The 57,671-nt window shown below is 47.8% G+C and carries 47 protein-coding genes and 3 CRISPR repeat arrays (2 of these 50 cut by a window edge); of the genes, 15 read left to right on the forward strand and 32 right to left on the reverse strand.

Annotated features, from left to right (window positions below):
- On the reverse strand, positions 1-382 hold the 5' portion of the coding sequence (locus D328_RS0122950; protein ID WP_018887399.1) for a hypothetical protein. The gene continues 35 nt to the left of window position 1, outside the view; 382 of the gene's 417 nt are visible here — the first part of the coding sequence; it begins with the start codon at positions 380-382; its stop codon lies beyond the left edge, outside the window.
- A gap of 306 nt (positions 383-688) precedes the next feature.
- Here D328_RS0122950 and D328_RS0122955 point away from each other — a divergent pair, with 306 nt between their 5' ends.
- A complete protein-coding gene (locus D328_RS0122955) occupies positions 689-1,156 on the forward strand; it encodes a MarR family winged helix-turn-helix transcriptional regulator (protein WP_018887400.1) in 468 nt (155 codons plus the stop codon).
- 112 nt (positions 1,157-1,268) lie between these two features.
- Here D328_RS0122955 and D328_RS0122960 read toward each other — a convergent pair whose 3' ends face one another.
- From D328_RS0122960 to D328_RS0122970, 3 genes are all read right to left on the reverse strand, one after another.
- On the reverse strand, positions 1,269-2,795 hold the full coding sequence (locus D328_RS0122960) for an MDR family MFS transporter (RefSeq protein WP_018887401.1): 1,527 nt from the start codon (positions 2,793-2,795) through the stop codon (positions 1,269-1,271).
- A 192-nt stretch (positions 2,796-2,987) separates the two neighbouring features.
- Entirely contained in the window at positions 2,988-3,566 is a 579-nt protein-coding gene (locus D328_RS0122965) for a GNAT family N-acetyltransferase (protein WP_018887402.1), read from the reverse strand.
- A 315-nt stretch (positions 3,567-3,881) separates the two neighbouring features.
- Positions 3,882-4,181: a hypothetical protein gene (locus tag D328_RS0122970; protein ID WP_018887403.1), complete on the reverse strand. Its 300-nt coding sequence runs from the start codon at positions 4,179-4,181 to the stop codon at positions 3,882-3,884.
- Between the two features lie 241 nt (positions 4,182-4,422).
- Here D328_RS0122970 and D328_RS0122975 point away from each other — a divergent pair, with 241 nt between their 5' ends.
- Entirely contained in the window at positions 4,423-4,902 is a 480-nt protein-coding gene (locus tag D328_RS0122975) for a GAF domain-containing protein (protein ID WP_018887404.1), read from the forward strand.
- A 296-nt stretch (positions 4,903-5,198) separates the two neighbouring features.
- On the opposite strand, the gene D328_RS30440 is transcribed toward D328_RS0122975, so the two are convergent.
- Complete coding sequence (locus D328_RS30440; protein ID WP_233426238.1) at positions 5,199-6,209, reverse strand: MerR family transcriptional regulator; 1,011 nt, start codon at positions 6,207-6,209, stop codon at positions 5,199-5,201.
- 266 nt (positions 6,210-6,475) lie between these two features.
- On the opposite strand from D328_RS30440, the gene D328_RS0122985 reads away from it, so the two are divergent.
- From D328_RS0122985 to D328_RS0123030, 10 genes are all read left to right on the forward strand, one after another.
- Positions 6,476-7,054, forward strand: a complete 579-nt coding sequence (locus tag D328_RS0122985) for a hypothetical protein (protein WP_018887406.1) — start codon at positions 6,476-6,478, stop codon at positions 7,052-7,054.
- Between the two features lie 227 nt (positions 7,055-7,281).
- The gene (locus D328_RS0122990; RefSeq protein WP_018887407.1) at positions 7,282-8,820 is read left to right on the forward strand and encodes a flavocytochrome c; all 1,539 of its coding nucleotides are present in this window, start codon (positions 7,282-7,284) and stop codon (positions 8,818-8,820) included.
- Between the two features lie 445 nt (positions 8,821-9,265).
- Positions 9,266-9,865 (forward strand): ECF transporter S component, encoded by a 600-nt coding sequence (locus tag D328_RS0122995; RefSeq protein ID WP_018887408.1) that lies wholly within the window; start codon positions 9,266-9,268, stop codon positions 9,863-9,865.
- Between the two features lie 2 nt (positions 9,866-9,867).
- A complete protein-coding gene (locus D328_RS0123000) occupies positions 9,868-11,586 on the forward strand; it encodes an ABC transporter ATP-binding protein (protein ID WP_018887409.1) in 1,719 nt (572 codons plus the stop codon).
- A complete protein-coding gene (locus D328_RS0123005; protein ID WP_018887410.1) occupies positions 11,561-12,349 on the forward strand; it encodes an energy-coupling factor transporter transmembrane component T family protein in 789 nt (262 codons plus the stop codon). The genes D328_RS0123000 and D328_RS0123005 overlap by 26 nt, the downstream gene beginning before the upstream one ends.
- Before the next feature lie 744 nt (positions 12,350-13,093).
- The gene (locus tag D328_RS0123010) at positions 13,094-15,016 is read left to right on the forward strand and encodes a BglG family transcription antiterminator (RefSeq protein ID WP_018887411.1); all 1,923 of its coding nucleotides are present in this window, start codon (positions 13,094-13,096) and stop codon (positions 15,014-15,016) included.
- Positions 15,017-15,106: 90 nt separating this feature from the next.
- Positions 15,107-15,445 (forward strand): PTS lactose/cellobiose transporter subunit IIA, encoded by a 339-nt coding sequence (locus D328_RS0123015; RefSeq protein WP_026281344.1) that lies wholly within the window; start codon positions 15,107-15,109, stop codon positions 15,443-15,445.
- A gap of 1 nt (position 15,446) precedes the next feature.
- The gene (locus tag D328_RS0123020; RefSeq protein ID WP_026281345.1) at positions 15,447-15,752 is read left to right on the forward strand and encodes a PTS sugar transporter subunit IIB; all 306 of its coding nucleotides are present in this window, start codon (positions 15,447-15,449) and stop codon (positions 15,750-15,752) included.
- A 3-nt stretch (positions 15,753-15,755) separates the two neighbouring features.
- Positions 15,756-17,090: a PTS sugar transporter subunit IIC gene (locus D328_RS0123025; RefSeq protein ID WP_018887414.1), complete on the forward strand. Its 1,335-nt coding sequence runs from the start codon at positions 15,756-15,758 to the stop codon at positions 17,088-17,090.
- Complete coding sequence (locus D328_RS0123030) at positions 17,083-18,546, forward strand: glycoside hydrolase family 1 protein (RefSeq protein ID WP_018887415.1); 1,464 nt, start codon at positions 17,083-17,085, stop codon at positions 18,544-18,546. Before D328_RS0123025 ends, D328_RS0123030 begins: the two co-directional genes overlap by 8 nt.
- Before the next feature lie 620 nt (positions 18,547-19,166).
- Here the strand turns inward: D328_RS0123030 and D328_RS0123035 are convergent.
- The 16 genes from D328_RS0123035 to D328_RS0123110 all read right to left on the reverse strand — a co-directional run bounded on the left by D328_RS0123035 (position 19,167) and on the right by D328_RS0123110 (position 41,178).
- Positions 19,167-20,351: an aminotransferase class I/II-fold pyridoxal phosphate-dependent enzyme gene (locus tag D328_RS0123035; protein WP_018887416.1), complete on the reverse strand. Its 1,185-nt coding sequence runs from the start codon at positions 20,349-20,351 to the stop codon at positions 19,167-19,169.
- Positions 20,344-21,282, reverse strand: a complete 939-nt coding sequence (locus tag D328_RS0123040; protein WP_026281346.1) for a D-alanine--D-alanine ligase — start codon at positions 21,280-21,282, stop codon at positions 20,344-20,346. The genes D328_RS0123035 and D328_RS0123040 overlap by 8 nt, the downstream gene beginning before the upstream one ends.
- Before the next feature lie 130 nt (positions 21,283-21,412).
- Positions 21,413-22,903, reverse strand: coding sequence for an aminotransferase-like domain-containing protein (locus D328_RS0123045; RefSeq protein ID WP_018887418.1), 1,491 nt, complete (start codon positions 22,901-22,903; stop codon positions 21,413-21,415).
- 105 nt (positions 22,904-23,008) lie between these two features.
- On the reverse strand, positions 23,009-23,812 hold the full coding sequence (locus tag D328_RS0123050) for a VanW family protein (RefSeq protein ID WP_018887419.1): 804 nt from the start codon (positions 23,810-23,812) through the stop codon (positions 23,009-23,011).
- Positions 23,813-24,373: 561 nt separating this feature from the next.
- Complete coding sequence (locus D328_RS0123055) at positions 24,374-24,790, reverse strand: type II toxin-antitoxin system HicB family antitoxin (RefSeq protein ID WP_018887420.1); 417 nt, start codon at positions 24,788-24,790, stop codon at positions 24,374-24,376.
- A gap of 29 nt (positions 24,791-24,819) precedes the next feature.
- Positions 24,820-25,014, reverse strand: coding sequence for a type II toxin-antitoxin system HicA family toxin (locus D328_RS0123060; RefSeq protein ID WP_033413582.1), 195 nt, complete (start codon positions 25,012-25,014; stop codon positions 24,820-24,822).
- Between the two features lie 242 nt (positions 25,015-25,256).
- Positions 25,257-26,962: direct repeats of the CRISPR family, unit length 32 nt; unit sequence ATTTCAATCCACGCACTCGTATTGAGTGCGAC.
- A gap of 225 nt (positions 26,963-27,187) precedes the next feature.
- Positions 27,188-27,478 (reverse strand): CRISPR-associated endonuclease Cas2, encoded by a 291-nt coding sequence (gene cas2, locus D328_RS0123065; protein ID WP_026281347.1) that lies wholly within the window; start codon positions 27,476-27,478, stop codon positions 27,188-27,190.
- Positions 27,479-27,487: 9 nt separating this feature from the next.
- A complete protein-coding gene (gene cas1c / locus D328_RS0123070) occupies positions 27,488-28,519 on the reverse strand; it encodes a type I-C CRISPR-associated endonuclease Cas1c (protein ID WP_018887423.1) in 1,032 nt (343 codons plus the stop codon).
- Complete coding sequence (gene cas4, locus D328_RS0123075; protein ID WP_018887424.1) at positions 28,516-29,175, reverse strand: CRISPR-associated protein Cas4; 660 nt, start codon at positions 29,173-29,175, stop codon at positions 28,516-28,518. Before cas4 ends, cas1c begins: the two co-directional genes overlap by 4 nt.
- Positions 29,162-30,028 carry a type I-C CRISPR-associated protein Cas7/Csd2 gene (cas7c, locus tag D328_RS0123080; protein ID WP_018887425.1) on the reverse strand — a complete coding sequence of 289 codons (867 nt, stop codon included), beginning with the start codon at positions 30,026-30,028 and terminating at the stop codon, positions 29,162-29,164. Before cas7c ends, cas4 begins: the two co-directional genes overlap by 14 nt.
- A gap of 47 nt (positions 30,029-30,075) precedes the next feature.
- Positions 30,076-32,022, reverse strand: a complete 1,947-nt coding sequence (gene cas8c, locus D328_RS0123085) for a type I-C CRISPR-associated protein Cas8c/Csd1 (protein ID WP_018887426.1) — start codon at positions 32,020-32,022, stop codon at positions 30,076-30,078.
- The gene (gene cas5c / locus D328_RS0123090) at positions 32,019-32,741 is read right to left on the reverse strand and encodes a type I-C CRISPR-associated protein Cas5c (RefSeq protein WP_018887427.1); all 723 of its coding nucleotides are present in this window, start codon (positions 32,739-32,741) and stop codon (positions 32,019-32,021) included. The genes cas8c and cas5c overlap by 4 nt, the downstream gene beginning before the upstream one ends.
- A gap of 93 nt (positions 32,742-32,834) precedes the next feature.
- On the reverse strand, positions 32,835-33,053 hold the full coding sequence (locus D328_RS0123095; protein WP_018887428.1) for a hypothetical protein: 219 nt from the start codon (positions 33,051-33,053) through the stop codon (positions 32,835-32,837).
- A 233-nt stretch (positions 33,054-33,286) separates the two neighbouring features.
- Positions 33,287-35,830 (reverse strand): CRISPR-associated helicase/endonuclease Cas3, encoded by a 2,544-nt coding sequence (locus D328_RS0123100; protein WP_018887429.1) that lies wholly within the window; start codon positions 35,828-35,830, stop codon positions 33,287-33,289.
- A gap of 269 nt (positions 35,831-36,099) precedes the next feature.
- Positions 36,100-36,398: a CRISPR direct-repeat array (repeat unit 32 nt; unit sequence ATTTCAATCCACACACTCATGTAGAGTGCGAC).
- Between the two features lie 454 nt (positions 36,399-36,852).
- Positions 36,853-38,253 carry a hypothetical protein gene (locus D328_RS0123105; RefSeq protein ID WP_018887430.1) on the reverse strand — a complete coding sequence of 467 codons (1,401 nt, stop codon included), beginning with the start codon at positions 38,251-38,253 and terminating at the stop codon, positions 36,853-36,855.
- A gap of 391 nt (positions 38,254-38,644) precedes the next feature.
- Positions 38,645-39,957: direct repeats of the CRISPR family, unit length 32 nt; unit sequence ATTTCAATCCACGCACTCGTATTGAGTGCGAC.
- A gap of 330 nt (positions 39,958-40,287) precedes the next feature.
- Positions 40,288-41,178: a YwqG family protein gene (locus D328_RS0123110; protein ID WP_018887431.1), complete on the reverse strand. Its 891-nt coding sequence runs from the start codon at positions 41,176-41,178 to the stop codon at positions 40,288-40,290.
- Between the two features lie 238 nt (positions 41,179-41,416).
- Here D328_RS0123110 and D328_RS0123115 point away from each other — a divergent pair, with 238 nt between their 5' ends.
- Positions 41,417-41,683, forward strand: coding sequence for a hypothetical protein (locus D328_RS0123115; protein ID WP_018887432.1), 267 nt, complete (start codon positions 41,417-41,419; stop codon positions 41,681-41,683).
- A gap of 287 nt (positions 41,684-41,970) precedes the next feature.
- Here the strand turns inward: D328_RS0123115 and D328_RS0123120 are convergent, their stop codons facing one another.
- The 10 genes from D328_RS0123120 to D328_RS0123165 form a co-directional block, all read right to left on the reverse strand.
- Positions 41,971-43,059, reverse strand: a complete 1,089-nt coding sequence (locus tag D328_RS0123120; protein WP_018887433.1) for a low temperature requirement protein A — start codon at positions 43,057-43,059, stop codon at positions 41,971-41,973.
- 236 nt (positions 43,060-43,295) lie between these two features.
- Positions 43,296-43,742, reverse strand: a complete 447-nt coding sequence (locus D328_RS0123125; protein WP_018887434.1) for a hypothetical protein — start codon at positions 43,740-43,742, stop codon at positions 43,296-43,298.
- 453 nt (positions 43,743-44,195) lie between these two features.
- Positions 44,196-44,549, reverse strand: coding sequence for a hypothetical protein (locus D328_RS0123130; RefSeq protein ID WP_018887435.1), 354 nt, complete (start codon positions 44,547-44,549; stop codon positions 44,196-44,198).
- Positions 44,550-47,531 (reverse strand): deaminase domain-containing protein, encoded by a 2,982-nt coding sequence (locus tag D328_RS29630; protein ID WP_018887436.1) that lies wholly within the window; start codon positions 47,529-47,531, stop codon positions 44,550-44,552.
- A 53-nt stretch (positions 47,532-47,584) separates the two neighbouring features.
- On the reverse strand, positions 47,585-48,046 hold the full coding sequence (locus tag D328_RS0123140) for a DUF4280 domain-containing protein (protein ID WP_018887437.1): 462 nt from the start codon (positions 48,044-48,046) through the stop codon (positions 47,585-47,587).
- Between the two features lie 94 nt (positions 48,047-48,140).
- Entirely contained in the window at positions 48,141-48,770 is a 630-nt protein-coding gene (locus tag D328_RS0123145) for a hypothetical protein (protein ID WP_026281350.1), read from the reverse strand.
- A gap of 13 nt (positions 48,771-48,783) precedes the next feature.
- Positions 48,784-49,296, reverse strand: a complete 513-nt coding sequence (locus D328_RS0123150; protein WP_018887439.1) for a hypothetical protein — start codon at positions 49,294-49,296, stop codon at positions 48,784-48,786.
- A 12-nt stretch (positions 49,297-49,308) separates the two neighbouring features.
- A complete protein-coding gene (locus D328_RS0123155; RefSeq protein WP_018887440.1) occupies positions 49,309-50,412 on the reverse strand; it encodes a pentapeptide repeat-containing protein in 1,104 nt (367 codons plus the stop codon).
- Between the two features lie 22 nt (positions 50,413-50,434).
- Positions 50,435-51,928 carry a hypothetical protein gene (locus tag D328_RS0123160; protein ID WP_051091198.1) on the reverse strand — a complete coding sequence of 498 codons (1,494 nt, stop codon included), beginning with the start codon at positions 51,926-51,928 and terminating at the stop codon, positions 50,435-50,437.
- Positions 51,929-52,183: 255 nt separating this feature from the next.
- Positions 52,184-53,296 carry a WG repeat-containing protein gene (locus D328_RS0123165; protein WP_018887442.1) on the reverse strand — a complete coding sequence of 371 codons (1,113 nt, stop codon included), beginning with the start codon at positions 53,294-53,296 and terminating at the stop codon, positions 52,184-52,186.
- A gap of 393 nt (positions 53,297-53,689) precedes the next feature.
- Between D328_RS0123165 and D328_RS0123170 the strand changes: the two genes are divergently transcribed.
- The gene (locus tag D328_RS0123170; RefSeq protein WP_018887443.1) at positions 53,690-55,633 is read left to right on the forward strand and encodes an NAD(P)/FAD-dependent oxidoreductase; all 1,944 of its coding nucleotides are present in this window, start codon (positions 53,690-53,692) and stop codon (positions 55,631-55,633) included.
- 431 nt (positions 55,634-56,064) lie between these two features.
- Here D328_RS0123170 and cysK read toward each other — a convergent pair whose 3' ends face one another.
- Positions 56,065-57,006 carry a cysteine synthase A gene (gene cysK, locus D328_RS0123175; protein WP_018887444.1) on the reverse strand — a complete coding sequence of 314 codons (942 nt, stop codon included), beginning with the start codon at positions 57,004-57,006 and terminating at the stop codon, positions 56,065-56,067.
- Between the two features lie 456 nt (positions 57,007-57,462).
- Between cysK and D328_RS0123180 the strand changes: the two genes are divergently transcribed.
- Positions 57,463-57,671, forward strand: the 5' end (the start) of a protein-coding gene (locus D328_RS0123180) for a serine hydrolase domain-containing protein (protein WP_018887445.1). The gene runs 814 nt beyond the window's last position; only the first 209 of its 1,023 coding nucleotides appear in the window; it begins with the start codon at positions 57,463-57,465; its stop codon lies off the right edge, out of view.

A 57,671-nucleotide genomic window follows, 5' to 3' on the forward strand; every position in this document is an offset into this window, starting at 1 on the left:
CTGGTTCCGGCAGGCTATCGCTGCTCACATTTCGACCAGACATGGAGGATTCCAGCGACTGATAGCTGTCAATAGCTCCTGTGCTATAAGCCTCACTCCAATCCTCATTCACGGTGTGGGCCGGAATAATAATTCCCCCAGCTTCGTACGCATGAGGTGTAGCATCGTAAGCCAGAGACGTTCCTTGTAGCTGTAGCTGTCCCCCATGAAGCTGGCAAATCTCTAGTGCAGATTCCACGTCCTGATTCTCAATCTGCAGTCTGACCTCTCCTCCCCCTGCATGCTCTGCCTCGTAGCCAATCTCACGCAAGGTGTCGCATGCGGATGCTGCAGCTCCTTCATTAGCAAAGTAGAACTGAATTGACGCCGCTTCTGTATTCATCACTTTCCCCTCCACATTCAAGATTTCTTATTATTAATATAACCACTTCCAGCCTTTTCATAATGGCCTGATCAAGGTATCTGGTTAACGAGGTTGATTCGTGAGGTCTGAGCAAGAAATTTTGTGAGGATTACGTGAAATATTGATTGTCTTTTAAAATTGAATAATTAAAAATACAGTTAGTGTGACAAACCTCATGTCGCGATGTTCGGCTGTTCCTGTACACTTGTTTCATGGGCATGGTTGCCCGGTCACTATGGATCGAGCGGTCGAGGACCCCAAATTCATATCGAAGGCGGAATGAATATGCTTGATACCCCAACGCTGCAGACGCAGCAATCCATGCATCTTCACAGCGTGTTCTCCAAATCGTTCAAGAGTATAAGCGAACACGCAGTGACTGGAATTAAGACAGCGGGCTTCAATCCTACGGCATTCGCCGTTATGGAAGTACTGTATCATAAGGGACAACAGCCGATTCAGCAGGTTGGCGCGAAGTTGCTGCTACAGAGCGGTAATGTCACCTACGTTATTGATAAGCTGGAGAGCAAAGGCTATCTGTATCGTCAGCCGTGTCCACAGGATCGCCGGATTATCTACGCTGATTTGACCCCAGAGGGACGAAGAGTCATGGATGAAATCTACCCTTCCTACACCAGACAAATTGATAGGGCTTTCAGTGGGATTAGCGAGGATGAGAAGGAAACTCTCATTCGTCTCCTGAAAAAACTGGGACGCAGCGCTGAGAATCTGGCTGCAGGCTCCCATAAGTAGCCAGTACCTACCATCACGAAGGTGGATACCTTATCGGTAACTGCACACAATGTCCTGCAACATGAATAGACCACAGCGTGGTATCTCGCACGCTGTGGTCTTATTTTGTGTCTCAGGAGCCAGCCTCGGCAAGTCGCTTGCGGAACAGCATAACAGATAACCATCCTGCTACTGCAATCACCAGCATGATCCAGAATAGCCCATGAATGCTATCTCCCAGCACATGTCTAAGCAACTGCGCTGCCTCATTGCTAATCCCTCCACCCGAGTGTGCGGATAATAGACCGCTGATGTCCTCCTGGGTAATTCCCTTCTCCAATAAACGATCATCCATCGTATTGCGCATAATACTATAATTCAGCCAAGATCCGAACACGGCCACACTCACCGTCTGGCTCAAGGTCCGCAAAAAGGTATTCAGTGCTGTTGAAGCCCCCCGTAGTTCGAAGCCCACCGCAGATTGGGCGATAATCGTGAAGATCGTCAGTGAGAAGCCAAAGCCCAGTCCATAGATAAATGTGGCTCCATAAACGATTCCCATCGGGGAGCTCTCGTTAGCCAGTAGCATCATGAAGGAAGCCAGAACAATGAAGCATAATCCCAACAGGGAGGTGAAACGTGGTCCCAGCTTCACTAGCAGCCTCCCCCCAAATACCGACCCGACCAACCAGCCAACGGACATCGGTGCGAGCGCTAGCCCTGAAGCGGCAGCATCACCGCCTCGTACACCCTGTACCCACAATGGCAAATAGGTTGTCAGGCCGATCAGCAGGGCACTCACGAGAACGGAGGCGATGCTCGCTACAGCAATATCTCGAATATTGAACAGCTTCAACGGCACCATAGGCTCCTCAGCACGCCGCTCAATGACGAAGAACAGCACTAGGAATACCAGCGCTCCCAGCAGCAGAGACAGCAGCGGAACGGACGTCCAATCCATATATTGCCCGCCCATCGTAAGCACCAGCAGCAACGACGTCATACCAATCGTAAAGGTGACCGCCCCTGCATAGTCGATCTTCGCCTTACGACGAACCGAGCCCTCCTGCAGATAACGAGCAATGAAGAAGATCGCCAGCAGACCAAAGGGAATATTGAAGCCGAAGATCCACTCCCAGCCCGCGTAGAGTGCAACGTATCCACCCAGAATAGGCCCCAGCAATGAGGAGATTCCCCATACAGAGCTGATCATTCCCTGTACCTTCCCCCGCTCCTCAATCGAGTACATATCGCCGATGATCGTGAAGGTCACTGGAATTACGGCCCCAGCACCGATACCCTGTATGGCCCGGTATACAATGAGCTGCTCCATCGTCCCCGCCAGACCACAGAGTAGAGCGCCCAGCACGAATAGCGTGCAGCCAATCAGGAACACGGGCTTACGTCCGAATAAATCACTTAATTTTCCGAAAATAGGCGTCGTGACCGCCATCGTCAATAGGTACGCGGTGAAAATCCAGCTCAGCAGACTGACACTCCCCAGATCACTTACAATCGTGGGTCCAGCAGGTCCGATTACCGTGCCTTCAATCGCAGCGAGGAAGGTCGCTAGCAGCACGCCGATCAGCACAAGCCCACGCTTGGTTGATGTCGGAGTGCTAGTTGATGCCGGAGTGCTAGTTGATGCTTGATTATTCATGACTTCAGAATCCTCTCTTGCTCTCATATAATCCAATAATTCAACAAACTGATCATTCAACAAACAGATAATCTGACAATTTCAACGGCCTGTACAAGCCTTCGAAAGCTGAAAAAGGCGGACCTGACGGACCGCCTGACAGTACATGTTATATTGTCGATCGGGGATGAGTTTTTGTCAATTACACAATTACTATTTTGCTGCGGCATTTCGCTTCGTATAATCCTCATACAGCAAGGAGTAGATGAGCATGTCCGTATATCCCGCAGATGTATACTGCAACTGACGCAGCAACCCCTCGCGCACCCAGCCCATAGACTCCAGGAGCTTCTGGGAAGGCTCGTTTCGCGGGTCTACAAGTGCCTCCAGCCGATTGATCTTCATCTTATCAAAGGTAAAAGCGTACATGAGCTCCAGCGCCTCGGTCATGAAGCGCTGCCCCCAATACTCACGGCCTAGCTCATAGCCAATCTCGGCCTTGAAGGCTCCGTCTAGCTGCCAATTGTTCAGTCCGCAGCTCCCAATGATTTTACTGCTGGATTTCAGTTCAATCCCCCAGCGAAGTGCATCATCAGATCTGGACAAAGCATTAAGCAAGTCGATCATTTCCTGAACATCATCCGGTGAAGACATCCCTGAGATATTCATATAACGTGTCACCTCAGGGTCCGACCAGATCGCAAAAATATCCTTAACATCCTTCGTGTCCATACGGCGTAATCGAAGCCGTGGACCCTCAAGCACCGGGATATTTCCATTACAAGTATACAATGAATTCTACCTCCTGAATGTACTCCCTATGGTTAGCGCTTCCACATCGCTACGGCCATACATAATTTAACCATACAGCTCTAATAAAGGGCAACTTATTTAGGGCAATATAGAGCTATAGAGCAATATAGGGCAAATATTAAATAGCGAATACTCGGCCACACGCCAAATACACCCCCAGGAGCAGACAACGGATGCCAAGCCTCCGGTTCCCTGTCCCCACGGATGTATAGTGTTCATTTCAACAGATCTAATCATGATTCAACGGATGCCTTTGTGCCAGACACAGATGAATATCTGGAATGATGAGCCATCCTAATGCTGCGGCTCCTTCTGTGCTTGCTCCGTCACGACATCCTTGCAGAGCGTACTTAGCTGTACACGGATCTCCTTAAGCTCGACAATACCTGCGCCCGTAATACTGAATTGATCACCATGAGCCGTCAAAAAATTCTCTTGGGTCAGATGCTCCAGCTCCTGCTTGATTTCACGCTCCCCTACTCTGTAGCCACGGCTCTCAAGAACAGGCTGCAATTCACCTACCGACAAATTTTGCTGTTGGGCAAAATGAAGCATATGAATACGGATGAACAAATTCTGAACCTCGGCGTGCATAGCAACACCCCTTTCCGGCTAAAGCCTTCAAGATATGGATGTATTACCCTCAAGCGCCGGAAGATAAACAAGCCAGCAGCCAAATTTCACCTGTAAGGAACCTATATGTAACTCTTGACTCCATGCATGATTCCGGTATATCTTAAATTAATTAACCGCTGGTAGATGCAATTTTAAGCTTCAGGGTCGGCAGCGGCTCATGGAGTTTATGCAAAATGTCCACAGGCAGGAGAGTGAAGGTATGTTTCAAGCAATCCCTTATGAAGGAACACGCAGTGAGCAATTCGCTTCTGCACTGAACCAACTGAAGGCTCTGATTCATGACGAACCGAATCGAGTGGCGAATCTGGCGAATGCCGCATCCTTGCTTAAGCACTTTATGAACGATGTCAACTGGACCGGCTTTTATCTCTACGATGGACATGAGCTGGTATTGGGTCCCTTTCAGGGACTTCCAGCCTGTATTCGCATTCCACTGGGACGCGGCGTATGCGGTACAGCCGCTGAAGAACGCCGCACTGTAGTTGTAGAGGACGTTCATTTGTTCCCAGGACATATCGCCTGTGATGCTGCTTCCAATAGTGAGATCGTCGTTCCCTTAGTCAAGGACGGTGAATTGATCGGAGTGCTGGACATTGACAGCCCGCTTAAAAATCGGTTTGATGCCGAAGATCAGGCTTTCCTGGAGCAATTCGCAGAACTGCTGATCGAGCAGCTGTAAATCTGTAGTACTGTGGCAGCACCTTATAGCTGTAGCAGCACGTTAGTAACTGCAATAGTCTTAGTTGCTGTAGCAGGTACATCGTCCGCACCTGACAAGATCAGGTCCAGGGGCATGCATATCAAGTCATCCTGACACAGCTCGCATTAAATAGCCTTGCTCCCGTTACTGGTGGCAGGGCTATTGATGTGAGGCTATCAACAAAAAAACGCCCCCTACCGCGAGCGTCGTAACCCAATTTATATGCCATATCCCTATTAACCTCGATACTTTATCCTGCGCTAATCTGCTATCCGCTATTTAAGCTCGCACGCAGCAAGAATCTTCATGCCGTCTCGTAAGAATTCTGCCAACCTGGGATGATACTCACGATACATCGTATGAAAATCCTCATGCTCCACATACAAATCACCCAGATCACTATAGATCTGTGCTGTAGGTGTATAGAAGTGGCTGATCCACTCCAAATGGCGCCGTACAATCGCCTGCACTCTCTTGCTCCCCGGCTCCTCCCCATCCTTGATGGCGGCGATCAGGTCATGGTGGATTTCCTCAACCTCTGCTTGGGATTGCAAATACTTTTCCTTCGGCCATGCCTCTGGCTGCTGAGATTGCTCTTGCTCCTCTCGATCCTCATGCTTCTGTCTTACAGATGCTGAGCCATTACCCGATCCGTTCAAGGTCTGTTCTTCAGGCGGCTGCCCCTGACCTCGCTGTCTTGCACGATTCACAGCCTTCACACCACTCGTCTTCGTAACGGTCCTCTTCGTATCTGCCGTCCTTGTATCTTCCGTGATAACTCCATGTCCTGACAGTTCTCCATACTGCCTGGTGGCATCAGGCCCCACCTCTAGCGGCTCTACTTCACTGTGATGAAGCTCTTGCTGGGCGCTATGCTGGTTAGGCTGCCGTGCATTGTTCCAGCTCTGCTGCAACTGAAGTCCACTGAACAGCTTCCGATGCTCCAACGGGAATTCGCCATTCAGATGACTCAAGGTTAGATCAATGGTCTGAACAAGCAGATGCATTCGCTGAGCCTTCTGCTTAATCCTGAGCCTATGCTCCAGCAATACATCGGCCGGAGCCTCCTCATAGCGATGCATCCACATCGCCAGCTCCTCACCTGGCATGACCAGCTCCTGACAGATCATGAGATGCTGGAGACACAATAACCCCCGCTCATCGTAATAATGAACTCCATCCTTTGGGACCAGAGACGGCTTTAACCAGCCATTCTGTTCGTAGCGGTTCAATTCCTCAAGCGGCATTCCCGACATATCGCTCACTTCCTCCAATGTATAGGCCATCTCCATACTCACCTCCCTGTATTTCCTTTGTAGCAGTTTGTACTATTTGTACTATTTATATATTTTGTATTGTTTGTATCTGTTTATAGGTACTTTCCATTACCCCGGTAGCACATTACGAACCAGCTTTGAAGTGCTACCTTCCACTCAAGAAAATAGAGGATGCTGGTGAATTCCTTGCCAGAAAAGCGAGACCAATCTGGATGTTATACGTATTATCAAGTAATATATGGTATTTTTTTAGCTAATTACAGAGGAGGGACACCATGAAGAGAAATTCAAGGAATAGTACGTGGTACATAGTCACAGCGGTACTTGCTGTTATGCTGTTGGCAGGATGCAAGGATGCTACAATCCCATCTTCGAGTGATCCAGTAGCGGGGAATGAAGCTGCTCCCGAATCAACGTTCAGTGAGGAAATGGTACAGGAAGCTATACAGGCAGCGGAAGCCTACAAGACCAAGGAATATTCTGTGACCGCATCAGAGGATATGCTGTCTGACGATTCTATCTTGGCGCGCACGGAAGAGATGAAGCCTTACTTCACCGAGCATTTCTCGGAAAAGGCCCTAAGAACTCGCTATACTGTCGTTCCATTCCACGCTGCACATATACGGAACACCTCCCTGCACCCGGAAAATTTGAGCTTCTCCATATCTGGCCGCGAGGAGAACATGATTGATCTGATCTATGAGGTTGATCTCGTTCTAGGAGATGACGTCAGCAGCGACAGTGAACGTGTCCCGATGCAGGGAACACTAACGCTATCCTATGAAGAGGGAAAGTGGCTGGTACAGGAGGATCATTTTGATTCGGTTGCGTTCAATGACTTAATCTCGAAATAATTGTATGGAATTCGCCTAGAAACGTACAGGCTCAGACTATAATCTATTGTATTCCAGCTACTTAATTTCTCCTTTTGCCATAAGACGGATTGTAACGGCTAGCGCATCTTTTCCCGAGAAACTATCGGAAACTTCCTTGACAGTCCGTCGTTAACTTTATTACTATAGCATTTGTGAAATAATGCACAATAATATTGTGAAATGGTACACAAGGGGGAAATACAGAAATGAAAAAGAACACAACAGTACTACTTACTCTCCTTCTATCCATCGTTCTCGTCATTGCAGGATGCGGAAATAATGGTAGTAGTAATAGTGAGAAAAAAGCAAATGAAGGTCAAAGCACAACCGAGGAGAAAAAGACGGATACGGTGTCAGGTGCGTCACAAGCAAGCTATACACCAATTGATCAGTTAAAAGATAGCTATGATATTATTATTGTTGGTGCTGGTGGTGCTGGTATGACCGTTGCATTGGAAGCAAAGGAAAAAGGAATGAACCCTGTTATTTTCGAAAAAATGCCAGTCGCTGGTGGTAATACAACCAAATCCTCTTCAGGGATGAATGCTTCTCAGACCAAATTCCAAAAGGAACAAGGCATTGAAGATAGCAATGATTTATTTTATGAAGAAACATTAGCAGGTGGTCATAACACCAATGATAAAGAAATGCTACGTTTCTTTGTAGATAATTCTGCAGATGCAATTGATTGGTTAGATTCGATTGGAATCCGATTGAACAACCTTACAATAACAGGCGGTATGAAAGAAAAACGTACACACCGTCCTGAGGATGGTTCAGCAATAGGTCAGTATCTAGTTGCTGGGTTGGTTAGAAATGTACATGAAAAAGAGATTCCATTGTTCGTTAATGCGGATGTAAAAGAAATAACGCAAGCTGATGGTAAAGTAAACGGTGTTAAAGTATTGATTGATCAAACCGATGAAAAAGTAATTACTGCAAAAGCCGTTGTTGTAACGAGTGGTGGTTTTGGTTCTAATGCGGAGATGATCGCCGAGGTTAGACCTGACCTAAAAGGCTTAGTAACAACCAACCAAATTGGTAGCACAGGCGACGGTATTAGAATGATCGAGCAGCTTGGTGGTACGACTGTAGATATGGATCAAATCCAGGTTCATCCAACTGTACAGCAAGATAAATCGTACTTAATTGGTGAAGCTGTACGTGGTGAAGGTGCACTCCTTATTTCCACTGAAGGTACGCGCTTCGTGAACGAATTGGATACACGTGATAAAGTAACAGCAGCAATTAATGCCCTGCCTGAGAAAGCAGCTACATTAGTATTTGATGCTGGCGTGAAATCTCGTGTGAAGGCTATTGAGCAATATGACAAGATGGGCTTCGTCGTGAAAGGTGACACGATCGAGGAGTTAGCACAAGCCATCAACGTTCCAGCAGATCAATTGAAAGCAACTATAGACACTTGGAACGAAGCCGTGAAGAACAAACAAGATGGTGAATTTGGCAGAACAACAGGTATGGATCATGACCTATCTGCCGCACCATACTATGCCATCAAAATCGCTCCTGGGATTCACTACACTATGGGTGGTGTAAAGATTAACACCAACACAGAAGTGTTAGACAAGGATGGAAAAGCCATTGAAGGCTTGTTCGCAGCAGGTGAATTGACAGGCGGCTTGCATGGTGAAAACCGAATTGGTGGTAACTCTGTTGCTGAAATTATCATCTTTGGACGTCAAGCCGGGATCAAATCCGCTGAGTTTGTACAATCAAAGCAATAGGTAATAGGTTTATCTAAATAAATATACACATAAAAGATGCAGGCTTTAGAGTGATCCCTCTAGAGACCTGCATTTTTTATATAAACTCCAACTACTAAGTTCCTATTTTTTCTATAAAAGGTTATTGTCAGCTTAACGAATGTAGTGTACATTAATCTATGATTCCAATAAGAAACGGGAGCTTGATGAAGTCAGGCTGAGAGGGTGGCCGTATGCCGCCGACCGTGAAATCTGATCTGGGTAATGCCAGCGTAGAGAAGACCAAATGCAGTCGGTATGTATTCAAGCAGACCTGCAGATGGAGTAGACGCAGCCGATGCGTGCTATTTCCTGACGCCGTCTAGCAAGAGTCATCTGACAGCAAATGAAGTTCATACTGCGCAAGCTACCTGCCCGGATCGGGGCAGGTTTTTTTATTTTATTAACGGGAAGGAAGTTGAGGCTCATGACAGCAATTATTTCTAAAAAAGGTTCAGCTCTCAAGCTAACCGACATTCTGGTCACAATCGTCATCGCAGTGGTATTCGGTATTGTGTACAAAATCTGGGGCCCCGCCTATGACATGGTCAAGCCACTCGGCTTGCACGCAGAGCAGATTACCTATGGCATGTGGTTCATGGCAGGAACGTTCGCCTATCTGATCATCCGTAAGCCGGGGGTGGCTATACTTGCAGAAGTAGCTGCTGCAACCATCAGCGCTTTGTTAGGCAGTGAATGGGGAATCTCCACCTTGTATTATGGACTGGTGCAGGGGCTGGGAGCAGAGCTGTTCTTTGCCATGTTTCTCTACCGAAAAAACAATCTGTGGGTGACCTGCTTGGCCGCAATCGGCGCGGCAGCCGGATCACTCCTGCTTGATTTCCACTATGGATACATCGAATCCTTGACGGCCTGGAACTATACGCTCTTCATCGGTCTTCGTCTGCTTGGGAGTATTATTATCGCAGGGATCTTCGCTTATTATCTATTAAAGGCGCTTGAGCTGACCGGGGTGACCCAATCGCTCCGACCGGCATCCCGTGAGGACTATGAGGCTTTGAACTGAGCATGGCTCTTTCAGGGCGTGCGGGGCACGTAGAACATGAGGAGCATTGGGAACATGTGGCGCATGTAGAGCATAAGGATCATGTGGCGCATGTGGAGCATGTGGAGCATGTGGAGCATCTGAAGCATGTGAAGCATCTGAAGCATTTAGGGCACACTCCCGATATCGCTGCGGGTGTCAGCAATCTGCGACTGAAGTTCCCAAGGGAACAGGAGCTACTCTTTCAGGGCTTATCCCTGTCCGTTCGCAAAGGGGAAAAGCTATTGCTGCTCGGGCCAAGCGGCTGCGGCAAATCGACGCTGCTACAGGTGCTGAGCGGCATGATTCCTCGTTCCATCGAGGTGCCGATGAAATGCGATGAGGTCATCATACCTGAACGTTCAGGCGTCGTATTCCAGGACCCTGACACCCAGTTCTGCATGTCCTTTGCAGATGAAGAGCTGGCCTTTGTGCTGGAGAACCGCCGCATTCCGCGCGAGGAGATGCCATCGCTCATTCACGACTGTCTGACACAGGTCGGATTGGCAGAAGAAGTAGCTAGAATGCCTATTCAGGCGATGTCACAAGGAATGAAGCAACGGCTGGCTGTCGCTTCTGTACTCGCTGCAGAGGCAGAGGTACTATTTCTGGATGAGCCTACCGCATTACTGGATGAAGAAGGAACCCTTCAGGTCTGGGACACGATCAGGAGCATAGCTGCGGATAAGACCTTGATCATCGTGGAGCATAAGATCAGTGACATTATTCAACTGGTGGATCGGATTGTCGTACTGTCTCCCGATGGAGAAATCATCGCCGATGGAATTCCAGAAGAGGTATTCGCCACCTCTCAGGATACGTTGAGAGCGTTCGGCATTTGGTACCCTGGGGTGTGGAGTGAGGCGACCTCTCCGCGGCTGTCAAACGATGCAGCAGCAGATACGAATATGAGTACGAATACAGACACAGATACGGATTTAAATGCATGTACAGATATAAATAAAGGTATGAATACAGAGAAAGCCCACTGCGTAGCCAATAGACTCCAACGTAATGAGAATTTCTATTGTAATGGTGCCTCTTCAGTCATGGAGCTAGACAACTTTGCGGGGCTGCGTAGCAGAACAGAAGTCATCCGAGTGGAGAAGGCTCAGATCTTTCCCGGTCAATGGATTGGGATCACCGGTGCCAACGGAGTGGGCAAAAGCTCCCTCCTGCTATCCATGATGGGTCTGCTCAAGACGACGGGACGGTACGAGATATGCCATCGGCCTGCAGGTAAGACAGGACAACTGGCAGAGCATATTGGCTTCGTATTCCAGAATTCCGAGTTCCAGTTCGTCACCAATTCGGTGTATGAAGAGGTGGAATATTCGGTACTCTTCGATCTTCCGAATCCAGCGCAGCGGAAGTATACGGTGCAGCAGCTCCTGGCCCGATTCGGCTTGCTATCTCTGGAGCACAGACATCCTTATCAGCTATCGCTCGGGCAGAAACGCCGCTTGAGTATTGCCACCGCCATTATTCGTGAACCTAAGGTGCTACTGCTAGATGAGCCTACCTTTGGTCAGGACGCCCGCAATACCTTTTCTATTCTGGATTTGCTGGAGTCGCTTCGTAGCGCTGGAACGGCAATCATCATGGTGACTCATGATGCTGAGGCGGTCCGCCGCTACTGCACGGATGAATGGCGGGTCCGACATGGGAGGGTTGAGCATGCAATTAACTTTTCCTCATCATGAGACCTGGCTGCATCGGGTTAACCCGGGCTTGAAGCTGCTCGTGTTCGCCCTTCTCTTTCCGGCGGTGATCTGGATTCACAATCTGAATATCATGATTAATCTTGCTGCAGGAATGCTGCTGTTGCTCCTATGGTCTGGGCATCCATGGAGACGATTGCTGCTGTATGCTTCCCCATTCATCCTGATCTTTATCTCCACATCTACGGGGATGATGTTCTTCGGAACGGGAGAGACAACTTGGTGGAGGTGGGGACTCGTGCATATTACGGAGGAGAGCTTTCTACGTGGTATTCACTTGGGCTGCCGCGCCCTCTGTATGGCAGTTGCTGGACTGCTGTTCGGTCTGACGACGCGACCTGTGAGACTGTTCTATTCCCTGATGCAGCAATGGAGGCTTCCCCCAAGGTATGCATACAGCTTTCTTGCGGCTATGCGGATGATTCCTATGCTGCTGGACGAGTTCCAGACACTCCGGCATGCCTTGTTAATCCGGGGCATGAGTCGTCATGTCAGCCGCTGGAATCTGTACGCCCATATTAAGATGTATGCGATCCCTCTACTTGCGCAAAGTATCCGCCGCGCGCAGCGTACAGCCATTGCCATGGAGGCCAAAGGACTCTCGGATCAGAAGCGCACCTATTATTATGTAATAGGTTACTCGCAAGCAGATATCTGGCTGGGCATCTATTTTACGGGGGTATTTGCGTTAGCGATCTGGACGGGAGACATGTTCCCGTTTTTCGATACATTGGACGTCCGGTAACTCATCAGAGTTAACAATCGGATTCCCGAATACAATTTAGCCGTAGCGCCTAATGGATTGGGGAGATTGAGCTCATGAAGGAAGACCGGCCGGGGTTCTGGGAGAGCAACGGTTTTTTATAATACGGCTGATCCTCAAGAAAATGTGCTGGATGCATGCCGCAGCCAGTGGGGTCTCCGTTATCCGGGGGAAGACTGAGACGGTCGTCAAACTATTGACGACAGACTATTGACGACAGACGGCCGTACAATAAAAAGGTAGCAATTACTTATATAAGCTTCTAGCTAGAGAGCTAAGTATCCTTAATGACTATGTTGGATTTAAGCACACTAATGGATACAAAAAATGTTCAATTAGGAACACCTCAACGAAAAGGACTCCAAACCAACAATACGTCGGTGGAGTCCTTTTGTGTGCATACTCGCTCACACATGTAGAGTTCGACGTGTCTTCTCCATTTCGTCCCTTCAATCAGCTATCCTTACAGACCTTTCTTTCTCCCCGACCGAACGGCTTCTTTTGAATACTGGGAAATCGTCTTGATGCAAACGATGGCTTTTGCGCTGTCCCCTTATTGATGTAGGACTTCTGGCTTCCTGAATTAAATCATGCTAAGATTTGATACAATTTGCTAAATTAAGCCGCAAAATTTAACCTGTTCGTAATAATAGCACTTCCATTAATATTGTACTCAATCGGCCGGGAACTTTCCCAAAAATCAGTTCTGTAAATGAGGGAATATAGATGAGGGAATGGATCATTCTTGATTTGTTATACAAGCGTGGCAACCAGCCACTCCGTATGAACGAGCTGATTACCGAAATGAATTTATCGGAGCGTACCCTGCAGGACGCTATTCGTTCATTAGAGAAGGCTGGTCTGAACAACGGATTTCTGATTCATCGTATTCGGGGTCAAGGTTACACCCTGGAAGTGACTGACTCTACTCTATTGGAAAACTACATGCAAGATGGACGTGCCAAGCAAAAAGCTGCGTATCCAGCTGATAAAGAGGAACGCAGGCTTCAACTTATACGTCTTTTACTACAAAGTAACTCGTATCAACCCATTGACTTTCTGGCAGAACAGCTTGATGTTAGCCGCTCAACTCTGATTGCAGATTTGAATGCAGCGGAGCTAGCGTTAGACGAATTCGAGCTTACACTTAGCCGGCGTTCCCATTATGGCATTCTCGTTGAAGGTGGCGAGCGCAATTTCCGCAAAGCCTTCTCTCGCTTCGTGCTTGGCACAGGTTCAGATACGCGAAGATCCAAAGATTTCCGTGCTTTTGAGAGCGGATTTGATACGGACAAGCTGAAGACATACATGCTTCAACAGCTAAAAGAAAAAGTGTTAACGATCTCTGATGTATTTCTGGATAATATCGTTACCCATATTGTAATCCTGCTCTATCGAATATCACGACAAAATCTGATTGTTGCCGGACAGGAAGTACCGGATATACCGGAACCTATCTATCTGGAGTTATCACGTAAACTGTCGAAATGGATCAAAGCCAATTATAATGTCTCGCTTCCTGAGGATGAGATTCTATATTTAGCCTTACACCTATCAGGCAAGACGACGACTGAGCAGATGTCCGTGGAGAAAAAACAACAACTCCGTACAGGCATTGCGGACATTTTGGAGCGCCTGGATCGCGAATTTTTAACCCGTTTCAGCCTAGACCAGAATCTGATTGATTCGCTGGTTCTTCATATGCTCCCATTGCTCAATCGTTTATATTACAATCTTCAGCTCGACAATCCGATCGTTGAAGACATTTACAGTGAATACGCGAATGCATTCTTAATCTCTTTCCGCTTCGCAGATATGATTGAAGATTTATACGGATTTTCGATGTCACGGGACGAGGCTGGTTACGTAGCTCTGCACTTTGCCGCCTATCTGGAACGCATGAAGCAGCAAAACCTGGAACAATACCGACGAATTGTTGTGATCTGTTCGACAGGTGCAGGCAGCGCTCAGCTCATTAAACTTAAACTTGAGACTATCTTTCCAAAAGCGCTGGTGGTGACGGCTTCTTCAGCCGAGTTTGAAGAGATTGTAAAGCGTCCGGTAGATCTGATTCTTACCACAATACCGCTGAACTCTGCCCAGGCAGATAAACCTATTATTCATATCAAACAGTTGCTGGATGACGTAGAGATTCAACGGATCAAGGAACTTATTGCCACAAGAATAAGTCGGTCGCAACCTTCTTATAAGCTTCTGGATTTCAAGGAACTGTTCCGCAGAGAATTATTCCACATCGGAAGCTCCGAAGATTATCAGCGACTGCTAAGCGAACGCTGCGAGGAAATGGTGGAATTGGGTTATGCAGAGAGTGATTTTCCAATCCAGGTCATGATGCGCGAGAATAAATTTACAACCATTTATAAAAATGGTGTCGCCGGACCACACCCGATGCGGATGAGCGCTATTCGGGACTGCATCGGCGTAACCCTGCTGGATAAACCCGTTTACGGAGCAGACAAACCCGTTCGAATCGTGTTTTTGATTAATTTACAGCCTGGACAGTTATTTCTTCACAAGGAAATCAGTAAATTATTGCTTGTGCTCATGGAAAGGGAAGATTATCGCAATCGGCTGTTGACGGTAACGGACTATGATTCTTTTATTCGTGAAATGGAGCGCTTGTTATAGCCCTTTTATCCCAAATTTAATGATATGAGGATTCTGCGTATGCAAAATCCCGATACAGATCGGCCTATCGCCGAAGAGGAGTGGACTACGATGGATTATGAACATGCTGTAATGCAACTGATTGCCAGTAGTGGTGAAGCGAGAAGTCTTAGTTTGAAAGCGGCACGTACCGCGCGGAAGGGCCAATTGGCAGAGGCGGAAGAATTGCTTCGACAGGCCAAGGATAGTCTGACCCAAGCCCACAAAGTCCAAACGAAGCTCATTCAGGCCGAAGGCCGCGGAGAGAAGACCGAAGTGACTTTGTTACTCATACACGCCCAGGACCATCTCATGAATGCGTTGACAGTCCGGGAATTAATAGTGGAATTAATAGAAGAGATCAAACAACGTCTAACACTCGAACAACAATGGAAAGGATCGGTGAATTAAGATGAGAAAGATATTGCTTGCATGTGCAGGAGGGTTCTCCACGAGTATGCTGGTTGAACGTATGAAGGAGGCCGCTAAAAGCCGGGGAGTTGAAATCGATATTGATGCTGTCGCAGAAAATGACATTGCCGAACAAGCTCCGTTCGATATTATTATGCTGGGCCCACAAATGGGACACGCAGAAGATGAGCTGGCCGCGCAGTATTCTAATATTCCGGTGACGACGATTGACATGATGGATTATGGAACAATGGACGGGGAAAAAGTACTGGATACTGCCTTGTCTCTGATGGAAAAGGGGGTCTAATCCATGGCAGTCTCATCCGAGTCGACATGGAGAGTGAAAATTCAGAGAATCAGCACCAAAATTCAAAAAAATCCCTATATCAGTGCCATTTCCAATGGCTTGATGGCTTTAATGCCTATTTTGATTCTTGGGGCTATCTTCTCACTCCTTAACGCCCTCCAGCTTCAGCCTTATCAACACTTTCTGGAAAGTACCGGTTTGAAAAATTACACCTCCGTTCCAGCTACGGTAACGACAGACTTGATTGCCCTTTATGCTGTGTTCTCGATTGCGTATAACTTTGCCCAGCAACATAAACAACAAGGCTTTTCGGCTGGGATTCTGGCACTGATGAGCTTCTGGCTTGTCACTCCAAAAGGTCTGCTGGAGGACGGTGCAACCAAGGCGATTGGTTATTCGTGGCTGGGCGCCAAGGGTCTTTTCGTAGCTATTATAGTCGCCTTAATTGTAGGTAAAGTCTATACGACTGTGCTTGAGAAGAAATTTTATATTAAAATGCCTAAGGGAGTACCCCCTACGGTCGAAAAATCGTTTGCAGCACTTACACCCGGCTTTATTGTTGCCTTTATTATGCTTATCCTGACAGCTATCTTTGCGGCTACGCCTTTTGGCAACATGCATGATTTTGTCTTTTCCACTATACAGGTACCTTTGACCAGTCTAGGTGGAACCTGGTGGGCCATGATCATCTGTGTATTCGTCATTCATCTGTTGTGGTTCTTTGGTGTACACGGCACGCTGGTAGTTTACTCCGTTGTAGGACCGATCTGGGTCGCGCTTGGACTTGAGAATCTGGCTGCATATCAGGCGGGAGTACCCGGTACTCACATCATCGGCTCCCCTTTCTTTCCTGTATATGTACTTGTAGGCGGCGCAGGGGCAACCCTCGGTCTGGTTATTGCCATGCTATTTGCGAAGTCCAAACGGTACAAAACATTGGGTCGCCTGGCTTTTGTACCGAGCTTGATTGGTGTCAATGAACCCCTTATTTTCGGAATGCCGCTTGTGTTAAATATACGTTTTCTCATTCCGTTTATCCTGACTCCACTAATTACAAGTGGTACAGCGATCTTGCTAACGTCGCTTGGTATTTTGCCGGTGCTGAACGGTGTTCAGGTTCCACTCGGGATTCCCATTTTGTTCAATGGCTGGATGACGGGCGGATGGCGTGTAAGTGTATTTCAACTCCTGCTCATTGCCGCAAGTTGTGCGATGTACTATCCATTTTTCAAAAAAGCCGATGCTGAAGCATTAGCTCAAGAAATCGAAGCAGAACGTAAAGAAGCATCTGTGGGTGAACAGGTGGAAAATAGCAGGGAGGTTCCTTCTCATGCCTAATCGTTTCCCACAAAATTTTCTCTGGGGCGGTGCCATCGCTGCGAATCAGGTAGAAGGTGCTTATCTTGAAGATGGTAAGGGGCTATCGACTGCCGATGTAGTTGGTTACGTTCCACCGGAAGAACGCGGTTCGCTGGACGAATTGTTATCCATGAATCACGCCAAGCTGGATGAAGCAATTCACACGCCGGGAACCGATCAATATCCCAAACGCAGAGGAATTGATTTCTATCACCGCTACAAGGAAGATATTGCTCTCATGGCTGAAATGGGCTTTACAACGTTTCGCCTCTCCATTTCATGGCCACGCATATTTCCAAATGGTGACGAGTTGGAACCCAATGAAGCCGGGCTTGCCTTCTACGATCAAGTCTTTGATGAATTGCACAAATACGGAATTGAACCGCTGGTTACCATTTCGCATTATGAAATGCCGGTTATGCTGACGACCAAATACAACGGTTGGGCCTCGCGTGAACTGATAGACCTTTATTTGAAATATGCGGAAACTCTATTTATGCGGTATCACAGCAAAGTAAAGTATTGGCTTACCTTTAATGAGATCAACTGTACCCTTAAAGCTCCCTTTCTTGGTGCTGGCATCCTAACGGAGGGATTGGATCATCCCAGACAGACTGCCTTTCAAGGGCTGCATCATCAATTTGTTGCTAGTGCACTTGCGGTCCGCGCTCTGCGCCGAATCGATCCGGGTGCGCAGATCGGTGCTATGCTGGCGAGAAAACTCCTATATCCGTACAGTTGTCATCCAGGCGATGTACTCCAGGCACAATCCGAGAATCAAATGGCATTATTCTGCTCTGATGTACAGGTGCGTGGGGAATATCCCACTTTCATCAACCGGGTATGGGAACGTGAACAGGTCCATGTGGAGTTCCACCGGGAGGACAAAAAGATACTACGCGAGCACACGGTAGATTTTCTATCATTCAGCTACTATATGTCGTCTGCTGTAAGTGTTGATCCGCAGATCTCCGAGTTAACTGAAGGCAACCTGTCCACGGGCCTTAAAAATCCTTATCTGGATACCTCCGAATGGGGTTGGCAGATTGATCCGATCGGACTGCGGGTTGCTCTCAGGGAAATGTATGATCGCTATCGCGTCCCGTTATTTGTTGTGGAAAATGGTCTGGGGGCCGCTGACACGGTTGAAGAAGATGGTAGCATCAACGATGATTATCGCATCTCTTACTTGGCCAGACATATTGAGCAGATGGCTGAAGCCATTGCCGACGGCGTTGATCTGATGGGCTACACTAGCTGGGGACCTATTGATCTTATCTCCGCTTCAACTTCCGAAATGCGCAAACGTTATGGTTTCATATACGTCGATCAAGACGATCAGGGTCGGGGTACCCTTGCTCGTAGCCGAAAGAAAAGCTTTTACTGGTACAAAAAAGTCATCGCCTCTAACGGCGAAGACCTGAGTCAAGATTAAACTACATGCAGGGTTGAGTAATCCGGGGTTCAAGTCATCCGTTCTGAAAGAATCATGTTCAAGCAATCTTAGGTATCTGGATGTCTCATCCATGGGAGGTGCGAGTGCCAAGGGCACATGAATCCCTGGAACCTCCGTCCCCCGTGTCCTGAAAGGGATCGCGGGGGTTTTTCTTCATACTGAACGTTATCACATTGTATTTACATGACCGGAGTCTTTGGTATCCGTTCAATAAGCCTTCCAGTGCAATCGTCGGCTGACATCGGCCTGCCACACACTCATGTAGAGTGCGACACACGGCCAGCGGCGATATTGCTGTTAAGGATCTATTTCAATCCACGCACTCATGTAGAGTGCGACAGCGAAAAACAACGTACAAACGTATCTTTGTTTCTCTATTGTATCTGATCTAAGGAAAAATGAAAACCGATCAAGACATTTTCTGAGGTGCGAATCTCCCGGGGATTTATGTGAACTTGGGGTTCGCACCAATCCTTCAAGCTTATTTACACTTTCCTCATATTTGTAATCGTGACCGATTGTCATGCTATTCTACAAAAAAACGTACGCCGACAATTCTGTCAAAGCGCACGCCTCGCATTTCTGTATCTTCACATCCTTCATACCGGCTGCATGATCTGCATGAATTGGCTCATCCGCTCCAGTGCCTTTTCCAGATCGACGAGCGAGGTTGCATAGGAGCAACGAATATAGCCCTCACCGCCTGATCCGAATACATGCCCAGGTACGACAGCTACCTTAGCCTCCGTCAGCAGCCTGAGCGCGAACTGCTCCGATGACATACCCGTATCCGCAATAGAAGGAAAAGCATAAAAAGCTCCCTCTGGCTCGTGACAGGATAGCCCGATTGCATTCAGACCCGCGACAAAAAGCTTGCGGCGTTCATTGTAGCTAGCCATCATCTCATCCTTGGTAGTCAGCCCATAACGCAGAGATTCAAGCGCAGCAATCTGGGCAATGGTAGGTGCGCACATAGCTGTGTACTGGTGGATTTTTAGCATACCCGCAATCAGCTCACGCGGGCCACACGCATAACCTACTCTCCAGCCCGTCATAGCGAACGCCTTGGAGAAGCCGCTAATCACAATCGTACGCTCCTTCATTCCTGGCAGAGCAGCGATACTCACATGCTGTCTCCCATAAGTTAACTCGGCATACACTTCATCCGAGATAACGACCAAATTATGCCGGATGACCAGCTCTACAATCGGCAACCAATCCTGCTCCGTCATTACTGTACCCGTCGGATTACATGGATAATTAATCATGAGTACCTTTGAACGCGGAGTAATGGCGGCCTCCAGCGCTTGCGGAGTCAGCTTGAACTGCTCCTCTGCTGTAGCTGCCACCTCTACAATAACTCCCCCATGCAGATGAGAGATGGGCTCATAGGCAATATAGCTTGGTGATGGAATCAGCACCTCGTCACCCGGGTCAATCACGGTCCGCAGCGCCAGATCAACGGCCTCACTGCTGCCCACGGTCACGAGGATCTCGTGTTCAGGCTCATAAGACAGCGCAAAGCTGCTGGACAGATATGCTGCGAGCTCTTCCCGCAACTCTAGCATGCCTGCATTCGAGGTGTATTTCGTCCGTCCATCGCGCAGGGCCTGAATGCAAGCCTCGCGTACCTTCTCCGGGGTCACAAAATCAGGCTCTCCGACCCCAAGCGCGATCGTATCCCCTCCTGCTGCATTCAGATCGAAGAACGCACGAATGCCCGATGGCCGAATATCCCGTACACGTGAGGATAGGAAGCTCCCTGTCTGCTCTTCGTTACACATGCTGGACCATCCCCCATTCCTGTGTTCGCTCATGAAGTGAGCTCATAATAATACGATCCAGCAGCTGTGAAAAGTTGATTCCCGCTGCGGCTGCGCTTTTCGGTAACAGGCTGTTAGCAGTCATTCCCGGTAAAGTATTCACTTCCAGCACGTAAGGCATATCCTCACGCAGAATCATATCGACCCTGGCATAGACCTTGCATTGCAGTTGGCGGTAGCTGGTTAGTGCCGCCTCACGTACACGCTGCTCGATCTCGTGTGGAAGCTGGATGACCTTCTCCTCCGCACCACCAATCTCATATTTCGCTCTATAATCGAACCACTCCGAATGAGCTGATTGAATGCCGATGATCGGCAAGACCTCACCATCCAGAATCGAACAAGTAAGCTCGGTGCCTTGAATGTAGGGCTCAATCAGGATTGCCTCTCCCAGACTCTCCGCCTCCTGAACGGCTGGCAGTAGCTCATGTTCATTTCGCACGAGCTGGATACCAATGCTGGAGCCTCCCGTATTCGGCTTTACAATGACAGGGTAGCCTAACTGCTCTACTGCCTGTGGATCATACTCGTTCATCCCTTGCCAGCACAGCCCCGACGGGGTATTTACACCTGCTACCTTCAGCAACTGCTTGGAGAGCTGCTTATTCATGCATAGGCTGCTTGCCAGAATACCACTGCCTGTATACGGAATGCCCAACGTCTCAAGGGCTCCCTGCACTGTGCCGTCCTCTCCATATTGCCCATGCAGCGCCAGTAGCGCTAGATCGATCCCTGTCTGCTGTACCTGCGTGATCAGATCGGAGCGTTGCCCGATCACTAAGGGCACCACGTCATAACGACTACGATCCAGATGCCTGATCATCTCTTGACCCGTCTGTAGGGACACCTCACGCTCGGAGGATACTCCACCCATTATTACGCCGATTTTCATCATGACACTCCATTCTCCCCTCATCTCGTTGTGTGGCACTTCCTGACTTCGTAATAGGAGGCTAGGTGAGAGGAAGCCATGTGATGGGTCCCTCTCGGTTGCTGCTGCTCCTCAATTTGTGTATATAACTCTACTTCCCGAGCAAGCGACGTGCCTGCTCACCGATCATCCGAAGCCCCTCTTCAATCTGCTCATCCGTTACTCGCGAAAAGCCTAGCCGCAACGTGTTCTCCCCTTCACCCTCCTGTACGAAGAATCTGTCTCCTGGCGTAAAAATAACCCCTTGCGCTAAGCAAGCCTCCAGCAATTGACGTGTATCGAGGTCAGCCGGAAACGTAAGAAACAGATGCAAGCCCCCATCACCCGACAGTTGAGCCTCTGGAAGATGCGTCTCACAGCATGTCTTGGTCCATTCATATTTTCGCTTGTATTCGGCACGCGCCTTTTTGACATATTTATCGAAATTTCCGTTCAGCAAATATTGATATAAGATCGATTGATCGATCGTTGATGTATGAATGGTACGTGCCCTTTTCATGCTCTCCAGCGTATCAATGAGCGCCTTGTCAGCCAGCACCCAGCCTACTCGCAGACCAGGAAACAGCACCTTGGAGAAGCTGCCGATATAGATGACTCCGTTACCATTTCCTGCTGTCGCGATTAATGGAGCTACATGTGCTCCTGAATAACGCAGCTCCTCATTGAAGCCATCCTCAATCACTGGGATCTGGTAGCGCGTCAGTAGTTGCATCACGGCACTACGCTTGGCGGGTGACATGACGATACCTGTTGGATTGTGATACGAGGGTGTCAGATAGGCCAGATCGAACTGTTCGGTCTGCTGCTCCAATACCTGCTCTAGCTGATCCACATCCAGACCGTCGCGCTGCATCGGAATGCCTGTAATCTCAAAGCCATGCAGCCTCAAATTCTTGATCGCCGTATGGTGGGTCGGATTCTCACAAAGGGCCGCCCCACGGCCCACCGTAGGACGCAGTGCCGAGAGCACGATGTCGAACCCCTCGGTGAATCCGCTAGTAATCAGCATATCCTTGCCGCTCAGATCGACGCCCTTATTCTCCATATAACGCATCAGGTAATCCATTAACGGCTTGTAGCCTTTGGCGTAGCCATAGTTGAGCAGCACCTGCCCCTCGATGGCCATCCGGTCCATGAAGGCACGCTTCACATCGCCCAGATCAAACAGCTGCTCATCCGGGGCAATGCTTGTGAACGAAATCGTGCCTTTGGGTGCACGAATGCCCTTCTTCATCAGGTCCAGCTCTACGGCTGCGACTGCATAATCGTTCATTCTGGACTTCCAGTCCATCTGCCAAGCTGCCGTGTCATCAGCCGCTCCTTGAGCTGCCGCCGACTGGCCTGCCATGGCTGCGACATAGCTGCCCTTCCCGGGAAGGGCATACGTATAACCATCATCCTGCAAGTCTTCATAGGCTGCGATGACCGAATTGCGGCTCACCTGCAGCAGCGTGCTCATTTCTCTCGTGGAGGGCAGCTTCTGGTTCGCTTGGAGTGATCCTTTTATGATTAAACGTGTGACGTATTCTTTCACTTGTAATGCGACTGGACGGTCTCCGACCAGCCTGAAATCCTGGAACATCCCTTATCGCCCCCAGCTATAATGATGGCATACTAGACAGGTGAAAAAAAGAACCACCCTGCTGGATTTTTCATCCTGCGGTGGCTCTGGTTCTTCAATTATATATTACAGCGGTGACTCTAAAAATGGCTGGTACATCATAAGCGCATGATTCCTCGTAACTAACTCATCCGATACAAGCTCTTGATGCAGATTATATTTTCTTTTATATATCATATTAGTTCTTACATAGCCACCCCAGTATTCTTGGGTGATCTTATGATCTCGTTCGTATATTTCATAGATGTGGGTCGGCTTCGCTGTCGTTCTCCACTCACCGTACAGGTACTCCTTGTCGATGTCAATGACTAACTGGTAGGGCTGATCTGTCGGGTTGTAAATTTGCAAATCAAGATAATTATAGGAACACGTGGCCCCACTACCAAATGGTTGAGTTCGGTTCGCATCAGGGAACACGTCATAGCTGTGTCTGTGTCTTTCGGTCACGACCAACGGCGTGTGCAACGTAATCCAGTAAATGAGATTGGATAACTGACAAAGCCCTCCCCCCACACCAGGCCTGAACGTTCCGTAGAATAACGTCATTCCTTCCACGTAGCCCTTTCTTTTGGTAGGCTTGCCGATTAGCTTCCAGTATGAAAACGTCTCTCCCGGAGCAATCGTAATCTTATTTAGCTTTTGCTTGGCGATCTTCAGATTAATGATTTTGTTGTGTTGCAGCCACATATCGACCTCTTTAAGCTTTCTTAGCAGAGGGGTCTGGTGTGTAAAGGTGATATATGGGAGCTTTTCATTTTCTATACGAGAAGCAAACTTTACATGTCCAAAATGCCACTTCAAGTATCTTTTGAACTTGAAGTAACAAGATCCAGCTAGAAGTCTAAACCTTGATCTTTGTTTGGGTTTCATAATATCCCTCCACGGTGTGTAGAGTGTGACTATTCAAACGAAGGCGTAAAAGATCGACAATCGACAATGACCACTTTAAACCGAGCACTTTTCAAAAGTGTGACTATTACCTTGACCAGATTAATGTGAGTGTAGAGCCGCTGCAAGCGGGGAGCCCTATCGACCATGGTTAAGCTTGCTGTTCTTTCGAACGAAATGGAAAGCGGATGAACAGCAAGCTTAAAGATGGGCACTCCGTTTCTCTAGGGCTTCCCCGCTTTCCCCTAACCACGCTCTATTTTAGATCGTTTAAGTCCACAATCGTATACAGTCAAAACGGCTGGAATCAAAACGTTGCAGGGCTTCAATCTATGCACTCGTGTAGAGTGCGACGCTTGCCGCTTTTTTGAGTCCTTGCGCTCCGGAACATTTCAATCCACGCACTCGTGTAGAGTGCGACTACTAAGGGCATTGTACTTAGTAACAAGAGAGGAAATTTCAATCCACGCACTCGTGTAGAGTGCGACCTGTTCAATAACCGTAGTGTAAGGAACTACAAAAAATGTTGCATGCAATATATCCCTATTTGGCTGTCGGGTAGTCCTTCACTCCTAGGCGTTCCTTTAACGCCTGTTGAAGCACTTGGGAAAAGTTAAGCTTCTCACGCGCAGCTTCCTTCTCAAGCCAGCGTGGAATGGTTACATTTTTCGTAACAGACTTGTTCATCATCTCATCTCGGATAGATCCCATTCTCACTTCAATCATGGTGACAAAAGAATCCTTAGGCGCTAATACTGCTGTTGGATCTGTAGGATTTGGGATTTTATCCTGATCCTCTTCCATTCCAAACAAATGCAATTCCAAACACTCACGAGCCATACGCAATGCTTCCTCCATGTCATCTCCCTCGGTAATGGCACCCGGTAGATCGGGAAAGGTCACGGTGTAGCCAATGTTTTCACCTTTCTCAAAAATTGCGGGATAAATGAATTTATCCATAGTTTATATATAACCTCCTTGAGGAAGGGCTACTGTAGTCCCGCCTGTTTGAGTATGGATTTTGCTGTTTTAGGGTCTAAATCCCTTGACGGGTGTGGCACTGTTACTAGGCATTGTTTTATATGATGTTTAAACTGATGATGACTGCCTCTGACCCTAACCAAGTACCACCCATCCGCTTCAATCTTCTTTATAATGCTGCGTGATGAGTAGCCCAAAATCATCCTCCTTTCTAAGTATATTCTAACATGCATAAATTATGCACGTAAATAATCACATGCTATACTAAATGCATGTGATTACAAGTACACAAAAACTTTAATATCAAAGAATAAGAGAGATACGTTATCGCTAATTAACTATTGAGTCCCCAGCCAGCACTAGACATGAATGTGAAGCTGCGTTATTTAAACGTCTATTAGAGTGTGTCCTCCATGCGATCAACCGGGTACACCGGGCGAGTTGTATTTCAATCCACGCACTCGTATAGAGTGTGACTCACCTTCAAGCAACTGTTTCCGCTCTATGTCTGATTTCAATCCACGCACTCGTATTGAGTGCGACTGTCAGACATGGATTATTTAGACTACAACAATAGGATTTCAATCCACGCACTCGTATTGAGTGCGACTCGTCGTTGATGGTAAGGCTCATGTCCCACTTCGTATTTCAATCCACGCACTCGTATTGAGTGCGACACTCGCCAACAATGTTCAGCCCTGAAACTTGAAAAATTTCAATCCACGCACTCGTATTGAGTGCGACTTCGGAATGCGGACTCATCCAGTGTACAAGACCAAATTTCAATCCACGCACTCGTATTGAGTGCGACTGACGATCTTGTCTTGATCGAATACGCAACGTCCTATTTCAATCCACGCACTCGTATTGAGTGCGACTACATCTCGCCCGGTGTAACGACCCAAGCTTTTATTTCAATCCACGCACTCGTATTGAGTGCGACACCCCGGTCAAAACTTCTACCGCACCAACAAAATCATTTCAATCCACGCACTCGTATTGAGTGCGACAGCGGATTTATTCGAATATTTGTAGGGATTATGCAATTTCAATCCACGCACTCGTATTGAGTGCGACAGCGGATTTATTCGAATATTTGTAGGGATTATGCAATTTCAATCCACGCACTCGTATTGAGTGCGACAGCGGATTTATTCGAATATTTGTAGGGATTATGCAATTTCAATCCACGCACTCGTATTGAGTGCGACAGCGGATTTATTCGAATATTTGTAGGGATTATGCAATTTCAATCCACGCACTCGTATTGAGTGCGACTCTATATTCCATTCATATAAATTAAAACTTGGAAAATTTCAATCCACGCACTCGTATTGAGTGCGACGAGATTGGCATTTATCAGTAGATAACCGATATTTTATTTCAATCCACGCACTCGTATTGAGTGCGACTATAATTGTTCCATTATCATCATAAATATTAATTGATTTCAATCCACGCACTCGTATTGAGTGCGACGAGCGGTTGATAGCTGCTGATCTGGAAGAGTCTATATTTCAATCCACGCACTCGTATTGAGTGCGACCTTCTTCAACGAATTGCAGAAAGTACCGGGGCTATATATTTCAATCCACGCACTCGTATTGAGTGCGACCATAAAGCTCCATCTCTAATTCCTCCAAGCCAGATAATTTCAATCCACGCACTCGTATTGAGTGCGACATTAAGCTTGCTTTGATTGGCTATCATCTCAGCGGATTTCAATCCACGCACTCGTATTGAGTGCGACCTGCTGCTAAGCTCGGTATATCGGCCAGGACATACCATTTCAATCCACGCACTCGTATTGAGTGCGACTCAAGGGAATGGGTAGCGCCGGGTCAGTTCAAATATTTCAATCCACGCACTCGTATTGAGTGCGACGATCAACACAAATAAAAAGACAGCGCGATTCAAAGTATTTCAATCCACGCACTCGTATTGAGTGCGACTCTTATATAATCATATATGAGGTGATATAAATGGAATTTCAATCCACGCACTCGTATTGAGTGCGACTCTACAATGTGTAGAAATAAAATATTAGCAGATATATTTCAATCCACGCACTCGTATTGAGTGCGACGAAATAATTTAATTTCATTTTCTTGATAGTCAAATTTCAATCCACGCACTCGTATTGAGTGCGACAGCGAAAAATGGCTCAAATAAGAGCAAAACAACTCTTTTCTAACGTGGATCCGTCTTACTTCATGTCCATAATGTCTTAACTAGTAGAATGGCGTTCACATTTCATTCACATTCGACTCGGTTTCGACAAAATCTGAGGTGCGAATCCCCCGGGGTTTTCATGTGCGCTTGGGGTTCGCACCTGACAGTCACATACTACTTTTGACCAAAACCCGATACATTCCGCTATAGAATTAACGGACCTTCCATATCATAGGATGCTTTGACTCCCGTATGATCTACTTTTTTCTTATAATTGTTACCAAGATTATAGAATCTCAAGCTATCGGTTTGCCTATCAATTAGCCCCTCAAGCTCCAGCTTCAAACGTCGATACTGCGTCTCATCCAGTATGCATTCAAAAACAGAGTTCTGGACTCGCTGCCCGTGATCTACGCATTTCTTGGCAACCCTGGACAACCGCCGTCTTCCTTCCGCATCGGTAGTGCTGACATCATATGTGATTAGCACTAGCATCATTCACACCTACTTCCACAGAAATGGAGGATATTCATCCAGATCCCCGCGAATATGTCTTGCCAGTAGCAGCGATTGTGCATAAGGTACGAGCCCCCAAGGAATCTGCTCATTCAAATACGGGTGCTGTATCCTTTCCTGCTTGCGCTCCTGCCAAGCTTTGATCACTTTTTTGCGCGTATCGTCATCCATAATGACCGCACCGTTCTCCTTGATATAGAACCCTTTGTCATTCACGATCTTCTTATTGATCAGAGACAGCACGAATCGGTCTGCATACACTCCACGCAGTTCCTCCATAACATCCAGTGCGAGCGAAGGACGGCCTGGTCGATCTCGGTGTAGGAAACCTACATACGGATCAAGTCCGACGGATTCAAGCGCAGACTTCATATCGTTGGACAACAAAGTATACGCGAAAGATAGCAGGGCATTCACCTTGTCGAGAGGTGGCCGCTTGCTTCGTCCGTAGAAGTAGAAGGATTCCTTTTGCTGCAGGATCAGATCGTCAAATACGGAGTTATACTGTGCTGCCGCATTCCCTTCCAATCCGCGCAGTACATCCAGTTGGTCGGTCTGGCGTACCCGTAGCATCGTATCTGATAGGAAGGCAGATATTCGCTTCATCCGCTCCGTGTCCAGCCGCAACGCATAATCCCGAATCGCCCGTTCGAGAATCCACTTGTGGTTATACAGTTTACCTACAATCATATTTCTGGCTAACTGTGCGCTTCGAGACTCGCTATCCGAGATACGGTACTGCTCCTTGCGCAGCACGACATTGCCGCGATCCTCCCCGATGACCCTGGCCAAGAATTTTCCTGATTGCTTCATGAAGGTCAAATTAATCCCCCGTGTAGCACAAGCTCCCATGAGCGCCGGACTAACACCTGCGTAGCCGAAGGTACAGACGCCCTCCAGATTATGTAATGGATAACGTCCAAGCGTGTTCTCTTCCTGCTTAATGACGATATTCTCTCCGTCCAGGGACAGATACGTATCTGGTAACGTGACAAAAAGTGTATTCAGCAGCTTCTTCATTCGTTCAACCTGCTTTCGATATAACTGGCGACGGATCTTTTGTGAAGGATATCAGGCACACAGATATTCATGAGCGAGCAGCTTCTACAATGAGGGCCTGCCTTGGCCTTGGGCGTATAGTTACGTTCATAGTACTGTCTCATCTCATTCACACTGGAACGGACTCGCTCCCGGTCATCTGTCGTAATTCGTACCTCTACCCGATGCTTAATCTCGTCATAGTAAAAGAAGGCCGTATCCATATCGCATCCAAGCATCTCCTCTAGACACATCACCTGTGCGACTAGCTGAGAGTGGTCCGAATCATTTCGCTTCGGCTTGCCACGCTTATATTCGACAGGATAGGGGAAGAAGCCCCCTTCTTCCCCTGCCAGCGCAATCCCGCTCACATCCTGTACGAACTCCACCACATCACAGATGCCTGTAATCCCAAGCTCCCTGGAATGGATGGGCAACGCACGCACAATGAGCTTATTGCCCCTTTTCTCCCGAGTGGTCGGCTGATCTGCATTCCGATGCAAATAACTGCCTTCAATCGTGCGTACATTCTCCTCCCACTGCTGCTCGATATGAATCAACGCCCACTGGCGACGGCAAAAATTAAAGTGCTGAATGCCCGACAGCAGGAGATAATCCTCCTCGTTATAGTCCGGCATAACGCTGTGGTTCCAGTCCTTCTAGGGGAGTTAGCTGAATCGAGTAATCGTCATAGGATTTCGCCACGGCTACGCCTTCTTTAAGCTCAATCTTCAGTGAGCGATGTACCTTCGCCGATGAATACTGCCCCAGCTTGGAGTTATGCTCCCACCAGAACAGATCATGTACCTCCATGCTGCCATCTGGACGAGCTGAAGAGGTATCATTCTCAAATAATGTCCGTAACGCTTCACGAATCTTCAAACCATCCTCATAAGTAAATCCTGTCTTTTCCGCAAGCTGCGTATTAATGCTTCCATAGAATACATACACACCGAAGTCTACCCGATGCTTCATTCCCATTGTATCTGAGCCTTTCTTATCCGGGTCCTTGGAGGTCACAGAGTTCACGCTCTTCGTAATCTGCATACTGGAAATGTCGATGGGTGCCAGGCTCACCGCTGTATGAATCGAGACAGGCCCGCGAATACCTACAGATACATCCGTGCCACTGAAGGCAAACACTTGCCCGAAGCTTCTAACGTCTATCCAAGACTGACAGGCAACATCCGCATACAATTCTTTGTCGGCTTTTTTCCCCTTGGCATGCTCCTGCAAGGCAGTGTTAGCATCGACTCGATCCTTAATGGAACGATATCCGTCATTCCGGCGATCGTCTGACTGCACGAGAATAGCCTCTCCCATATCCTGCAAACGATTTCTGATTTTGCGTTTCAGTGCAACGTCCGAGATTTCTCCGAGTCCATCATAATTCTGGCGCGGACGATTCCCATTCAGCGGATCGCCGTTGGGATTAGCATTTCGTACAGACAGCACTACAGCAAAATCAATTTTACGATCCAATGTACTCATTATATTAGCCTCCTTAATAATTACGATTGATAGTTGTCATCACAAATTTAATTCTGGTTCGATTCCTGATCTGAATCTTTCTCACTACCTGCACCTGCCGATTCTCCAGCATCCTTCGCTTTCTTACTTGTATATAGATCATGTCGCTGGCTATAAAAACCCAGAAGATACAAGCCGCTAAGTGGCTTATCACTGTAATCCTCCAGCTTGAGCCTGCTACCGACCTCATCCAGCAGTTTGTTAAGATCCTTCGCATCCTTACCTAATCTGGCTTGATATGGTTGTAAGTTAGACTGAATAATGCTCCATGTGCGACCAGGATGTTGTGCGAATGCGTTCATATATCGAATGGCGTTACTCGCCCTCTTCTCCTCTTTCCCGAGCGCTCTGCGTTCCAGCACATCTGCAATAGCCAGCATCCGTCCGAACACATAGCTGCGATCAGTTGTTTCTGTATTCAGGCTCAATCCGTACTCCTCCTTCGAATAGTGCTTGTTCACGAGAGCACAAGCAATACTTAACGTCTTCTGCCAATCCCACTCCTCCATCCCAACAGGATTAGAGGCTCGCTGTATAGCACTTCGTACGATGTCACGGGGAAGGTCACGCCTGTCCACAATACACGGTAGTAGGCGTTCCATTAATCCTTTTACCACTTTGTCACTGGCACGTGGGCCATAAGCAGCAAATGCAATATCCCTGGGAGCTGGAGCACCTATGAAGCTCGAATAGCTCGTGTTCTTTTCCGGGTCCTTACGATAGCGATGCCGCCAGTAGCACGTCGTGTGCCAATGCTCAAGCTGGTCAATATACTTGTTCTGTTCCATGTTCCGATAATACATAATCGACATGCGACCGGGCGTCGCAGCATCCAGAATCATGATGTTCACCTCAGCAAGCGCAGCATACTCCAGGTCATGTCGCAAGCTACTCAGCGCCTTCTGCACTTGCCGTGCATATTCCTTATGCGTGGTATCCCCGATCGCTTCTGGCTCAACTGCATGTGCAGCAAAGAGGTCGTATGTATCCTCCTGTGGTTCGGGTAGCTCCAACTGCTTGCTCCCCCACACCAGAAATACTTTTCCATCCTTCGTCGTCCCTTGACGCTCAATTAGCCACTTCAATGCGTTATGCCCCTTCTGCGATACCTCATAGCTGACTGTCGCTGCCTCGCGGCTGGTGCGAAAGCGTCCACGATAGGTAAATCCACTAGAATCATTAGCAGAAATCAGCTTGGATTTGTCGCCAGAGTGACGGATTCGTGAAGCATGCTTGTCCGCGACGGGCTCTCTCTTACCACTGACATAGCACACATCTGTATCCATCATCATGGAAGCATAGAATCGAACAAAAGACTGCTGTACTTCCTTATCACGCCATAGACGATGCTCGCTCTCTTCTGGTACTTGAACAGCGAATCTTACGAAAGCCCCGCTTTGTTCTCCCGCAATAACATTGAATATGGCTGGTTTTCCTTCCGGGCGTTGATCTAATTCAGGTGTTGATTTATCCAGCAGCTTATCACGGCTATCCGTCCATAGAATCTCACGGCTGACCAGATCGGCGATCAAGGTGCCTTTTCGCACATATTCATAGACACTGCGTATCTTGCGGTTGCCATAAGATGAATCGCACCATGACTTTAACTGATTGAGATAGTCCTGATGAGGAGTTCCCTTAGGCTCTGCACAATATTGTGCATAGTCCCCAGCTACATACAGGAGCTTGTCAAATAAAGGATACGGTACTGGCGCACTGGTACGACTTGCTGCAGCCTCCGTGCAGGGTATAATCGTACTTCCTTCTTCTTTAGGGATGACTCTTGCACGTAAAAATTGACCGTCTATATCCAGATGAATCTCAATATGAGCGGTCTGTGTGGTGTGAGAGACTGGAATAAGCGCATATTCACGCCCATCTTTTTTCAACTCAAATTTTCCGACGGACTGCTCATGATCGTCATAAGTCTTGCTCAGATTAGCCAGCCAGGTCATTCACTCACCCCGCTTCCAAGTAGTTCCTCATACAGCTCATCGACGGACTGCATATTCGTTGAATTGAAGCTTTTAGCTACTCCCTCTCCAGCTCTACGAATGAGGGTACAATCCTCTGGACGATCGAAGACGATCACACCTCTGTCCATTCTGGCCCGCCATAGCCTAATTTCCCGTTCCTGCCTGCCTGTCTCATCTGGATAGTTGATTCCATGTACCATGATGCCGAAGTCCAGTTCAGGCACATCGTCGTAAGCACCCTTTCCCTCACCAAATACACATGGCTCCACATAGGCTTGGCACTCTCTCGTTCCCAGGAAAACATCTCGCCGTCCGCCTACATGGACAGCTCGCTTGGAGATGTTGTGATGCTTGTGTTCATTACGGTCATGTGCCAAATCCTCTCGATACTCATTAAATTCAAAATGAGCACGCACCTGGTAACGTACATCCTTGAGATAGGTGTAATAGGCTAGCGTGTTACCACCTGAATATTCAATCGGACGCATCCCTTTCGATTCCGTTTGGATCGGGTTCATGATCCGCACCTCGTCTATAATCCAGATTATTGTCGGTTTCCAATATATGGATTCAGCGATACCCTTAAGCGCCTGATAGGTAGGCACCTGATAACTGAATTTCTCTCCACCTAGCTTGGTCAATGGGTCGGTGAACAGCGCATATTGGCCCCATACTTCAAATTCAATCTGGTTCCTCATCTGTATGCCTCCTTTCAAAGTAAGGCCATGTAGGGGAGAATTCCCCTACCGCCTTTTCTCCAAAATTATTCAAATCAGCTATACAAGTACTTTCTATTTAATCAATTGTCTCCTTTCCAATTCATAAACAAGGAATTTACTATGATTTTGTAAAACCGATGTTAACTTCATCAATTCATCTTGCTTTACTCTGCATTCTTCTAATAAAAGAAACATTGAATCTGTCATCTGCTGAAGATAATCACTTGACAGTTCTTTAGCAGACTCTTTAAAATCCGACTCTCTCCAGCTTCCACCTCTTGACTGAAGCATAAAATTATTCTCTCCAATCCAATTAATATCTTCTTGTTATTTCTAATGTTATTATGGAAATATCTGACTTAACATTACACCAAAATTATCTTGCTTTCTACTATTATTTTTGATTAAATGAGGTGGTCGCTTTCACAAGCGTGGATTTAAAATTGTTTTTTCTTATGTCCAAGAAGATAGCAGACTCCTTATTAGGGAGATCTGCTGTTTTCATTTTAGATTTCTAATTCGCTTTATAGCACCATAGAACCCCACTCGCCTTCTGACTCCAATGTGAGACCATACTCCAACGAGTAGGCAGTCTCAGCCAGCGCCCAGGCTTGTCCATGGAGTAACGGATAGGCATCTCCCTCCTTATATAGCCGATCAAGCTGATGCCGTTGAATGTTAATCGTGTATAGTTGTACCTTACGAAACAGGTCCCCTAAGACATCGGGACCGTGTGGAAGTTCGCCGTTTAAATCAAGAATGAGATTCTTCCCCTCTTCATATGGCACCAGGACAGGTATAGCATGGCTATTTATCGCTTCAAAATAACGATCTGCAGTAGCAATAGCAGCCGTGTTCTTGAGATTCCCAAGTGTACCGTTGCGATTTAGATAGCTGTCTTTGTAATATGCATTTGTATTTATTAGATCGAATAAATTCTGTTCTAGCTTGGGAATCGGATGATGCATCTTTTGCTGTACTTGACAGTAATACTTTTCAAAATACAACCTCATAGCCTCCGCAGAAAGCAATAGTTCAGGCTTCCCACGATATTCACGCAATACATCCTCAGTCGTATCTGCCCCAATTTGAATCTCCCGCAATCGCGTCAGATTCTCATCAGCACAGCGAATAATGTACACCTTGCGTATAACGTCACGACCATGCCGATTACACCGCCCTGCCGCCTGTGCAATCGAGTCTAATCCAGCAAGCGAACGAACCACACACTCGAAGCTGATATTTACACCTGCCTCAATAAGCTGGGTACTAATGCAGATGATACGTTCATGCTCCAAAGATGGAATCAGCCCCGTGTCCTCATCAGACAGTACATACTTACGATGTGCCGCGCACATATTTGTGCTTAGATGAACTACTCGAATGTTCTGCTCGCGCACCCAATCCGCAGACTGTAATTGGCTATACAGCTTGCGAACAGCAGCCTTCGTATTCAGAATGACAAGCGCATTATTCACCTCACACATCTGCTCCTGGAGAAACTCTGAAATCTGCTCTGCTCCCCAGCCAGACGGTGCATCTGTTGCCAGATCGACGAGCTCGACCCGCCGAAAGCTCTGCTCAACATCACTCAGGCCCTTAATCATCTCGGCATCGGGTGAGAGCCGCAGCTCATGTTTAACATAGTTCAGCGCAGGCTGTGTAGCTGTGCATAATACCAAACTTGCGCCACCAACGACTTGCAAAAAGTTCAACGCCGAGTTGAACAAGGATATACAATGCACAGGCACCGACTGTACCTCGTCAAAGATCAGCACAGCATTAGCCAGCCGATGCAATCTACGTACATTGCGTGTTCCTGAGCTAAAAAAAGTATTCAGAAACTGCACCATTGTCGTAAAAATAATCGGGCGATCCCAATGATCTCGCGCTAGCTTAGTCTGCTTGCGTCGTGTCTCATAGACCTCCCCATCATCTTCGGCAGTACGTTCATCATCACTATGATCGACCACATTGGAGTGATGCTCCAGAATCATGTCTTCGTTTCCAAGAATCTTACGTATCTCTTTCGCATTTTGTTCAATAATCGTTGTGTAAGGAACGACATATATAATCCTGTCTTTCCCCGTCTCCAGGGCATGCCTGAGCGCATAGCGCATACTCGCAAGCGTCTTGCCGCCCCCTGTTGGAATGGACAACGTGTATGTACCGGACGGGCGATACGCTGCCTTCTCACACTGCTCAGACATCTCCTGTCGCAGTCGCTTGATCTGTGGGTTGCCTTCTTGTTGTTGGTCTAACTCGTGAAGATGTGCCATGAGCGCTTCATAGCTGGAGAGAAAAAATGAATGGTGCTTGCGTGGGGAATCTGTTACTTGAGAAAGAGCCTCCGAATGATCAGCCTTTTCTTCCTCAAATAAACGGGTGTTGGTGCGGTCTGCATCAATGAGACAGCTAAAAATATACTTCAACAGCAAGGTAGCTACGATAGGAGGAAGCTGATGTTCCCGGATCGAGCGTAAATACTGCTTGAATTCATCTGTAGCCAGAGCGAATAGCTCGTCTAATTCGTGCGGAGGAACATGCCGGAAAAATTCATCGACTGCCTCCTCATACTGCTTCAGCATACGCTGCTCTACTCGTTCCAGATAGGGAGATACACCATCCGGTGGTATATAATCTCTTAGCCCTTGATGATGCGAAATAATGCAATTTGCTAACCACTCTGCTGTATACTGGTGCTCTGGCTTGGCATCTTTGGTATGGTATCTGGAGTGAATCAGTCGTCCACCTGCTGTTGAATGATCTACCGAGCCTCTGCGCGGCGCGTCTTCCAGCTTGGTGCTAGCCGCAGCTTGCTGGATATACGTCAAGAACTCCTCTGTGTTCTTGCCCAGATCATGCAGCAATCCAGTCAGTCCTGCGAAATGTCTGAATCCAATCTTAGACCCTGCCTGCTCCGCATACTCTCGTACCCCCGACAAATGCTCAGGGACGGTCTGTATCGTCTTATCTGATTCACGAATATGTGCAATATAGTTCGTATGGCTCACCCCAATCATCTTATCGAAGCACGAATATACGACATCGAATAGTTCATAGGACATAGACTTATATTCTTACCATTCGACCTCTTAGCTAGAAAACCTTCTAAATTTATATTATTTTGTAGAAAATTGTGATAAACATGCGAAAATCTAAAGTGTCCTTGCTGAACGAAAAAAAGCCGCTCTACTGAGCAGCAGCAATTTTTCATGGACTTGTGTAGAGTGCGACCAAGAACAACGAGGAACAGGAAGGCGATTACCAATTTCAAGCCACGACTCATGTAGAGTGCGACATTAAAGTTCATCTCAATGCCGATCAGCGCATCGTTATTTCAATCCACACACTCATGTAGAGTGCGACAACCTTCTGCGCCAGGTATCTTATTCCGTATGGGATTTCAATCCACACACTCATGTAGAGTGCGACAATTCTATATATTGTTCTCTATTTTTATCTATTGAATTTCAATCCACACACTCATGTAGAGTGCGACGCAAAGTCGGCTGTAAAACTCAGCCAGTCACAATTATTTCAATCCACACACTCATGTAGAGTGCGACCAAATGCTGTCAGAAAAACGAAGTCCTAACTATGTATTTCAATCCACACACTCATGTAGAGTGCGACAGCGGAAAACAACGTAAAAGAGTTGTTTCCATCTTTATTTTAACGTAGACCCGAAGAAATAAAACGCAACTCATACTTTCAACTCGAACCCATTCACATTCCATACACATTCGACTCGATTTCGACAAAATCTGAGGTGCGAATCTCCCAGGGATTTCATGTGAGCTTGGGGTTCGCACCAGATGTCTGCACCGGCAATTCGTAACTTAAGCCCAAAAGACTAATCCAGCTTATAGCGAAGGAGCCTTCCTAATCCACCAATCGGATCGGGAAGGCCCCTTCTCTGCATTACAACTAACAAAGGAGCTACAACACTATGTATTGAGAAATCCATCATTTAAAATGTTACATCCCGCCTGTATGTCCCTGTGGTTGAATAACTATAGGCGATATCGGCTGCTCTCCTGGAACTTCTGGGATTAGTGGATTTATGAAGCATACCGCCATAAAGCAACTAATTAAAACTATAGAAGAAACCATCCTTTTCATCATGTTTAACCCATACCTCCTTGATAATTTTGTTAAACTGCTTCTGTGTTTCGGGTGTAGAATAATCACGATAATACTCAAATAGGCCCATCGCACTTAGTATCCGTGATCTATTATTAATAGTAACAGATAATTCCAAACATAGAATTAAAGATTTAAAGCCATACAAATAAGAACCACGTCCGAAACGATATTTTGCCGTTTTATACCAGAATCTAGCCATTTCATCTGGTAATACATTTCGGGTGTACACGTCATCCGACTCCTGATCCCATGAATCCATGACCCGATGTTCAAAACGCTCAATAATGGAGTCTATATCTACGTTATGAAGCATAGCCACTTCTAGAACATTTATCAGTTCCACGAAGATATTGTCCTGTTTGTTCTCAATATAATCTACGTACTGGTGAAGAACGCTCATATCACCTGACATAAGTTTATTCACACAAGCATTAATTTCAGCCCATGCTCGGTATGTTTGTATCCAATGCAGAGCTTCAGGATCTTCTTCCTTTACCCAACTGAGGTCACCATATGCCTGAATATGACGTGCGCCCTGCTCATAGTCTCCACGCTCGTCACAGGCGCTTGCAGATAAGTGGTCCGAATATGCTATATACGTAAATAGTGGCTTGCTGAGTTTATTGAATGCATCATTGTTTTTCCGGCCACTCTGATGCTTGAGCCTATACTGGATCTTGGCTTTCCGCCCCATGTTCTGGGCTAATTCAAACACCTTATCCCATTGTCCTATAGCACGGTAGAGATTGGCGAGGTCTTTCAGTGCGTCCAGTTGCTCGATTTCCTCCAGCCGTTCGGCATACGGTTCAAATTCAATTGCTGCTTTCATATTTTGAATTTGATCATCACCAATGCGCATCTGAAACAATCTGTAGTGGCAAGTAGCTAGACGTTCAGAATGCTGGTTCTTCTCGCTAAAAGCAACATTTCTATAGAGTAATGCTGCGGCTTCGTATTGCTTTTGCTCAAAAAAATCTTCTGCCAGGTCGAAAACCAGCCCTGCATAATATGTAAAATTGTCCATCAGTAGAACTACTACTTGGGCTATACAATCCAAACGATTCAATACCGCACAGCGATTAAGAAAGGATTTAACTCTCCTCCAATCCAGAGATGTATCAACGATATAATCTTGAACATATCGGGTGTAAAAATAGTCTTCCGGTTTCCCCATTCCTGTTGTTACGCAATCCAATTGGTGTACAGACAGAGCACGATTACTAGTCAAAATACTACTTACTGTTCCTGGATTCAGCCCGGTAACAGTAGCGAAATCACTCGTTTTCATATTATGAACCTGTAAATACTCACTAATTTCTGTCCGAATCGTGGGTGTATGCATGAGATACCCCTCTCCGCAATTACGTTTTTATGGTTTTATGGAATTAATATACACAAGTACTTTAATTATATCACTAGTATTCTCAAAACAAAATATTCCATTAATAGATGACATTTAAGACGACTGATGAATAAGAAGCAGGTACTTGATTAGATCATGCTCGAAACCAGGATTTTGCAGAAAACAAAAAGAGTGGCCCCACAATAAGGACCCTCTTACTTCGAGCTTTAGCTTACCTGTTATTTCTGGTATCCAGTAATTGTGTGCCGGAGAGTAATGTTATCAAGACTGCTAGTCCGTTAGACGACGAGGATTTTGGAGCTTAACAAGCTGTATTAATCCATGAGATTATACAGAGTGCAACATGAGACATTTAAAAATGGACATAGTTTTCTGAATCCACGCGCTCGTATTGAGTGCGACGTAGCTCGTCCGCGATGACCCGTGCAATTTCAGGTATTTCAATCCACACACTCGTATTGAGTGCGACCGCTTATCTTAAATTGTCACGCTGAAGACTTGTATATTTCAATCCACGCACTCGTATTGAGTGCGACGTCGATCATGACGGCGACATCTGGCACGCCGAGGAATTTCAATCCACGCACTCGTATTGAGTGCGACTTGTTCGGGATTATGTTCGGGAGCTGGCTAGTGATATTTCAATCCACGCACTCGTATTGAGTGCGACTTTTTGATTAAATCAATAAATTGCTTAATTGTGATATTTCAATCCACGCACTCATACAGAGTGCGACTTGTTATACCTCCTAACAGGATGAACGGCAGTAGGAATTTCAATCCACGCACTCATACAGAGTGCGACTACGGGTCCAGTGCTGTACCCAAGTCCTGTGACTTATTTCAATCCACGCACTCATACAGAGTGCGACCCGTCTGCCATCCTCGGCGGCGGTATCCCAACCACAATTTCAATCCACGCACTCATACAGAGTGCGACCCAGTAACACCCGACAAATTGCAGAAAAAGTAATTATTTCAATCCACGCACTCATACAGAGTGCGACTGTTTCTGTTTTCTGGAGATCCACATCTTACGATTATTTCAATCCACGCACTCATACAGAGTGCGACGCGCTTTAACCCCTCGATTGCTGATCCGATATCATTATTTCAATCCACGCACTCATACAGAGTGCGACCCATTAGGGTCAAGCAGCTTGCCGTCAGCAATCAATTTCAATCCACGCACTCATACAGAGTGCGACCACGCCTCCGACATGCTCAATTTGACGTTTTTCCTATTTCAATCCACGCACTCATACAGAGTGCGACACTACTGGGCTTATTTACAATGTAATAATAGGAAAAATTTCAATCCACGCACTCATACAGAGTGCGACTATTTTGCCAATGGCTCTTTATCATATATAGTTGATTTCAATCCACGCACTCATACAGAGTGCGACAACTGGATTATATAAACTAGATGGTTTATTAGTAGAATTTCAATCCACGCACTCATACAGAGTGCGACAAGATATACATATAATCATCAATAGTTAATTCTCTGATTTCAATCCACGCACTCATACAGAGTGCGACCGGCATCATGCCCATTAAATCCAATCCATCCTTTTTATTTCAATCCACGCACTCATACAGAGTGCGACTTTATAGTGATTCCACTCTTATGGTTTCTCAAATAAAAATTTCAATCCACGCACTCATACAGAGTGCGACAGCGGAAAACAACGTAAAAAAGGTGTTTCCACCTTCTATTCTACCGCACTTTCGTACAAATGAAAGGTATAGAGGGCTTTTTCCACGCCACCGGTTCACACCTTATTCACATTCGACTCAGTTTCGACAAAATCTGAGGTGCGAATCCCCCGGGGATTTCATGTGAGCTTGGGGTTCGCACCACTAACGCACGCAATTCCCCATGCCCACATAGAACCTCCTCAGTGACCACAATCCACTCTCATTTAACTTACATCATTTGCATCATTTACATTACTTATATCGCCTATATCACCTATATCGCCTATATCACTTATTTCCTTATATTCCCTAGCTCGAATACAAGGCACAATAAGTTCGTTCAAAGTTGCCTGCCAGCAGATCCTCTTTACGGATGAAGAAATGCAGCACGCCCGCATCCCACCAGCAAAAGCCGATCTCACTATCCGTCTCGATCTCCAGCAGCATCAAGGTATCGTCAATTTCCTGCTGTGCCCGGGTCTCATCTCCATCAAAATGTCCAGCAATAGCCTTCAGGGCTTTTTCCTTGCTGTATTCATATTTTTTATCCGTCAGGATTGTAAGAGCTGCCTCATGGAAGTCGTCGTCATGCTGCCCCGTTGGATAACCGAACATCACAGCTACATCGTCTTCCTCCTCGTTCATAGATAATAGCAGATCCTCATAATCCTCGTACTCATGCTCCTCGTCTTCAATCACATCATAATCCACGTAAGCATAATTCGGTGCTTCCAAGGAAGACCGTGCCGCTAGCTGGTAACCGTTGAATTCCTCTTCCAGCGCAGTTTCCTCAGGAGTCGAGCGACGACGCGCGGTGGGAAATTCCTCTTCCTTGGCATACAGCACCCGATGCTCGATGTTATAGGCAGGCTCATCCACTCCTACGAAGAAATACAGCATCCCCTTCGCAGGAAGGTGGCCTGTAGCGTCTACACCTTGCAGCTCTGCCAAATTAAGCTGTGCCAGGAATGTCATAGGCACGGGCACGTCATCCTTGGTTAGCGGCCATGCCCACTCCTCTGGCAGATCCGGCTCCCCGCCTATTCTGGAGCTACATACTCGCCCATAGTCTGCCGCTCCAGCTTTGATAAAGCGGATTCCCGCTCTCGTCTGCTCCTGCAGATACGACCGAGCATGTGTGAAGCTGTGCTCATCCAACAATTGATCTAGTTGCTGCTGCTGCTCTTCAGACAAAGACATGTGAATCCTCCTAATTTCTCAAGTCATTTTGAATTCCAATTGACATTGTTGAGCTTACATATAGCTGTTGTACAGACAAACCTTGGCCTTCAGAACCCACATACACGCAAAATATGGAGTCTATCGCTGTCTATGCGAGAATTTGCCTATGTCTTGTGCCATCATATATACTCCATATGAGTAAATCGCTTCCACATCATTTCTTGCTATCTACAATCTAGCATGGAGGATGATTGATATGCAATTCACAGACCAGGGCATACTGAACGTTACGTTGGAGGACATTTCAGGTCTCTATGCTTACCGAGATCGGGATGGAGTTGCCTTTGCGGATGGCTTTGCCTTTGAGCTTAAGCTGCAGAGAATCGAATTGACACCCGGAAGTGTGCGAGGTGTAGAGCTACAATTCAGTTCTGCGGAACTGGTCTATCCTGAAGATTATGCAGAGCTGCAAGAGGCGGTCTATGCTGTGGTCCGACAGACAGATCCTGAGTTCCACGGGTAAGTCTATCTTTTACAAACAGTTATCATCTCTTTCATTATCCGCATCTGCTCTAGGGCAATTGCAGGGGTTAGCACAGTCTCCTTTTGAGCAGGGGCTCTGCTACCAGCATACCTGCCAATACAAACAAGCGGGTGCACGATCCATACGATCACTGCTACCCGCTTCATGTTTTTTGTCCTGCCGTTGAGATTACTTTGTCAAGAGCACTCCATAAGACTACTCCATTGATCTCCCGCGATTCACCAGATTCCCGTGATTAGACCGCTACATATCATCGTGATTCCATATCAAGCTGTTAATTTCGCAAAAATGATAAAGAATGCTAACAGCTCATCCAGTATCAGCTGCGGTGAAGCAGCCAGATATAAGTCTGATACGAATAGCACGCCAATCACTGATGTCAAGGAGAGCATGAGCTTATAGCTCGGCTTGCGATGGCTGAACTTGAACGAATGGAAGGTGAACATCACCGACCAGAAATACAGCAGTACCGATCCGAACACAAAGCACAAGATGAACGTATACTCCAAGCCTCCAAGGTACAGCAGCTGCAAGGATGCAGCCATCATGCTTAGCGAGAGATAAATGAACAGGTGACCGTACATAATTGTCTGTCCTGCCGTCTGCTTTTCTTTATCCACATAGCGCTCGACGTTCTCGAAATACTGCCACCAGACGGCAATGACCAGCATGAAGGACAAGGCTGTATACACAATCGACTGAATCGTAAAATGCTGCTCCTCTAGCACAGAGATCATGCTAACAACAGATTCTCCGAGCAAAATAAGGGTGAACAGCGCGAAGCGCTCCAGCAGGTGTGACGTCTGAATCGGTGTGATGACCAGCTTGCGCCGCCCAATGATGGGCACTAGGATATCGATCGCAATCCCCGCATACAACACCACATACCGCAGTCCCGAGTCCAGAAAAATCGACAGGCAAGAGATGACGATGCCAATCCAGAAATACTTTCCGAAGAAACTCGCTGTCTCGCGCTTATGATGCGTGTGAGCACGGGCCGTTATCACATACTGAATCGCAGTTAACGCCCTTAGACCGATGTATCCGATCAGAAACGGTAAATAGTTCGCATCAAAGTTCACGTCCAGACTCGCGATCATAATCAGCACAAAGAACATCTGCACAATCATAGCTACCCGTTGTGTATTACGATCCTCACCATAACGATTGACGTACACCGTCTGACCGACCCAAGCCCACCAGATCGGGATGAAAATAAGTATGAATTTTCCCAGATGCTCTGGTGAAATACTTCCATGCTCGACATGCAATAGCACATGCGTGGCTTTGGAGACCGCAGCGACGAACAACAGATCGTAGAAGAGCTCAAGCCAGGTCACCTTTTTCTCCAGCATTCGTATAATCTTCCTCCTCGTCAGCGTCAAACGACGTTGTGATATGTCGATTCTTATTCTATAAAATTTTAAATAAAAAGTCTGCACTTTACTTTACGCCGCCGATCTTGCGCAAGGATAGTCTGAGCGCTTCTTTGACCTTTTATAAGTCTGGAACGCTGTGGCCATACGCAAAAATACAGCTATCCAGAGATAGCTGCTTGCGGTCAAGTCCTTGTTTCGTATTTTCTGTAGCACTACTTCTCTTTCTGTGTCTTGCGTATACTGTAATCCGAGGCGATAAGCTCTATATAGCTGTCATTCCCTGTAATAAGATAATGCCGCAGGTTCAGACGATTGCGCGGGTCGTATAGAGGCTGTCGCTGCTGAAGATGCTGCGAGTCCGGTACGGCATAGAACCCATTCATTCCTTGCCCATCCAGAATCTCGAACTCCCCATGATGTGCCTCGTAGAAGTTCAAGCTTATACAATTGACCTCCGCGACAATCGGAAAATAAATCTCCAATTCCTCGTATTCCATTGGTTCTATCGGCCGGATATCCGTGGACAGGGCATTCGCTGGCTGGATATCAGACTTTTGGGCATCAAGCCGGATTGTAGCCCCACCATGCTCGGTGTAGACGACCTCCACATCCGTCGTAGATATGATGAAGCCGATTGGCTCAGAGACCAGGTTTAACATGTATGTATTCATCCTTTCCAGAAAAGAAAAGCTAGGGATACGATCATCCCTCTAGTTCATGTTCATCTTAGTGTATTGGGGCGGTGGATGGAAATAAATTGAAGTTCATAATTGATAAAGCCGCATTACAAGCAGCACAGGTCAATTACGGTGGTATCTGACCATAATCAACCTGTTTGATGATCGAATAGCGTTATTTAGGTTATAAAATTTAAGCATTTGATGTGCGTACAAACAAATTAACAAAATCTTCATATAGGTATTACATAAGTTAAGTCTACTTGAAATCAGCCGTGCTACTCATTCGGCACTGGGTGGGGGGGAGATCACTTCATCATCCCCCTGTTCATAACAAAAATCGAAAAAAGATAGAACACCGACAGTTAACTGTGTTGCTTCGTTAGTTGTGTTGTATCTCACTAGAAAACCGTGCTCCACAACAATAGTGTATTATTAGACTTTGCTTGTTAGTTCTTTATATTTATTCTTAACCAGTTCCAAGTACTCTTCTAGATACTCAACCTCGTGCTCATCTAAGCTGTCCTGATAATTAATCTTATCTGACAAATCTAAGACTCGTTTCATATTAGTAATATCTAGTTCAGTAAATGCAACATTATGTCGCATCATTAATTGGGTTAGTAAGGAAATGGATAGTATACTACTGATGTTATCAGCGCTAATATATTCATAGAAAGATTGATAGCAAATGCCAGCAGATTGTTCATAAGTATGTTCATGTACTGTAACCTCAAAATAAAAACTATCAGTTATTAAATATTGCAGTTCAAAAAAATTATCACTCACTTATTTTGCTCCCCCTTTAGTTTTATAGATGACTTCGATAGTTATATTAGGATATTTCGCTTTAAATTGTCTAATTACATTACTACAACTTGGGCAACAATCTAAATCAGTATACAATTTAATATTTCCTGCGACATCTGTTTTATCTCCTAAAGACGATGCTACTTCATTAAGAATTTTAAACTCGGTGTCTTTACTTCGATCCCATGCACCATCACCGTCAACAATATTTTCTCTATTAACCTTCTGTGTTGTAAAAAGCTTGTCCTTTCCTAGCGGCTCAGTAGAAATGTCTTGTATTTTGGCTCTTGCAGATGGATCTTCTAAATCCTCTATTTTGTTTATACCACTATGAGCATAATAATCCTTCTTGTTTAATCCTTGTATATTGACCTCAGCATATCCAAAATTATATTTATTTCTTATTTTACTTGGGAGGTTTTTCTTCATTTCTTTTACTTTGCTTATGAATTCAGCATCAACAGTTTCATCTAACTTCCGAGAATTACCCGTCCCCTCAGCCTCTTCATCCTTTCTCTGTTGCTCCTCATCTTCCCTTCTTTTCCGTTCATCCTCGTGATGATCTCTAGGTGGCTTATCCGGTCCACCCCCAGAGCCTCCACGACCATTGCTATCCATCCGGGAATAGTCCTCGAACTCCCATCTCGGTCGCCCATTACTGATTTTCCCGAATCCGACGGGAATGAGTCGCTTGGAAAAGATATTCATCCGATTCGCAAGGCTCTGCATAAAGCTCTCCAGCGAGGCCATATCCAGCGGGAGCCGCAGGGCGTTCGTCTTCAATTTCCCATCTCCACCCAGACTTTTGACCGCCTCGTGCAGGGTATCATTCCATCGAGGAGCAACCATACCCCTCCCGCCTGAATTTCCGCTCCCACTACCTGACTTGCCGCCTGTTGACTCCCCGTGTACTGCTGGAGTGCCCTTGCTCACATCTCCGACACTCTTGGCGAGCTTAGCCGCACCTTTTGCAAATCCGATGATATCCACGGCCCGTTCCGCTGCTTTGATCTGGTTATATCCCGCATTATAGCTTTCCTCGGCGCTGCGAGTGAGCACGTTGCCCTTATCGTCATAGACCTTCACAAATGGATCAATCAATGACTCCCCGGCTCCTACGATGTCGTTGCCCAGCTCAGACCAGCTTTTCTTCAGCGTGACCGTATCTGCAATATACGTCCCGGTTGCCTCCACAGCACGTCCTAGCCCTGCCTGCGTCTCATTATGCTCCAAAAAACCTTTACCAAACATCTCGCCGGGCTCGACCACGGGATTGAGCAATTGCGCACCCATATCGACGACATCCACGGCAAAATTCCACACGCCCTCGACGAACTCTATGCCAGCATCCAGCGCACCCTTGCCCTCTTCCAGCGCATTGTCCAGGGCGCGGGAGGCCATGACCATTCCGATCCCTTGCTCAGCTACCTGCTGTTCGAATGCCGAGAGCAGCGGCTCGCCATAGAATTGATGCACGGAAGCTTCGAGCTGTACCTCCGTCCCTTGGCTGTTCACTTGCTCCGCCAGATCCAGCTTCTCCGTGGTTGTACCCAGATGTAGACCGTCAGAGCCGACGAACTGAATACGTCCGCCAGACAGGCTGAGGCCGCCTGACGCCTGAATCTGGACACGTTGGGTGCTATTCAAGCTCACACCATAGTGGGCATTCATGTTGATGTACAAGGCGCCCTCCTGAGCATGCATCGCCAGCTCCTGCTGGCCTAATGAGATTTCTTTGCCCTCTGGATTGGCAAAGGATTTGACCCCGGGATCGGCCGTCTTCCGTGCATGGCGCTGAGCTGGCGATTCGACGATAGCTCCAGGCGCAGCCGAACTAGCAGAAGACGCTCGGGGTACATTCGTCGAGGGCTTCGTTCTCACGGATTGAATGACCATCGCGTCATCCTCATCCTGCCCCGGGAAGTACAGCTTCACCTGTGCACCCTTCTCCGGCATGAGATACCACACCTGATTACCCTCGGCTGAATACGGGAACCATTGAGCCGCTTGTGGCGGTTGCTTGTCCAGATCCAGATGCAAGCGCACCTGATTCCGGCTGACCTCGATAATCTTGCCTTCAATCGACGCACCGATAATGGTCTGGTTGTACCTCTTGGGTACTCGCAGCCCTTCGGGAATGGCACACTCGTAGGACCAGGTCATGAGCCCTCGTACCAGCTTCCCTTCTCGCCGGGTAATCACATAGACCTCGTGTCCACGCTGGACCTCGTCCCCTAACTGCAGGATACGATCCCAGTCGAACGCATAACGGGTATAATCCTCTGCACGTACGCTCGCCCCACGGTTCGTGACCTGATCCAGATAAGGAGCGAGATTTCTTTTCAATGTAAAAGGAACACCCTCCAGCCGAATCTGCTTACCCGTCTGCGGAATCCCGATCCAGATCTGAGGGTGATGGGACAGTGTATTCGGAATGAGCGTGGCTCCCGCATGCGAGGCCAAGCGCTGTAAGAAGGCCCAGTCCGTCTCCTGATATTGCAGAATGAACTGCCCTGTAGCTTGCTTGCTGAAGGCTTCATCGATCTTGTCCGCCCCCGGATAGTCATTAAGAACAATATCTACAATCTCTACGAATTGTTGATCCACCCGCTGGAAGGATCGATTCTTGAATTCGGTATCCAGCTTGAAGCTGTGGGAGATGATCTCCAGCTGAACCGTGGCCTCCTCCGGGGCGTGGTGTACTTGTACATCATACAACTGCCCCATGAATAGGGGACGTCTTGTACCTTGCTCGTCATCGTACCATAGCTCGATATTGTCGTCTGCACTGGCCTCCTTGAGAAGAGACTCGGCCAGCGAAGGGTCAACACCCCCCTGTATCCTTAGTCTGGCGTGATCTCCCCATTCCTGGAGCATGTCCATCTGCTGAAGACGGATACTGCCATAGGGCCAGACGACATGTATTTGTTGATAGGTCAGGCGGTCTTTCTCTACATTCATACCCATGTCTCCTTGGTTCTTCTCCTGATTCATCTATGGACTCAGAGATCGTCTTAAGCGTCCTGCCCATCATCTGTAATCGAGATAATCCCGCCGCTCTCGGGAATATCTACTACAATAAGGGACGGGCCTATTGGCATCCGAGCGCCAGGTATGCCTTTGCAGTTGCATGTTAATGTGCAATCACTTAGCAGTGCAGGGGCCCCCTCGATGAGTACATCCTCTTTCCCTCCCGTCCATTTGGCTCCGAATTCAATCTGGGGCTCGCAAGGAGCACCTTGCAGCAGTTTGCATAGTCCAAAAGCATACTTCTTGCTTATGTTGGCGCCGCATATGGCATCTTCTACGCTCAAGACGGGCTTGTCCTTGATATAGACACCATGGCTGTACATCATATTGAGCACACCGGGATCTGTCCCCTGACTGCATTGCAAGGTGGCCCCTCTCACCACATACGTCTTTTCACCACCAAATGCCCCCTGGCTTAAGGCCTTGACTAGCATCTGTAAAAGCATGTTCAGCCTCCTTCTAATCGGATCATGTTCAGTCCTATCTATTTCAACCCATTTATATTGGCTTCCCAGTATTTCGCCTCATGAATTCGCCATATCAGCTACGATCCGTCCAAGTCGCCGTGCGGAATATCGCGTAGATGATAGGAGTCCACATGGACGCCTGCTCCAGCTTGAATTGACAGCTCACCATTAACGACCTCTCCCGCCAAGAGCGGATGAATCCAATCTGTAGACAGGGTGTAGGCATCACCGGGAAGACGCAGGTATAGCTGTGGACGTGAGTATCCTGAAGCGGTATAAGCTTCTGCTCCACCCTCATCATGGCAGGCTGTATACGTCCTATCTGATGTAACAGATGCTCCTGATATTCTTCCACCTGTGCAGGAAGCAGTTCCTGTGCGCTATGGTGAATACCCAACAAGATCCCCTGCTCATGATCCCGAGCCGTCCAGCTCCCGGGCTTCTTATTGGCTTGCTGTGCAGGAGTCTCAGGAATCCAGCTTACAGGCAAGTGCAGGATGAGATCACCACCCAATAAGGGGACCGGATGAAATGAAATCTGCTGCCCCTCCGGCAACACCAATGCGCCATGCGGAATCTCCTCTACAGCCTGCTCTGTGGTTATAAGCATCCAGTTCTCTTCGTTCTCTGTTGTATCTATCTTTTCCCGCAGCACTTGCTGATTGCGCAGCTTCAGGAACGTTTCATCCCAATACATCTTCAAGTCCTTCCTCCCCTCACATGAACTCCAGCTTATGCAGACGGAAGCCCGTAAGGCCGCGCCGAAGTAGACTTTCCGCAGCCTCCAGACTCACGATGAAGTAGGGCTCTCTTACACCGCCAAGCCGAAAATAATGATGCTCCTTAATCTGCACTGCATCCAGTACAAGACGCTTCAGGGTCTGATCATGCGGGTGGAACTCTGAGTGGATGGAGGTCCCCTCTACTACAGGAACATGAGCTATCCAATAGAGCTCCTGATGATTCGTGTCTGGGCTCACCAGATGGATCTGCTTCCAGCGAATATGTACGTTGTACAGCTCCAGAATTCGCTTCATGGCATCCGACACTAACGGCTGCTCCCTGGATACAGGAAGCCAATCCGTATAATCCTCCTCCGCCGCAGCCTGAGCCTGCCATACTTGGGCAGGTGGCATACGGACGAACGGCGTATCCAGTAAGTCAGGGTGGACCAGCTTGAGACGGCGGGAGGTACGATCTTCATCTACAATTGCATAATATTGGTGCATAGCATGTCCTCCTTACTCCGTCCAGATGATGGAACGGGTTTGAAGCTCACTTAGTCGCCAGCTCTGGCTGTACTTACGTGGTACACGAGTCCCTTGCATGGAGGCTCCCGCGAAGTAAGCATGCTCAAAGCCTTCCGCATCCGTAAAATCCACCCCATCCAGGCAAGCATGCTCGAAGCGTACCCCGCATAGCCCCGGTGAACGTTCTCCCCCTTCTCTTCTGGCTAGTGCACTGGCGCGGCGAAAGCTGGTGTTCGCAAGCTGACTGAATCGAAAATCGGCATCCGTCAGCAAGGAGCCCTCAAAGCTGCTCTCCTGCAAGGTGGCGTACTGCCAGCGGCTTCCGATCAGAATACATCCTTCGAATCGACTGGCAATGAGTTCACTATGGCTAAAATCGTTATATCGTAAATCCCGCTCCGATATATGCAGATGCGGCCATGCAAGCTGCTTCAGATTCTCGTAGACATACGGCTTGTCCTCATCCGCTTGCTGCAATTGCTCCACCCGTTCGTCGGCGCTTATCACTTCCAGATCCTCGATATATACACTCTCACTATAGTCTCTATATTCGCCCGTTCGAATCATGAGACGATTCGCTTTATCCATGCCCTGATACTCCGGCAACTCTATGGCCGCAGGCAATGCCAAGTGGAGAAGAGCCTTTACATATTGATGAAAATAAGGAACCAGCCCCAATATCAGATGCTCGACATCAGCAGGATGGATGGAGCCCATGTATTTTTTGCGTGCCTGCTCCAGCTCTAGTACCATCTGCCCCAGGGGCGCATACGCCCATGAGGCATCATAGGTGCAACGAATCTCTGAGTCGTCCGTGTACCACCCGGCGGAATAAGCCTCCATCATATACAGGTACGACTGCTCCAGCACCTGCGTACGCAGCAAGGAATAGTGAATATAGCCGATCGGTCCTTGATGGCCCCATTCCTGCTGCTGATGGATCTGCATGCATAGGTGTCGGAACGAAGCGAGGACATCCGTGATCAACTGTCCCTGGCACTGATGAAATGTAGTCTCAAGAAGGTCCAACTGATGATTGAGGAGCGGGGCCACCTCCTGTTCTCTGAAGTGCTGTAGCGCTGACAACCTGTCCATGGCTGTGAGTCCTCCCCTCGAATCAGTTCATTTTGATTTCGGTGCCAGAAATGATGGTCTTATCGTTAAGCGTCACGGTATTCCCCTTACCCGAGAGCTCGATCGTCTCGGCAGACAGCTGAATACTGCCCGCATTCATGACAATGTCAGAGGCCGCACTGATGCTCACATTCTTGCCGCTGACGATACTGATCCCGGAATTGTCATTCATGACGATCGACATCCCGTCACCGGAAATGACAATTTGGTCGGGAGCCAGCATGATCTCTTTGCCATACTTGGTCCGGAGCGTCTTGATGGCTGGATCGGCCATTCGATCTGTTGCGGGAGCTACCGCATCCACGGAAGGAGCAGGAGCAGCAGCGGTCTGAGACGCCGCTCCAGATGAGGAGCGGCTGGATGTGGCAGACACTTTCCCACTTGCGGAAGCCGCAGGTCTCGCAGCAGGCGCCTGTGCCTGACGCTTCACTGAACTGATGGCATAGCCCTCCTCTTCCTTGTAGCTTGGGAAATAGATACGGATGCTGTCCCCTTCCTCCGGCATGCAGTACCAGCCTGTATTATCCGCGGAGGCGTAGATGGTAGAGTAAGGGAACCAATAATCGGTATTGGGGTCCTGCTGATCGTCCATATCCAGCTTGGCGCGTATTTGATCCTGCCGGACACTTAGCACACTTGCCTGAATCGAGGCGCCAATAATTGAGCGATTATAATCCTTGATCGGACGCAGCCCACTCCGGGGTGACAGCTTGGCGGTGTGCATCAGCACACCATCACGCATTTCGGTTACGACCTCGGCCACGAGCAGCAATTGACCTTTGAATGTCACCTCATAACCCGGCTCCAGCAGATTCTCACTCTGAACCTCGAATTGTATAAAGTCCGTATCGTGTACCCCAGGAATGCGGTTGTCTACAGCCGTCTGATACGCGGCTACCCGCTTGGTTGCCTTGTAGTAAGGAGATTGCAGCTCTCCCTTGCTTAATCCCATAGGCATCCCAAAATAAAACTTGGGAACACCGTAGCCCACTGCTGGTATTAGAGGGGAATAGAAATGAGAGGCCATTCGCTTCAGGAACTGCCAATCGGTCTCGTCATATTGCATGATGAAGGTCCCTATGGCTTTCTGCTGGGTGACCACATCCATCGCCTCCCCTTTGGGGTAATCTGACATGATCTGCTCGATTAAGCCAGCATAGGTAAGCCGAGGATTCTGGAAGGATCGCGAACGTCGCTTAATATCCAACTGGTAGGTATGCGAGATCGCTTCAAAGGTAAGATAATGAACTCCATGCACGACCTTCTCCTCTACATTCAGGGCGATCCCACGAAATAGAGCCTGGCGCTTACCCGACTTATCCCTCACGAATGCCTTGACCTCAGTCTCTTCATCTGAGGCGCGTACATATCGTTCTCGATTCTCTTCCGCAATAATGCCGCTGCATATCATCCGTGCATGATCATTGACTGTCTTGATAATCCTCAGCTCATGTAACCGAATAAAGGTATATGGCATGACTTCAATGTGACCGTAAGTTATCGTAGAATCCACTTGAACCCTCCTTGATCATCGAATAATTTCAAATAATGACCAAAAATTTCTATAAGATTTTGATTATCCATTATATACATCTATCGGATGAATGAGGGTATTGATTTACAGAAAAGACCATTCGAAATAGAAATTGTATTAAGTCACAAAAGAAAGAACCAGCCCTTCATTGAAGAAGTGCTGGCTCTCTCAGCTTCCATCCAGAGAATCATTATTTTTTTATTTTTTCACGCTGCTATTCCTTACGGATTTAGCCAGAATATATCCCTTGCCGTCTTTGATAGCAATTGCATAGCCCCGTTGGAAAGATGATCCATCCGTGTATTCCAGCTTCGTTAGCAGTCTGCCTTGGCGATCGATATACCCATATGTTCCACTTGGGTTATTTTTCGAGACAATCCCTACACGGGCGAGTCCTTGGGAGAACTCTCCTGCAGAGTTGTATTTCTGATACCCAATGACGAGCTTGCCCGCTGAATTGATGTACCCTACCTGTCTATTCTTATTAAACACAGCTGCGAGCCCTTCGGAGAAGCCCCAGGCATCTGCAAATTGGTGAGCGATTACAGTTTTCCCCTGTTTGTTAATGTAGCCCCACTTGCCAGCAGCATTCTGCACCGGAGCCAGCCCCTCTTGGAAATCCCCTGCCGAGACATAGCGGAACGGAATGACCTGCTTGCCCTTACTATTGATGTAGCCATACTGTCCTGCATCGTTGCCCACAAGAGCGAGCCCTTCCGAGAAGCTACGGGCGTAGTCGAATGCATAAGGAATAGCCAGTTCTCCCTTGGTATTCACATATCCGAGACGCCCTGTTGGCTTCGCATAGGCTGTAGCAAGCCCTTCGGCAAATTGAAATTCTGAATCATAGACCGATGTCAGTGTTATCTGTATGGCCCCGACACGATCCACGAAGAACTCACCACCCTCCGCATCCTTCACATGGGCGATACCCTCCGAAAAAGGAGCAACCTCTGCATATTTACAGGGAATTACGAGCTTTCCTTGCGTATTGATATAACCATATCGCTCTGTGGTCGTGTCCTTGACTATAGCTCGCTGCTCCCGAAAATCAGAGACAGCCTTCACGCCAGAAGATAACGTAAATGCGGGTACGCCCTTCGTGTTGTAGTATACTCTCTCACCGTTCGCCAATTGAGAGAACAGCAGCCCATCGTGGAAGGCGCCGTCACTTTGCGGCCATATCGGCTCATGATCCATGGCAGACTTCACGATCTGTATCTCCGTCTTCGCTCCAGCAGCCCAACCGGTCAAGGGGAGGGTTACCGTCATGCATAACAGCAGCAGTGTTGCTCCAATTTTTCTGATCATGCGTGAGCTCCTTTGTTTTCAGGTGATTGATCTGTAAATAAAAACCATTTCCAGTACATTAGACGTAATGCTTACATAAAAGTTTCCATATTTCATCATTCATCTCCGCCCATTTCAAGCCTGCTGAAGTCAAGCTCCACTCCAGGTAGATGAAGAAGATAAACCGTCATACGAATGGTGCGATAGATTGAGCCCGTTGAGGCTCCCTATCATGTGTTTAATCAGAGCTCAATGAACAAAAAACATAAATTGTGACTATTTTCACTTACCCATGTATCCACCTCCTATATATTTTAAGTGAATTATATTACTCGAGAGTAACATTTGGATTTGTCGTCTATTCCATTACAAACATGCGTTGACAGACACTATTGCAGCAGGAGGTTCACACCTATGAGCTATTCGTACGACAGACTATTCACCCCTTTCAAGATTGGCAGCATGGAAGTGAAGAATCGAATCGTGATGTCCCCTATGGGCACCAACTCAGCAAGTCCTGATGGAAGAATTTCATTGGAAGAGATTGATTACTACGAGGAACGGGCCAAGGGCGGCACTGGAATGATCATTCTTGGTGCACAATTTTTGACGGAGGATCTGGCACAGGGTGTGTTGGAGGGCATTGTGGAAAAGGATTATGTCATTCCGCTCCTGACCGATCTCGTCGATGCCGTGCAGCACCACGGTACGAAGATTATCGCACAGCTAAGCTGTGGTACAGGCCGTAATGCGTTGCCAGACCGTTCCGGGAAGCCTCCTGTGTCTGCCTCGGCGATTCCAGCCATCTATAATCCAGAAGTCCTGTGCCACCCGCTCACCGTCGAGGAAATTCAGACGATCATGCATCAATTCACCGATTCGGCAGCCCGATTGAAGCGGGCCGGCTTCGATGGCATTGAGGTTCACGCCCATGCTGGTTATCTGATTGATCAGTTCATGTCCCCGATCTGGAATCAACGTGAGGATGAATACGGCGGAACGACTGAGAAACGAATGCGATTCGCCGTCGAAATTGTACAGGCCATTCGCACAGCCGTTGGCCCGGACATGCCAATCCTGTTCAGGATCGCGCTGGATCATCGCTTTGAAGGTGGACGAACCGTGGACGATAGCCTCGAAATGCTGCAAATTCTGGAGCGCGCGGGAGTCGATGCGATTGATATTGACGCAGGCTCCTATGAGCGGATTGATTATATTTTTCCACCAGCTTATCTGGGGGATGCCTGCATGGATTATATCTGTGCACCTGCTCGGCAGGCCGTGAGCATACCCATTCTGAACTCGGGCAGCCACACGCCAGAGAGTGCCCTGCGTCTGATCGAGTCGGGCGATGCCGACTTCGTGATGTTCGGACGGGCCCTCATCGCTGACGCCGAGCTGCCGAACAAGCTGCGTGAGCAGCGGCGCGAGGATATCCGTCCCTGCATTCGCTGCAACGAGGAATGCATTGGCCGGATCATCGAGCGAAATACCAAGATTAGTTGCGCGGTTAACATACAGGCTGCGAACGAGAAGCGTTTTGCCATACATCAGACAGACACGCCCAAGAACATTGTGGTCATCGGCGGCGGGCCCTCCGGTCTGGAAGCAGCACGGGTAGCAGCCCTCAAGGGGCACCGTGTGGCACTGTACGAGAAAGAGGCGACGGTCGGCGGACAGGTAACCAGCGCAGCTACCCCTGAATTCAAAGGCCAACTACGTGCCTTGATTGGCTGGTATGAGCGTCAGCTACAGCAGTCGGGCGTGGAGTTACACCTTAATTATGAAATGAAGCCAGAGGACCCGATCCTTGCAGCAGCGGATCACATCTTCATTGGTGCTGGTGCAGTACCGCTCGTACCACCGATCCCCGGCATTGACGGTAGTCATGTCGTTGGTGCAATCGAAGCACATGTGCAAAAGGAGCTTGTCCGTGGAGAGCACATTGTGATTACTGGCGGTGGATTGACCGGCTGTGATCTAGGGCTGGAGCTGGCTATGGAAGGCAAGCAAGTGACGATCGTTGAGATGCGACCTGAGGCAGGTCAGGATGTGATGTATATTAACAAGGCAGCATTAATGCCGATGCTCGATAGCTATGGTGTGAAGATTCTTGGTGGGCATAAGGTTCTTTCCTTTGAGGAACATGGCCTGCATGCTGAACGAAGTGACGGCACCAAAGTGTTCATTGAAGCAGACACCATGATCAATGCATTTGGTATGAGAAGAAATTACGCGATAGCTGAGCTTATTCGAGCCACGTATGGGCACAAGACTAGTCTCATTGGGGACTGTGTAAAGATCGGCAAGGTGGGCAGCGCCGTGCGTTCTGGTTTCTATGCGGCGAATTCCATTTAGGAGCAGGATGACCGGGTCCTGCACTTCTTGCTGATTGTACCACTTACTGCCTCGACCAGATTACCTGTGAGTGTACAGGCAGCTTCTGCAAGTGGGAGCCCAGCCGGCCCTGTCGACCATTGGTAAGCTCGCTGTCAACGTACTAACATACACGCCATATATAAAAAGAGCCAAACTCCCGTTCATTGATGGGAGCTTGGCTTTTTGCCTTATCCACTTCTGAAATAACACCTCATACGTCTACGTCGAACCAGAACGTACAACGATTGTGCCCACAAGTGTAACCTCATTCCGATTTTCCATGCTTTAAGTATTCGCTATTTTTGCTGTATCTGCTGTATCTGCTGTATTTGCTGTATTTGCTGTATTTGCTGTATTTTCCGCCCTTACCGCACCTTACATAGAAGCTCCGCCCCTGTCCACATCTGCGGCTAAGACCGACCGCTCTCCAGCTCGAAGATACCTGAGCTTAAATAACGCTCCCCGTTATCCGGGGCAATGCACAGCACCCTACTACCCGCTCCAAGGCGACGTGCCTCCTGCAGTGCTGTCCAGACTGATGCACCGGAAGAAGGGCCGACCAGTATTCCTTCCTGTCGTGCGAGCTGTCGCATCGTATTCAGCGCGTCTTCATCCCTGACCTGCATAATCTCATCGTAGACCTCACGATTCAGCACTGGCGGGATGAAGCCCGGGCTCGTACCGACCAACTTGTGCGGCCCAGGCTCCCCCCCGGAGAGCACGGGAGAGCCCTGTGGCTCCACGACCACAATCCGTAGATCCGGTAGCTCCTTGCGCAGCTCCTCCCCTGTCCCCGTAATGGTTCCACCTGTACCTGATGTTGCCACGAAGACATCTAGCCTGCCCCCCGTCTGCTGCATAATCTCCCGGGCAGTCGTACCACGATGCGCATTCGGATTAGCCGGGTTCTCGAACTGCTGGGGCATGAAGCTGCCCGGGATCTGTACCAGCAGCTCCTGAGCCTTACGAATCGCACCTGGCATACGCTCTTCCCCAGGGGTCAGAATGACCTCCGCTCCGTACGCCTGCATAATCTGAATCCGCTCCTTGCTCATGTTAGAGGGCATCGTGATAATGAGACGATATCCCTTGGCAGCGGCATTCATGGCTAGTCCGATCCCGGTATTTCCGCTCGTCGGCTCGATGATCGTCGCACCTGGCTGCAGTATCCCGTCACGCTCGGCCTGCTCGATCAGATTGCGGGCTGCACGGTCCTTGACGCTTCCGCTAGGGTTGAAGTATTCCAGCTTCACCAGCACCTCAGCGTCCTCGGGGCCTACGAGATTGCGAAGACGCACGGCCGGGGTTCCACCGATCAGGTCGGTAATATTGTTCACCGTTATGGCTTCCATACGTTATACTCCACTCCCTGTTATCTGCTTAATAGCTTCGCTGTTATCTTTGTTATCCAATAATGCTCAGTACAATACGAGTGCGCTACACTGAATCTGTAGACTAGCCTGTAAAATATGATTGTAATCTAGCATCCGCCTTGTGGCTTGTCAAATAGACCTGTTGGTACCATAGGGATGCAGCTCAAATTACTCCAATTCCAGTACCTCTACCAGATCAAATGTGAGTATTGAGTCGCTTTCCGTTAACCACTGCCCTTTCCCGATCATTCACCATGAAATTAGATCAGTCAACGTACTTGTTGATGGTAGCTACAGGGGGAATCATCCACTGCTCAGGCTAAAGTATCTTGTGCGAAGCTAATGCTCATCTACACGAGCATGTACTTCATTATTTACTGGTATAATAACAGAAAATAACAGGCACAGCGCCAAGCACCTACAGAAAGGAACCTTATGAATCTCTCCCATCTGGATACCATCATTCCACCACTTGACCTGAGAAGCTGTCTTATTAGTCACCAGGGGAAGCTGATATATGAGCATTATCGGAATACCGAGGCTGCAACAGATGTAGCCAAGATCAACTCCTGCACCAAAAGTATTGTGTCCGCGCTGATCTGCATTGCAATGGATCATGACATGCTGCCGGGTACAAGCACCCC

This window comes from Paenibacillus massiliensis 2301065 = DSM 16942 (assembly GCF_000377505.1).
Classification (GTDB): Bacteria; Bacillota; Bacilli; order Paenibacillales; family Paenibacillaceae; genus Paenibacillus; species Paenibacillus massiliensis.

Coding starts and splice junctions, on each gene's coding strand:
- cas5c (WP_018887427.1), bottom strand. CDS start 32,741: ATGAGGAACCAGATTGAATTTGAAGTATGGGGCCAATATGCGCTGTTC.
- D328_RS0123140 (WP_018887437.1), bottom strand. CDS start 48,046: ATGCTTTTACAGATGCTAGTCAAGGCCTTAAGCCAGGGGGCATTTGGT.
- cas1c (WP_018887423.1), bottom strand. CDS start 28,519: ATGAAGAAGCTGCTGAATACACTTTTTGTCACGTTACCAGATACGTAT.
- D328_RS0122955 (WP_018887400.1), top strand. CDS start 689: ATGCTTGATACCCCAACGCTGCAGACGCAGCAATCCATGCATCTTCAC.
- cas4 (WP_018887424.1), bottom strand. CDS start 29,175: ATGCCGGACTATAACGAGGAGGATTATCTCCTGCTGTCGGGCATTCAG.
- cas2 (WP_026281347.1), bottom strand. CDS start 27,478: ATGCTAGTGCTAATCACATATGATGTCAGCACTACCGATGCGGAAGGA.
- D328_RS0123125 (WP_018887434.1), bottom strand. CDS start 43,742: ATGTTAAACCTGGTCTCTGAGCCAATCGGCTTCATCATATCTACGACG.
- D328_RS0123015 (WP_026281344.1), top strand. CDS start 15,107: ATGGATTATGAACATGCTGTAATGCAACTGATTGCCAGTAGTGGTGAA.
- D328_RS29630 (WP_018887436.1), bottom strand. CDS start 47,531: ATGAATGTAGAGAAAGACCGCCTGACCTATCAACAAATACATGTCGTC.
- D328_RS0123025 (WP_018887414.1), top strand. CDS start 15,756: ATGGCAGTCTCATCCGAGTCGACATGGAGAGTGAAAATTCAGAGAATC.
- D328_RS0122960 (WP_018887401.1), bottom strand. CDS start 2,795: ATGAATAATCAAGCATCAACTAGCACTCCGGCATCAACTAGCACTCCG.
- D328_RS0123115 (WP_018887432.1), top strand. CDS start 41,417: ATGCAATTCACAGACCAGGGCATACTGAACGTTACGTTGGAGGACATT.
- cysK (WP_018887444.1), bottom strand. CDS start 57,006: ATGGAAGCCATAACGGTGAACAATATTACCGACCTGATCGGTGGAACC.
- D328_RS0122975 (WP_018887404.1), top strand. CDS start 4,423: ATGTTTCAAGCAATCCCTTATGAAGGAACACGCAGTGAGCAATTCGCT.
- D328_RS0123155 (WP_018887440.1), bottom strand. CDS start 50,412: ATGGACAGGTTGTCAGCGCTACAGCACTTCAGAGAACAGGAGGTGGCC.
- D328_RS0122990 (WP_018887407.1), top strand. CDS start 7,282: ATGAAAAAGAACACAACAGTACTACTTACTCTCCTTCTATCCATCGTT.
- D328_RS0123105 (WP_018887430.1), bottom strand. CDS start 38,253: ATGCATACACCCACGATTCGGACAGAAATTAGTGAGTATTTACAGGTT.
- D328_RS0123060 (WP_033413582.1), bottom strand. CDS start 25,014: ATGATTTTGGGCTACTCATCACGCAGCATTATAAAGAAGATTGAAGCG.
- D328_RS0123095 (WP_018887428.1), bottom strand. CDS start 33,053: ATGCTTCAGTCAAGAGGTGGAAGCTGGAGAGAGTCGGATTTTAAAGAG.
- D328_RS0123035 (WP_018887416.1), bottom strand. CDS start 20,351: ATGTGTAACGAAGAGCAGACAGGGAGCTTCCTATCCTCACGTGTACGG.
- D328_RS0123010 (WP_018887411.1), top strand. CDS start 13,094: ATGAGGGAATGGATCATTCTTGATTTGTTATACAAGCGTGGCAACCAG.
- D328_RS0123150 (WP_018887439.1), bottom strand. CDS start 49,296: ATGCACCAATATTATGCAATTGTAGATGAAGATCGTACCTCCCGCCGT.
- D328_RS0123170 (WP_018887443.1), top strand. CDS start 53,690: ATGAGCTATTCGTACGACAGACTATTCACCCCTTTCAAGATTGGCAGC.
- D328_RS0123055 (WP_018887420.1), bottom strand. CDS start 24,790: ATGGATAAATTCATTTATCCCGCAATTTTTGAGAAAGGTGAAAACATT.
- D328_RS0122985 (WP_018887406.1), top strand. CDS start 6,476: ATGAAGAGAAATTCAAGGAATAGTACGTGGTACATAGTCACAGCGGTA.
- D328_RS0123050 (WP_018887419.1), bottom strand. CDS start 23,812: ATGAAACCCAAACAAAGATCAAGGTTTAGACTTCTAGCTGGATCTTGT.
- D328_RS0123165 (WP_018887442.1), bottom strand. CDS start 53,296: ATGATCAGAAAAATTGGAGCAACACTGCTGCTGTTATGCATGACGGTA.
- D328_RS0123045 (WP_018887418.1), bottom strand. CDS start 22,903: ATGTTCCAGGATTTCAGGCTGGTCGGAGACCGTCCAGTCGCATTACAA.
- D328_RS0123005 (WP_018887410.1), top strand. CDS start 11,561: ATGCAATTAACTTTTCCTCATCATGAGACCTGGCTGCATCGGGTTAAC.
- D328_RS0123100 (WP_018887429.1), bottom strand. CDS start 35,830: ATGTCCTATGAACTATTCGATGTCGTATATTCGTGCTTCGATAAGATG.
- D328_RS0123000 (WP_018887409.1), top strand. CDS start 9,868: ATGGCTCTTTCAGGGCGTGCGGGGCACGTAGAACATGAGGAGCATTGG.
- D328_RS0123120 (WP_018887433.1), bottom strand. CDS start 43,059: ATGCTGGAGAAAAAGGTGACCTGGCTTGAGCTCTTCTACGATCTGTTG.
- D328_RS0123030 (WP_018887415.1), top strand. CDS start 17,083: ATGCCTAATCGTTTCCCACAAAATTTTCTCTGGGGCGGTGCCATCGCT.
- D328_RS0123040 (WP_026281346.1), bottom strand. CDS start 21,282: ATGAAAATCGGCGTAATAATGGGTGGAGTATCCTCCGAGCGTGAGGTG.
- D328_RS0122995 (WP_018887408.1), top strand. CDS start 9,266: ATGACAGCAATTATTTCTAAAAAAGGTTCAGCTCTCAAGCTAACCGAC.
- D328_RS0123160 (WP_051091198.1), bottom strand. CDS start 51,928: ATGCCATATACCTTTATTCGGTTACATGAGCTGAGGATTATCAAGACA.
- D328_RS0123020 (WP_026281345.1), top strand. CDS start 15,447: ATGAGAAAGATATTGCTTGCATGTGCAGGAGGGTTCTCCACGAGTATG.
- D328_RS0122970 (WP_018887403.1), bottom strand. CDS start 4,181: ATGCACGCCGAGGTTCAGAATTTGTTCATCCGTATTCATATGCTTCAT.
- D328_RS0123110 (WP_018887431.1), bottom strand. CDS start 41,178: ATGTCTTTGTCTGAAGAGCAGCAGCAGCAACTAGATCAATTGTTGGAT.
- cas8c (WP_018887426.1), bottom strand. CDS start 32,022: ATGACCTGGCTGGCTAATCTGAGCAAGACTTATGACGATCATGAGCAG.
- cas7c (WP_018887425.1), bottom strand. CDS start 30,028: ATGAGTACATTGGATCGTAAAATTGATTTTGCTGTAGTGCTGTCTGTA.
- D328_RS30440 (WP_233426238.1), bottom strand. CDS start 6,209: ATGGCCTATACATTGGAGGAAGTGAGCGATATGTCGGGAATGCCGCTT.